At 69.5% G+C, this 55,045-nt stretch carries 57 protein-coding genes (2 of these 57 running past the window's edge); 29 read left to right on the top strand and 28 right to left on the bottom strand.

Features of this window, described 5'->3' with window-relative positions:
• Nucleotides 1–113, top strand: the 3' portion of a protein-coding gene (locus KIH31_RS04970; RefSeq protein ID WP_214425970.1) for a VOC family protein. Its footprint begins 361 nt before the window's first position; 113 of the gene's 474 nt are visible here — the last part of the coding sequence; its start codon lies off the left edge, out of view; it ends in the stop codon at nt 111–113.
• Nucleotides 114–120: 7 nt separating this feature from the next.
• Here the strand turns inward: KIH31_RS04970 and KIH31_RS04965 are convergent, their stop codons facing one another.
• Nucleotides 121–1,182, bottom strand: a complete 1,062-nt coding sequence (locus KIH31_RS04965; RefSeq protein ID WP_214425969.1) for an ATP-dependent DNA ligase — start codon at nt 1,180–1,182, stop codon at nt 121–123.
• 48 nt (nt 1,183–1,230) lie between these two features.
• Nucleotides 1,231–1,605 (bottom strand): cupredoxin domain-containing protein, encoded by a 375-nt coding sequence (locus tag KIH31_RS04960; RefSeq protein ID WP_250545569.1) that lies wholly within the window; start codon nt 1,603–1,605, stop codon nt 1,231–1,233.
• Between the two features lie 157 nt (nt 1,606–1,762).
• Between KIH31_RS04960 and KIH31_RS04955 the strand changes: the two genes are divergently transcribed.
• From KIH31_RS04955 to KIH31_RS04935, 5 genes are all read left to right on the top strand, one after another.
• Complete coding sequence (locus KIH31_RS04955; protein ID WP_214425967.1) at nt 1,763–3,163, top strand: glutamate decarboxylase; 1,401 nt, start codon at nt 1,763–1,765, stop codon at nt 3,161–3,163.
• A 41-nt stretch (nt 3,164–3,204) separates the two neighbouring features.
• On the top strand, nt 3,205–3,624 hold the full coding sequence (locus KIH31_RS04950; RefSeq protein WP_214425966.1) for a YkvA family protein: 420 nt from the start codon (nt 3,205–3,207) through the stop codon (nt 3,622–3,624).
• Between the two features lie 93 nt (nt 3,625–3,717).
• A complete protein-coding gene (locus KIH31_RS04945) occupies nt 3,718–4,683 on the top strand; it encodes an NAD(P)-dependent oxidoreductase (RefSeq protein WP_214425965.1) in 966 nt (321 codons plus the stop codon).
• A 114-nt stretch (nt 4,684–4,797) separates the two neighbouring features.
• Nucleotides 4,798–4,953 carry a hypothetical protein gene (locus KIH31_RS04940; RefSeq protein WP_214425964.1) on the top strand — a complete coding sequence of 52 codons (156 nt, stop codon included), beginning with the start codon at nt 4,798–4,800 and terminating at the stop codon, nt 4,951–4,953.
• Nucleotides 4,954–5,142: 189 nt separating this feature from the next.
• Entirely contained in the window at nt 5,143–5,319 is a 177-nt protein-coding gene (locus tag KIH31_RS04935) for a CsbD family protein (RefSeq protein ID WP_214425963.1), read from the top strand.
• 72 nt (nt 5,320–5,391) lie between these two features.
• Here KIH31_RS04935 and KIH31_RS04930 read toward each other — a convergent pair whose 3' ends face one another.
• Nucleotides 5,392–5,640: a hypothetical protein gene (locus KIH31_RS04930; protein ID WP_214425962.1), complete on the bottom strand. Its 249-nt coding sequence runs from the start codon at nt 5,638–5,640 to the stop codon at nt 5,392–5,394.
• Nucleotides 5,641–5,740: 100 nt separating this feature from the next.
• Between KIH31_RS04930 and KIH31_RS04925 the strand changes: the two genes are divergently transcribed.
• Nucleotides 5,741–6,079, top strand: a complete 339-nt coding sequence (locus tag KIH31_RS04925; protein WP_214425961.1) for a hypothetical protein — start codon at nt 5,741–5,743, stop codon at nt 6,077–6,079.
• Nucleotides 6,080–6,112: 33 nt separating this feature from the next.
• On the opposite strand, the gene KIH31_RS04920 is transcribed toward KIH31_RS04925, so the two are convergent.
• From KIH31_RS04920 to KIH31_RS04910, 3 genes are all read right to left on the bottom strand, one after another.
• Nucleotides 6,113–6,559 carry a pyridoxamine 5'-phosphate oxidase family protein gene (locus KIH31_RS04920; protein ID WP_214425960.1) on the bottom strand — a complete coding sequence of 149 codons (447 nt, stop codon included), beginning with the start codon at nt 6,557–6,559 and terminating at the stop codon, nt 6,113–6,115.
• Nucleotides 6,560–6,577: 18 nt separating this feature from the next.
• Nucleotides 6,578–7,783, bottom strand: coding sequence for an MFS transporter (locus KIH31_RS04915; RefSeq protein WP_214425959.1), 1,206 nt, complete (start codon nt 7,781–7,783; stop codon nt 6,578–6,580).
• Between the two features lie 68 nt (nt 7,784–7,851).
• On the bottom strand, nt 7,852–8,274 hold the full coding sequence (locus KIH31_RS04910) for an SRPBCC family protein (RefSeq protein ID WP_214425958.1): 423 nt from the start codon (nt 8,272–8,274) through the stop codon (nt 7,852–7,854).
• 87 nt (nt 8,275–8,361) lie between these two features.
• Here KIH31_RS04910 and KIH31_RS04905 point away from each other — a divergent pair, with 87 nt between their 5' ends.
• The 3 genes from KIH31_RS04905 (at nt 8,362) to KIH31_RS04895 (ending at nt 11,603) form a co-directional block, all read left to right on the top strand.
• Nucleotides 8,362–9,009 (top strand): flavin reductase family protein, encoded by a 648-nt coding sequence (locus KIH31_RS04905; RefSeq protein ID WP_214425957.1) that lies wholly within the window; start codon nt 8,362–8,364, stop codon nt 9,007–9,009.
• 10 nt (nt 9,010–9,019) lie between these two features.
• A complete protein-coding gene (locus KIH31_RS04900) occupies nt 9,020–10,657 on the top strand; it encodes an ABC-F family ATP-binding cassette domain-containing protein (RefSeq protein WP_214425956.1) in 1,638 nt (545 codons plus the stop codon).
• Between the two features lie 175 nt (nt 10,658–10,832).
• Nucleotides 10,833–11,603 (top strand): response regulator transcription factor, encoded by a 771-nt coding sequence (locus tag KIH31_RS04895; protein WP_214425955.1) that lies wholly within the window; start codon nt 10,833–10,835, stop codon nt 11,601–11,603.
• 6 nt (nt 11,604–11,609) lie between these two features.
• Here KIH31_RS04895 and KIH31_RS04890 read toward each other — a convergent pair whose 3' ends face one another.
• The 8 genes from KIH31_RS04890 to KIH31_RS04855 all read right to left on the bottom strand — a co-directional run bounded on the left by KIH31_RS04890 (nt 11,610) and on the right by KIH31_RS04855 (nt 18,003).
• Nucleotides 11,610–12,014, bottom strand: a complete 405-nt coding sequence (locus KIH31_RS04890; protein ID WP_214425954.1) for an Hpt domain-containing protein — start codon at nt 12,012–12,014, stop codon at nt 11,610–11,612.
• Nucleotides 12,015–12,076: 62 nt separating this feature from the next.
• On the bottom strand, nt 12,077–13,321 hold the full coding sequence (locus KIH31_RS04885) for a glycosyl hydrolase family 8 (RefSeq protein ID WP_214425953.1): 1,245 nt from the start codon (nt 13,319–13,321) through the stop codon (nt 12,077–12,079).
• A 13-nt stretch (nt 13,322–13,334) separates the two neighbouring features.
• Nucleotides 13,335–14,096, bottom strand: a complete 762-nt coding sequence (locus KIH31_RS04880) for a hypothetical protein (protein ID WP_214425952.1) — start codon at nt 14,094–14,096, stop codon at nt 13,335–13,337.
• A 63-nt stretch (nt 14,097–14,159) separates the two neighbouring features.
• Complete coding sequence (locus tag KIH31_RS04875) at nt 14,160–15,581, bottom strand: glycosyltransferase (protein WP_214425951.1); 1,422 nt, start codon at nt 15,579–15,581, stop codon at nt 14,160–14,162.
• 229 nt (nt 15,582–15,810) lie between these two features.
• Nucleotides 15,811–15,966 carry a hypothetical protein gene (locus tag KIH31_RS04870; protein WP_214425950.1) on the bottom strand — a complete coding sequence of 52 codons (156 nt, stop codon included), beginning with the start codon at nt 15,964–15,966 and terminating at the stop codon, nt 15,811–15,813.
• A 71-nt stretch (nt 15,967–16,037) separates the two neighbouring features.
• Nucleotides 16,038–16,595: a hypothetical protein gene (locus KIH31_RS04865; RefSeq protein WP_214425949.1), complete on the bottom strand. Its 558-nt coding sequence runs from the start codon at nt 16,593–16,595 to the stop codon at nt 16,038–16,040.
• Between the two features lie 27 nt (nt 16,596–16,622).
• Entirely contained in the window at nt 16,623–17,162 is a 540-nt protein-coding gene (locus tag KIH31_RS04860) for a hypothetical protein (RefSeq protein WP_214425948.1), read from the bottom strand.
• Nucleotides 17,163–17,289: 127 nt separating this feature from the next.
• Nucleotides 17,290–18,003: a hypothetical protein gene (locus KIH31_RS04855; protein WP_214425947.1), complete on the bottom strand. Its 714-nt coding sequence runs from the start codon at nt 18,001–18,003 to the stop codon at nt 17,290–17,292.
• Between the two features lie 121 nt (nt 18,004–18,124).
• On the opposite strand from KIH31_RS04855, the gene KIH31_RS04850 reads away from it, so the two are divergent.
• The gene (locus KIH31_RS04850) at nt 18,125–18,487 is read left to right on the top strand and encodes a hypothetical protein (RefSeq protein WP_214425946.1); all 363 of its coding nucleotides are present in this window, start codon (nt 18,125–18,127) and stop codon (nt 18,485–18,487) included.
• Nucleotides 18,488–18,527: 40 nt separating this feature from the next.
• Here the strand turns inward: KIH31_RS04850 and KIH31_RS04845 are convergent, their stop codons facing one another.
• Entirely contained in the window at nt 18,528–19,400 is an 873-nt protein-coding gene (locus KIH31_RS04845; protein ID WP_214425945.1) for a class II glutamine amidotransferase, read from the bottom strand.
• Between the two features lie 80 nt (nt 19,401–19,480).
• On the opposite strand from KIH31_RS04845, the gene KIH31_RS04840 reads away from it, so the two are divergent.
• The 4 genes from KIH31_RS04840 (at nt 19,481) to KIH31_RS04825 (ending at nt 23,036) form a co-directional block, all read left to right on the top strand.
• Nucleotides 19,481–20,167: a GntR family transcriptional regulator gene (locus KIH31_RS04840; protein WP_214425944.1), complete on the top strand. Its 687-nt coding sequence runs from the start codon at nt 19,481–19,483 to the stop codon at nt 20,165–20,167.
• A 114-nt stretch (nt 20,168–20,281) separates the two neighbouring features.
• The gene (locus KIH31_RS04835; protein ID WP_214425943.1) at nt 20,282–21,001 is read left to right on the top strand and encodes a DUF969 domain-containing protein; all 720 of its coding nucleotides are present in this window, start codon (nt 20,282–20,284) and stop codon (nt 20,999–21,001) included.
• Entirely contained in the window at nt 20,998–21,966 is a 969-nt protein-coding gene (locus tag KIH31_RS04830; RefSeq protein ID WP_214425942.1) for a DUF979 domain-containing protein, read from the top strand. Before KIH31_RS04835 ends, KIH31_RS04830 begins: the two co-directional genes overlap by 4 nt.
• On the top strand, nt 21,966–23,036 hold the full coding sequence (locus tag KIH31_RS04825) for a DUF2891 family protein (protein WP_214425941.1): 1,071 nt from the start codon (nt 21,966–21,968) through the stop codon (nt 23,034–23,036). The genes KIH31_RS04830 and KIH31_RS04825 overlap by 1 nt, the downstream gene beginning before the upstream one ends.
• On the opposite strand, the gene KIH31_RS04820 is transcribed toward KIH31_RS04825, so the two are convergent.
• The 4 genes from KIH31_RS04820 to KIH31_RS04805 all read right to left on the bottom strand — a co-directional run bounded on the left by KIH31_RS04820 (nt 22,991) and on the right by KIH31_RS04805 (nt 28,504).
• Nucleotides 22,991–24,700: a GMC family oxidoreductase gene (locus KIH31_RS04820; RefSeq protein WP_214425940.1), complete on the bottom strand. Its 1,710-nt coding sequence runs from the start codon at nt 24,698–24,700 to the stop codon at nt 22,991–22,993. The two genes, KIH31_RS04825 and KIH31_RS04820, sit on opposite strands and share 46 nt — an antisense overlap.
• A gap of 49 nt (nt 24,701–24,749) precedes the next feature.
• On the bottom strand, nt 24,750–26,480 hold the full coding sequence (locus tag KIH31_RS04815) for an aldehyde dehydrogenase family protein (RefSeq protein ID WP_214425939.1): 1,731 nt from the start codon (nt 26,478–26,480) through the stop codon (nt 24,750–24,752).
• A gap of 160 nt (nt 26,481–26,640) precedes the next feature.
• A complete protein-coding gene (locus tag KIH31_RS04810; protein WP_214425938.1) occupies nt 26,641–27,276 on the bottom strand; it encodes a hypothetical protein in 636 nt (211 codons plus the stop codon).
• A 94-nt stretch (nt 27,277–27,370) separates the two neighbouring features.
• Nucleotides 27,371–28,504 carry an acyltransferase gene (locus tag KIH31_RS04805; protein WP_214425937.1) on the bottom strand — a complete coding sequence of 378 codons (1,134 nt, stop codon included), beginning with the start codon at nt 28,502–28,504 and terminating at the stop codon, nt 27,371–27,373.
• 196 nt (nt 28,505–28,700) lie between these two features.
• Here KIH31_RS04805 and KIH31_RS04800 point away from each other — a divergent pair, with 196 nt between their 5' ends.
• The 3 genes from KIH31_RS04800 (at nt 28,701) to KIH31_RS04790 (ending at nt 30,753) form a co-directional block, all read left to right on the top strand.
• Nucleotides 28,701–29,894, top strand: coding sequence for an anion permease (locus KIH31_RS04800; protein ID WP_307857546.1), 1,194 nt, complete (start codon nt 28,701–28,703; stop codon nt 29,892–29,894).
• Between the two features lie 4 nt (nt 29,895–29,898).
• Nucleotides 29,899–30,123, top strand: a complete 225-nt coding sequence (locus tag KIH31_RS04795; RefSeq protein WP_307857545.1) for a hypothetical protein — start codon at nt 29,899–29,901, stop codon at nt 30,121–30,123.
• 84 nt (nt 30,124–30,207) lie between these two features.
• On the top strand, nt 30,208–30,753 hold the full coding sequence (locus tag KIH31_RS04790; protein WP_214425936.1) for a dihydrofolate reductase family protein: 546 nt from the start codon (nt 30,208–30,210) through the stop codon (nt 30,751–30,753).
• A gap of 53 nt (nt 30,754–30,806) precedes the next feature.
• Here the strand turns inward: KIH31_RS04790 and KIH31_RS04785 are convergent, their stop codons facing one another.
• Entirely contained in the window at nt 30,807–31,304 is a 498-nt protein-coding gene (locus tag KIH31_RS04785) for a hotdog fold thioesterase (protein ID WP_214425935.1), read from the bottom strand.
• A 19-nt stretch (nt 31,305–31,323) separates the two neighbouring features.
• Between KIH31_RS04785 and polA the strand changes: the two genes are divergently transcribed.
• Nucleotides 31,324–34,155, top strand: a complete 2,832-nt coding sequence (gene polA / locus KIH31_RS04780; protein ID WP_374224846.1) for a DNA polymerase I — start codon at nt 31,324–31,326, stop codon at nt 34,153–34,155.
• Between the two features lie 37 nt (nt 34,156–34,192).
• On the opposite strand, the gene KIH31_RS04775 is transcribed toward polA, so the two are convergent.
• Nucleotides 34,193–34,936, bottom strand: a complete 744-nt coding sequence (locus tag KIH31_RS04775) for an ABC transporter permease (RefSeq protein ID WP_214425933.1) — start codon at nt 34,934–34,936, stop codon at nt 34,193–34,195.
• Between the two features lie 67 nt (nt 34,937–35,003).
• Between KIH31_RS04775 and KIH31_RS04770 the strand changes: the two genes are divergently transcribed.
• The 3 genes from KIH31_RS04770 to KIH31_RS04760 all read left to right on the top strand — a co-directional run bounded on the left by KIH31_RS04770 (nt 35,004) and on the right by KIH31_RS04760 (nt 38,398).
• The gene (locus KIH31_RS04770) at nt 35,004–36,329 is read left to right on the top strand and encodes a GNAT family N-acetyltransferase (protein WP_214425932.1); all 1,326 of its coding nucleotides are present in this window, start codon (nt 35,004–35,006) and stop codon (nt 36,327–36,329) included.
• Between the two features lie 218 nt (nt 36,330–36,547).
• Nucleotides 36,548–38,017 carry a 30S ribosomal protein S1 gene (gene rpsA / locus KIH31_RS04765; RefSeq protein WP_214425931.1) on the top strand — a complete coding sequence of 490 codons (1,470 nt, stop codon included), beginning with the start codon at nt 36,548–36,550 and terminating at the stop codon, nt 38,015–38,017.
• A 192-nt stretch (nt 38,018–38,209) separates the two neighbouring features.
• The gene (locus KIH31_RS04760; RefSeq protein WP_214425930.1) at nt 38,210–38,398 is read left to right on the top strand and encodes a hypothetical protein; all 189 of its coding nucleotides are present in this window, start codon (nt 38,210–38,212) and stop codon (nt 38,396–38,398) included.
• Nucleotides 38,399–38,427: 29 nt separating this feature from the next.
• Here the strand turns inward: KIH31_RS04760 and KIH31_RS04755 are convergent, their stop codons facing one another.
• The gene (locus KIH31_RS04755) at nt 38,428–39,114 is read right to left on the bottom strand and encodes a YigZ family protein (RefSeq protein WP_374224845.1); all 687 of its coding nucleotides are present in this window, start codon (nt 39,112–39,114) and stop codon (nt 38,428–38,430) included.
• Between the two features lie 39 nt (nt 39,115–39,153).
• On the opposite strand from KIH31_RS04755, the gene coaE reads away from it, so the two are divergent.
• From coaE to KIH31_RS04725, 6 genes are all read left to right on the top strand, one after another.
• The gene (gene coaE / locus KIH31_RS04750; protein ID WP_214425929.1) at nt 39,154–40,371 is read left to right on the top strand and encodes a dephospho-CoA kinase; all 1,218 of its coding nucleotides are present in this window, start codon (nt 39,154–39,156) and stop codon (nt 40,369–40,371) included.
• 114 nt (nt 40,372–40,485) lie between these two features.
• Nucleotides 40,486–42,561, top strand: a complete 2,076-nt coding sequence (gene uvrB, locus KIH31_RS04745; protein WP_214425928.1) for an excinuclease ABC subunit UvrB — start codon at nt 40,486–40,488, stop codon at nt 42,559–42,561.
• Nucleotides 42,562–42,589: 28 nt separating this feature from the next.
• Nucleotides 42,590–43,147 (top strand): hypothetical protein, encoded by a 558-nt coding sequence (locus KIH31_RS04740; RefSeq protein ID WP_214425927.1) that lies wholly within the window; start codon nt 42,590–42,592, stop codon nt 43,145–43,147.
• 97 nt (nt 43,148–43,244) lie between these two features.
• On the top strand, nt 43,245–45,101 hold the full coding sequence (locus tag KIH31_RS04735; protein WP_214425926.1) for a hypothetical protein: 1,857 nt from the start codon (nt 43,245–43,247) through the stop codon (nt 45,099–45,101).
• A gap of 118 nt (nt 45,102–45,219) precedes the next feature.
• Nucleotides 45,220–46,269, top strand: a complete 1,050-nt coding sequence (locus tag KIH31_RS04730; RefSeq protein ID WP_214425925.1) for a TerC family protein — start codon at nt 45,220–45,222, stop codon at nt 46,267–46,269.
• A 125-nt stretch (nt 46,270–46,394) separates the two neighbouring features.
• Entirely contained in the window at nt 46,395–47,012 is a 618-nt protein-coding gene (locus KIH31_RS04725; protein ID WP_214425924.1) for a hypothetical protein, read from the top strand.
• A gap of 49 nt (nt 47,013–47,061) precedes the next feature.
• Here KIH31_RS04725 and KIH31_RS04720 read toward each other — a convergent pair whose 3' ends face one another.
• The 4 genes from KIH31_RS04720 to KIH31_RS04705 all read right to left on the bottom strand — a co-directional run bounded on the left by KIH31_RS04720 (nt 47,062) and on the right by KIH31_RS04705 (nt 52,809).
• Nucleotides 47,062–48,333, bottom strand: coding sequence for an alpha/beta fold hydrolase (locus tag KIH31_RS04720; protein WP_214426243.1), 1,272 nt, complete (start codon nt 48,331–48,333; stop codon nt 47,062–47,064).
• 38 nt (nt 48,334–48,371) lie between these two features.
• The gene (locus tag KIH31_RS04715; RefSeq protein WP_214425923.1) at nt 48,372–48,860 is read right to left on the bottom strand and encodes a GNAT family N-acetyltransferase; all 489 of its coding nucleotides are present in this window, start codon (nt 48,858–48,860) and stop codon (nt 48,372–48,374) included.
• A 78-nt stretch (nt 48,861–48,938) separates the two neighbouring features.
• Nucleotides 48,939–51,467: an RNA helicase gene (locus tag KIH31_RS04710; RefSeq protein WP_214425922.1), complete on the bottom strand. Its 2,529-nt coding sequence runs from the start codon at nt 51,465–51,467 to the stop codon at nt 48,939–48,941.
• Between the two features lie 55 nt (nt 51,468–51,522).
• Entirely contained in the window at nt 51,523–52,809 is a 1,287-nt protein-coding gene (locus KIH31_RS04705) for an ATP-binding protein (protein ID WP_214425921.1), read from the bottom strand.
• Nucleotides 52,810–52,918: 109 nt separating this feature from the next.
• On the opposite strand from KIH31_RS04705, the gene KIH31_RS04700 reads away from it, so the two are divergent.
• Nucleotides 52,919–53,695, top strand: coding sequence for a trans-aconitate 2-methyltransferase (locus tag KIH31_RS04700; RefSeq protein ID WP_214426242.1), 777 nt, complete (start codon nt 52,919–52,921; stop codon nt 53,693–53,695).
• 22 nt (nt 53,696–53,717) lie between these two features.
• Here the strand turns inward: KIH31_RS04700 and KIH31_RS04695 are convergent, their stop codons facing one another.
• Entirely contained in the window at nt 53,718–54,362 is a 645-nt protein-coding gene (locus KIH31_RS04695) for an MBL fold metallo-hydrolase (RefSeq protein ID WP_214425920.1), read from the bottom strand.
• A gap of 9 nt (nt 54,363–54,371) precedes the next feature.
• Nucleotides 54,372–55,045 carry the 3' portion of a DMT family transporter gene (locus tag KIH31_RS04690; RefSeq protein ID WP_214425919.1) on the bottom strand. The gene runs 238 nt beyond the window's last position, so 674 of the gene's 912 nt are visible here — the last part of the coding sequence; its start codon lies beyond the right edge, outside the window; the stop codon is at nt 54,372–54,374.

Genomic DNA, 55,045 nt, shown 5'->3' with positions numbered 1-55,045 from the left:
CCGAGATGCTCGCCGACCGGGATGCGGCGAAATCTGAGCGCGTGATGGCAACCATGCTGACGATGGGCAAGCTCGACATCGCCGCCCTCACGGCGGCCTACCGCGGGGAGTAGCTGCCCGTCAGAGGACGCTGGCCAGGTCGAACCTGACCGGCTCCTCCAGCTGGTCGTACGTGCAGCTGCGCGGGTCCCGGTCCGGGCGCCAGCGCACGAACTGGGTGGTGTGACGGAACCGCGCTCCCTCCATGTGGTCATAGCGCACCTCCAGCACCCGTTCCGGCCGCAGCGGGACGAAGGACAGATCCTTCCCGGCGCTCCAGCGGCTGCCTTCGGAGTTGCGCGGCGTGCGGTTGCCTTCCTCCTGCTTGGCCCAGGCCCACGGGTGCTCGTCGAAGGTCGTCACCAGCGGTTGCAGCTCCTGGAACAGCTCCTCCCGCCGCTTCATCGGGAACGCGCCGACGACGCCGACGCTGGCCAGGACGCCGTCGGCGTCGTAGATGCCCAGCAGCAGCGAGCCGATGCGGTCGGCGCCGCTCTTGTGCACGCGGTAGCCGGCGAGGACGCAGTCCGCCGTGCGCTCATGCTTGATCTTGAACATGGTCCGCCTGTCCGGCTGGTAGGTGCCGTCCTGGGGTTTGGCAATGATCCCGTCCAGCCCGGCCCCTTCGAACTGGTGGAACCACTGCTCGGCGACAGCTTTGTCCACGGTGCGCCGGGTGAGGTGGATCGGCGGCTGCGCGGGGGCCAGGGCCTTCTCCAGCGCGGCGCGCCGCTCGGCGAAGGGCCGGCCGGTGTAGTCAGTGTCGTCGAGAGCGAGCAGGTCGAAGGCGACGAACAGGGCGGGAGTCTGCGTGGAGAGCAGCTTGACGCGGCTCGCGGCGGGGTGGATCCGCTGCTGCAGGGCCTCGAAGTCCAGCCGGTCGCCCTGGGGGGAGACGACGACGATCTCGCCGTCGACGACGCACCGCGGCGGCAGGAAGCTCTTGGCGGCCTCGACCAGTTCCGGGAAGTACCTCGTCATCGGGCGCTCGTTCCGGCTGCCGATCTCGACCTCCTCGCCGTCGCGGAAGATGATCGAACGGAAGCCGTCCCACTTCGGCTCGAAGCTCATATCCCCGTCCGGGATGGAGGCGACAGGCTTGGCGAGCATCGGGGAGACAGGAGGCAGGAGCGGCAGATGCATGAGGCCCATTCTTGCCGCGGCCCGGGCATCTGTCACCCGGGAGCACCGCTACTTGACGACAAGTACCCCGTGCATGTCCGGGTGGAAGGTGCAGTGGTACGGGTAGGAACCCGGCTTGCTGGGCGCCGTGAAGGTTCCGGTTCCGCCGCCGGCGCCTGCCTGCGCGTCGAAGGACTTGCCGTCGTCGGCGGTGACAGTGTGCGCGGCGCTGTCCAGGTTCTTGACGGTGACCTGGCTCCCGGGCGCCACCGACGCCGGAGCCTGGAAGGCGAATCCTTTGATGGTGATGGTATTGGCCGCGGCGGCGGACTGGCTCGCCCCGCCGTCGGCCGTCTGGCCGGCACACCCGGCCAGGCCGGTGCCCAGTCCGGTCAGGGAGGCCGCGAGCAGCAGCACGGTTCCGATTCTTGGCAGCGCTTTCATTTCACTCACCCGATTCCACGGCGGACCGCGGCGATCCGCTGCGCACCATGATGGCACCGCCCCGCCCGCAGGGACAGGGCTTGGGGGGCCAAGCGGAGCGGGTTACCGTGGAGGCGACCCGGCAGCCAGTGTGGCCACCGCCAGCGAAGGGAACGATATGAGAGCAGGACGGAAGTCGGCAGCCACCGAGTCGGGCAAGGCTGTCGGAGTGAACCCGCTCTTCACGCGGCCGGGGGAGGCGAGCACCTTTCCCCGGTTCACTCTGCCCGCCGAGGAGTCCCTGCCCGAGACGGCCTACCAGGTGGTGCACGACGAGGCGATGCTGGACGGCAATGCCCGCCTGAACCTGGCCACCTTTGTCGGGACCTGGATGGAGCCTGAGGCCGCGAAGCTCTACGCCGAGGCCGTGGACAAAAACATGATCGACAAGGACGAGTACCCGCAGACGGCAGCGATCGAGACGCGGTGCTGGCGGATGCTCGCCGACTTGTGGAACGCGCCTGACCCGTCGTCGGCGGTCGGCACCTCCACCATCGGTTCCTCCGAAGCCTGCATGCTCGCCGGGCTTGCCCTCAAGCGCCGGTGGCAGCATGCCCGCCGGGCCGCGGGGAAACCGGCCGACAAGCCCAACCTGGTGATGAGCTCCGCGGTGCAGGTCTGCTGGGAGAAGTTCTGCAACTACTGGGACGTCGAAGCCCGCTACGTGCCGATCTCGCTGGACCACAAGGTGCTCGACGGCGACGGTCTCGAACGGTACGTCGACGAGAACACCATCGGGGTCGTGGCGATCATGGGGGTGACCTACACCGGCATGTACGAGCCGGTGGAGGCCATCTCGGCGGCACTGGACGGGATCCATGCCCGGCACGGGCTGGATGTGCCGATCCACGTCGACGGCGCCTCCGGCGCGATGGTGGCACCTTTCCTGCAGCCGGAGACCGTGTGGGACTTCCGCCTGCCGCGGGTGGCGTCCATCAACACTTCGGGGCACAAGTACGGGCTCGTGTACCCGGGCCTCGGCTGGGTCGTGTGGCGCGACAGCCAGGCGCTGCCGGAGGACCTGATCTTCCACGTGAGCTACCTCGGCGGGGACATGCCGACCTTCGCGCTGAACTTCTCGCGCCCGGGCGCACAGGTGCTGCTGCAGTATTACCTGTTCCTCAGGCTCGGCTTCGAAGGCTACGCCGCGGTGCAGGGCGCAGCCCGTGACGTCGCGCTGTACCTATCGGGTGAAATCGGCAAAATGGAGGCCTTCACCCTGTGGAATGACGGCTCGGACATCCCTGTCTTCGCCTGGCAGCTCCGGGAGGGTTACACCCGGAACTGGAACCTGCACCACCTCTCGGAGCGCCTGCGGATGAACGGGTGGCTGGTTCCCGCCTACCCGATGCCGGATTCCCTGGCCGACTTGACCGTCCAGCGGGTGGTGGTGCGCAACGGATTCACCCGCGACCTGGCCGGCAGTTTCCTTGCGGACCTGAAGAAGGAAGTAGCCTATCTGGACGGGCTCGAATCGCCGATGCCGTCCCAACGGCAGACGCCTGCCTTCCACCACTGACCTCAGCGAGAGTGCCGCCCCGTGACCATAGCCGGAACCGAATGAACCTCTGGGACGTGCTGATCGCCGTCGTCGGCGGTGTCGCATTGCTCTATGCCGTGATGCTGGTGCTGCTGGCCCTGTACGCCCGCCGGCACCCGGACACCGTGAACCTCAAGGATGCGCTGCGGCTGCTTCCGGACCTGCTCGTGCTGCTGCGCCGGCTCGTCGCGGACCGCAGCGTGCCGCGAGGGGTGAGGGTCCGGGTGGCGCTGCTGCTGGGGTACCTGGTGATGCCGATCGACCTGGTGCCCGATTTTTTGCCCGTCATCGGCTTCGCTGACGACGTGATCATTGTCGCGCTGGTGCTGCGCTCGGTCATCCGCCGGGCCGGGGACGCCGCGCTGGAACGTCATTGGCCCGGCAGCGACGCCGGCCTCGGCCTCATCCGCCAGCTGGCCGGCCGGGGAGCCGCGGCATAGCGCCGGCGTGCGTCCGTCCTGTGGCGGCCCCTCGCCTGCGGCACGCGCGTGTGCCATGGTGATGACTCCGCATCGAGAGGAAGGACCGTGCCCATGAGAGTCGCCGTCATTGGAGCCACCGGCCACATTGGAACGTACCTGGTGCCGCGCCTGGTCCGCGCGGGGCACGAGGTCGTGGCGCTGAGCCGCGGAAACCGGGAGCCCTACCAGCCCGCCCCCGAGTGGGCCTCGGTGCAGCAGGTCGCGGTGGACCGGGAAGCGGAGGACGCGGAAGGCAGCTTCGGCAGCAGGATCGCCGCGCTCGAGGCCGACGCCGTTATTGACCTGATCTGCTTCACCGCAGGTTCAGCGCGCCAGCTCGTGGACGCACTGCGTCCCTCGCGCCCGCTGCTGCTGCACTGCGGTTCGATCTGGGTGCACGGACCGGCGCTGCGCGTGCCGGTCACCGAGGATGAACCGCGGACCCCGTTCGGCGAGTACGGAACGGGCAAGGCGGAGATTGAGGCACTGCTGCTGCGGGAGGCGCGCAGCGGCGGCGTCCCGGCGGTTGTGCTGCACCCCGGCCACATCACCGGGCCCGGGTGGCAGGTCATCAACCCGGCAGGCAACCTCGACCCGGCTGTCTGGGCCCGGCTCGCACAGTCCGAGCCGCTCGCCCTGCCGGACCAGGGCCTCGGGATCCTGCATCACGTCCACGCCGACGACGTCGCGCAGGCGTTCGAGCGGGCGCTCACCCGCCCGGCCGCCGTGGGCTCCAGTTTCCACGTGGTGTCCGCCGAAGCGATGACGCTGCGCGGGCTGGCGGCGGGCGCGGCGGCCTGGTTCGGCCGCGAACCCGTGCTCGACCTGGTGGACTGGGCGGAGTTCGAGGCGCGGGCCGGCGCGGACCACGCGATGACGACCAGGGAGCATGTCGTACGCAGCATCGCGGCGAGCATCGACCGCGCGCGGGACATCCTGGGGTACGCCCCGCGGTACAGCTCGCTGCAGGCGCTGCAGGAGGCTCTTCGGTGGCTCGCGGCGAACGGGAGGGTCGACGTCGGCGGCCAGCAGTTCTAGGGCCGGATGCCTGCGGGAACCGGCCCACCTATGGTGTCCGGGGCGCCGCGGCGATACCATGCGTCCAGCCCCTGCATCGGGGCCCCGAATAAACGAATAAGGCGGGTTGGACCAATGAACACACTGCTGTGGATCGTAGCCATTGTTGCCATCGTGTTCTTCATCATCGGCGGCACGGTCAAGGCCGTGAGCTTCCTCCTGTGGGTTGCGCCGATCCTGCTTGTGATCGCGATTGTGCTGTTTATTCTCAACCGCGGCAAGCGCGTCTGAGCAGGTGTTCCGCGCGTCCCCGGCCCAACCCGCCCCGGACGCGCGGAACGGCAGCCGCCGCAGCTGCGCAAAGCCGGTGCAGCCATGCCGGCACACGTGGTCCTTGATTGCTCAGCAAGCTTAGTTATTATGGATGTACCACCTACCGGCGACCGGCCGGCGGGTACTACAGACCATTGGAGGACCACCATGGGTTTGGGTGACAAGATCGACAACGCCGCCGAAAAGATGGGCGGCAAGGGCAAGGAAGCTGCCGGCAAGGCCACGAACGACCCGGGCCTGGAGGCCGAAGGACAGACCGACCAGGCTAAGGGTGACCTGAAGCAGGCCGGCGAGAAGGTCAAGGACGCCTTCAAGAACGACTAAGGTCCATCCGCACGAAATGGGGCGCCCCCTTGGGGGCGCCCCATTTCGCGTTCTGCGGCAGGCCGGCCGGGACTAGATCAGCCGTCCGAAGCGGACCACAGGTCCGGCCTCGGCGACGCTCCGGTAGATGGGTGGGCACCCGGGACCGGGCTGCACCTGGTCGAAGAGGCAGTCGTACAGGTGGTTCATTCTGGTAGCGGTGACCCGGAACCTGCTCCAGTGCCCCGGGACGGTGGTGGCGGCCCGGCAGGCGATGCATTCGACGAGGAAGACCGGCTCTGCGGGAGCAGCAAGGCGGGTGGCGGTGCGGGATGAACTCACTGGCCCAGTATGGCCCTTCCCACTGCGGGAAGGAAGCAGGCTGATCAGGTAGCATCATCGTGGCCCGCGCACCTGTCGGCCGCACGGAGAGGGAGGTTTTGTGGGACCCATTAAGAGTCTTTGGGCGATGGTCCAGGGTGATCCGGTGTTCATGCGCCGGGTAAACGGCTGGCTGGCCGTTTTCTGGCTGGTGATGATCCCTTTCTCGCTGGTGATGGGGTGGTTGAACTCGGTGGTGTACGTGTCCGCGCTGTCCCTGTGGGCGCTCGTCTCCGGCCACTGGTCCGCGTGGCAGGCGGCGCGGGTGGAGGTCCAGCAGCAGCAGGACGCGGAATCCCGCGAAAAGGAGGACCTGGTGTCGCAGGTCGTCGCGGAGCTGCTCGCCAAGACGACCCTGGAACGGGCCGCAGCGGAAAGCCCGGGCGGCACCCGCAGCTAGGCTTCGGCGCGCAGGAGCCGGCTCTCCGGCAGGTCAGATCTTCATGTGCACGCGCCGGCCGGTTACCGTGACGGGCCGGACGGCGATGAACGCCACGCGCAGGCCGCCGGCCCACGGCTGCTCCATCGGCAGGCGGAACAGCTCGACCAGCCGGGCCGGATCGAGGATGCGCTCGGCCCGGCCGCTCACCAGCACCGACCAGCCCGCGGCGTGGGCGGGGTCGAACGCGTCGATCTGGAAGGACGCGCTGTCCCGCGGCATCGCGCGTTCAATCGCCCCGTTCGACGCCGTCCGGAAATAGACGATGCCGTCGTCCACGACGTAGTTGACCGGAAAGACCTCGATCCGGTTTCCGCTCAGGAACGCGAACCTGCCGACGAGCTGGCCGCCCAGCAGGTCCCAGCACTCGGCTTCAGACAGCTCCTCCGCCACGTGGTGGGCCCCCGGAAGGTTCTTCATATCAACTTCTGCTGCTGTCACTGCGTCCTCCCCGAAGCGTCATCCGTCCTCTCCATTCTCCCGCGCGGTCCGTGCCGGCAACAGGCCTCCGGCGCCGCGGGGGCGGACGGCGGCGAGCAGCAGCAGGAAAGCAGCCGCCTCAATCAGGGCCACCGCCAGGGCCAGGGTGCCGGCCCGCGAGTAGAGGGCGCCGGCAAGGAAGCCGCCGGCGAGCGCGCCCGCACCCTCGAAGGCGGCCACCACGCCGTAGGCCGTGCCCCGCCGCGGGGCGGCGACAAGATCCGCGACCAGCGCCTTGAGCGTCGAGTCCTGGATGCCGGCCGCGGCGCCCCAGCTGAGAACACCAGCGAACACCAGGGGCAGCCGGTCTGCAAGAGCGAGGCCGGGCACCAGCGCGATCAGCACCGGCAGGACCAGCAGCACCCGGGGCCCCGCGCGGTCGTACAGGAAGCCGCTGGCCAACGCCGCCACGGCGGCCATTGCCATCGCTGCGGCGTAAAAAAGCGGTGCGACGGCGAGCGGAGCCAGCCGCGCATCGGTGAGGTGGAACGAGATGAGCCCGAAGGTCACCAGCCCGGCATTCGCGGCGAAAACGGCGAGGCCGGTGAAGTAGAACGAGCGCGGCAGGCGGGTCCCGGCCAGGTCCGAGCCGGCGGCCGCATTAGGACCGGCGGGAATTGCGGGGTCCGGGGCGCCGCGCCGCACGGCGAGCAGGATGGCCAGCGCGGCCAGCGCCGGCAGGGCGAGCACCGCGAAAGCGGCCCACAGCGTTCCGCTGACGGCCACCATCCCGGCGGCGAGCAGGGGGCCGAGGAACGCTCCGAACTGGTCCAGCGACTTGTGCACCGCGAACCCCCGTCCGCGCCCGACGGAGCCGGCGGCGCCGGCCAGGAGCACTGTCTTGGCCGGACTGCGCACGGCCTTGCCCGTCCGGTCCGCCAGCAGCAGCACGGAGCCCAGCAGCAGGCCCGCGGTGCCCGCGAAGGGGGCCAGGGCCAGCAGCGGAATGCTCAGTGCCGTCATGGCATAGCCGGCAATGGTGAAAGACCAGTAACCGCGGGTGCGGTCCGCCCACGGGCCGGTGAGGAGCCGGAGGCCCTGGGCGAGAGCTTCGCCGGCGCCCGTCACCAGCCCCACCGTCAGCGCGGACGCGCCGAGGGAGCCCAGCAGCGGTCCGGCGAGCGAGCGGCCGCCGTCGGAGACAAGGTCCACGGCGAGGCTGACGAGTCCGAAGCTGAAGACCACCCGCCAGGCGGACCAGCGCGGCGGCCGCGTCCGGGCGCCTGCGGCCGGGCGCGGGTGCTGGCTCCTGGTCAGCCCATTGCCTCCGCGCGTGCTTTGGCGCCGGCGGCGAACTGACGGAAGGACGGCCGCAGGTCCGGCATCCCCCTGAACATGAGGCCGGCCAGCGGGCCGAAGTACTCCTCCTTAACCTTCAGATGGGTCCCCTTCGCCCGGTCGGTGAGGGTGAAGGTGCGCACCCCGCGGAACAGGCCCAGCGGAAGGCGGGCGGTCCAGGTCATCCGGTGATGGTCCGGGTCCTGCTGGACGGAGAAGGGGAAGACCCGCCGTCCGGTGGCGTCAGCGCGGACCCGGATCCGCCCGCCGTCGCGGATGACCCCGTCCACCGCTGTGATGCCCGAATCCCAGGCAGTGAAGCCCGCGCCGTCGGTGATGATCCGCCAGACGGTCTCGGCGTCGGCAAGGATCAGCGTTTCGGCTTCGAAGTACCTCATACCCAGACGATAGCCCTGCACGCCCGCCGCGGGTAGAAGTGGCCGGCCGCACGCGGCTCCGGACCCTCCGCTCGCTAAGGTGGGCTCATGCGGACAGATTTCAGCCCCGACGAACTTGGATCCCGCGAGTTCTACCGCCTGCTCACCGCCGTCATCGTGCCCCGGCCCATCGCCTGGGTTTCGACGGTCGCGGCCGACGGCACCGACAACCTTGCCCCGCACTCCTTCTTCACCGTGGCCTCGGTGCATCCGCCGATCGTGCAGTTCACCTCGGTGGGGGAAAAGGATTCGCTGCGCAACATCCGGGCGACCGGCGAGTTCGTGGTGAACTTCGCCCCGGCGTCGTTGCTGCAGGAGGTCAATGCCACCGGGACCAACTTCCCGCCCGAGGTCAGCGAGTTCGACGCCGCCGGCCTGGCCCGGGAGCGGAGCACGACGGTGCGGCCGCCCCGTGTCGCGGCTTCCCCAGCCGCGTTGGAATGCCGGCTGCACAGCACCCTCGAACTGGGGGACTGCACCCTCGTCTTCGGTGAGGTGCGCCATGCAGTGGTCTCCTCCGACGTGCTCGAGGGCAGCCACCCCCGGTTCGGCGACCTCGACCCGCTGTCCAGGCTCGGGCTGGATGAATGGGGCAGCGCCGGCGAGGTCCGGGAGCTCAAACGCATCCGCACCGCCGACTTCCCCCGGGGGTTCACGCCGTCGGCGCAGGCGGGGGAGGGCCCGAACGCTCCTTAGGATGGGAGCTATGACAGCAACCCTCGTGGCCAAAGGCCTTTCGGGCGGCCACGCCCACCGCACCCTCTTCTCCGGCCTCGACCTCACGGTCGCGCCGGGCGATGTGATCGGCGTGGTGGGCGCCAACGGCGCCGGCAAGTCGACCCTGCTGCGCCTGCTGGCGGGCGTTGACGAGCCCCTGTCCGGTACGGTGCAGGCCGCGCCCAAGGACGCGTTCGTCGGCTGGCTGCCCCAGGAGCACGAGCGCGTGCCGGGCGAGACGGTGGCCGGTTACATCGGCCGTCGCACCGGAGCGACGGCGGCCACGGCCGCCATGGAGGCCGCTGCGGAAGAACTTGGGGCCGGCGCCCCGGGCGCGGACGACCGGTTCGCGGCTGCCATGGAGCACTGGATGGCGTCCGGCGCGGCGGATCTGGAGGACCGGATGGGCCCCGTGCTGGTGGACGTGGCGGCCGGGATCGGGGCCGATGCCCCCGTAGCAGGCCTGTCCGGCGGCCAGCTGGCCCGCGTGGCGCTGGCCGCGCTGCTGCTGAGCCGGTTCGACATCGTTCTGCTCGACGAGCCGACCAACGACCTTGACCTGGACGGACTGGCCCGCCTGGAGAGCTTCATGCGCAGCCTGCGCGGCGGAGCCGTGCTTGTCTCGCACGACAGGGAGTTCCTGGCCCGCTGCGTGAGCACCGTCGTCGAACTGGACCTGGCGCAGAACAAGGTCGCGGTGTACGAGGGCGGCTATGACGCCTTCCTCGAAGAACGCTCAGTGGCCCGCCGGCACGCGCGCGAAGCGTACGACGAGTTCGCGTCCCGGAAGGCCGATCTGGTGGCCCGGGCCCGCACCCAGCGTGAGTGGAGCTCCCAGGGGGTGCGCAACGCGATGAAGAAGAGCCCGGACAACGACAAGATCCGGCGCAAGGCGAGCATGGAATCGTCGGAAAAACAGGCGCAGAAGGTCCGGCAGATGGAGTCGAGGATAGCCCGGCTGGAGGAGGTGGAGGAGCCGCGCAAGGAATGGCAGCTGCAGTTCACTATCGGCGCCGCCCCGCGGTCCAGTTCCGTGGTTGCGACCCTCAACGCCGCCGTCGCCCGGCAGGGCCACTTCACCCTGGGCCCGGTGTCGCTGCAGGTCAACGCGGGGGAGAGGATCGGCATCACGGGGCCCAACGGCGCGGGCAAGTCCACCCTGCTACGGCTGCTGCTGGGCCACCAGGCGCCCGACGACGGCGCTGCGTCCCTGGGAGCCAACGTCGCCGTCGGCGAGATCGACCAGGCCCGGAACCAGCTCCCCGACCACCAGGCGCTGGCCGGAGCTTTCGAGGCGGCGGTGCCGGAGTACAGCCAGGCGGAAGTCCGCACCCTGCTGGCGAAGTTCGGACTCAAAGCCGATCAGGCCCGCGCCGCAGTGGGGAGCCTCTCGCCGGGCGAACGCACCCGGGCCGGGCTGGCGCTGCTGCAGGCCCGCGGCGTGAATCTGCTGGTCCTGGACGAGCCCACCAACCACCTCGACCTGCCCGCGATCGAGCAGCTGGAAGAGGCGCTGGAGCACTATGCCGGAGCGCTGCTCCTGGTCACGCACGACCGGCGGCTCCTTGAGAACGTGCGGCTGGATGCGCGCTGGCTGGTCGACGGCGGCCAGGTCACGGTCCGCTGATCCGCCCGCCGATTCGCCCGCTGCTCCGCCCGCCGGCGAAGCGGGGCCGCCCGGACTACTTGTTCTGTTTCCGTTGACGAGGGTTATCTTTCGGGAACCAAAGTAATCAAGGGGGGAGCCTGACGTTGCTGGAGCCTTTCGTCGTGTGCGGTCCCGGATCTGCAGGAGTGCTGTGATGGGACCCGAGAAGACGGCCGTCGTCATCGAGGACGACGCCGACGTCCGCGAACTTGTGATGCAGGTGCTGAGCCAGGCCGGATTCCAATGCCATGCCGCCGGCGACGGCTACGAAGGTTTGGCTGCCGTGCGTGAACGCAGCCCGCTGCTGGTCACCCTCGACGTCGGCCTCCCGGGGATCGACGGGTTCGAGGTCAGCCGACGGCTTCGTACTTTCAGCGACGCCTACGTGCTCATGCTCTCGGCGAGGACGGAAGAACCCGACGTGGTGCTGGGCTTCGCCACCGGCGCTGACGGCTACCTGACCAAGCCTTTCCGCCCGCGCGAGCTGCGGCTTCGGGTGGATTCACTGCAGCGGCGCCCCCGCACCGGGGCACGGCTCAGCGCCGCGCCTGGAGCCGGACCGTCGCTCGCAGGCCCGGCCGGCGCGGGCAAGGCGATCTCGCACAACGGACTCGAACTTCATCCGGGCACCCGGAGTGTGACGGTCCGGGAGAGGGCTGTCGAGCTCAGCCGGAGCGAATTCGACCTGCTCCACGCCGTCCTGCAGGGCGGCAGGCGGGTGCAGTCACGGGCTGCCCTGCTGCGCGCGCTGCCAGGGGCCAGACCCGGCCGTTCGGCTGCCGGGACCGGGGATGAACGGCTGGTGGAAACGCACATCGGAAATCTCCGCCGCAAGCTCGGTGACGAGCCAAGGTGCCCGCAGTGGATCGAGACTGTGCGCGGCATCGGATACCGCCTGGCCCCGGAGCAGAGCCTCAACCCCTGAGCTCTGTCATTCCGCGCGCCCGGCCAGATAGCTGCTCGTCAGCGCGGACATCGTGAGTGCCCCGCATGCTCCCAGCTCTTCCAGGGCGGCTTCAGCGGCCGTGAAATCGCGGCGTACAAGCTCAGCTTCCTGCCGCGCAGCGAGTTCGCAGAGCCGCGTTGCCCCCGCCATCGCGCTGGCGGCTTTCAAGCTGAGGACTGCGTCCATCGCTTGCTCGTAATCCCTGCGCCGGACGGCCCGGGACACACGAAGCAACCGCGCGTCCCACAGTTCGACGTACGCCTCGAGATACCGTCGGCCGAAGCCGTCGGCGCCCAGTTGCTCTTCCAGCGTTTCGATCGCGGCAGCGTCGATAAGCGGGATGCCTGCTGCGGTGAGCGGGCTGTCTTCGGGAGTGTTCGTGCTGGACATGGCGCCTCCGTCCGGTTCGTCATTGGGGTGTGCCCGGCAGGCGCCGGGGTAGGAGCAGCCGGTCATGGCTCCGCCAACGGAGGGCACCCGCCCAGCGCAGGGGAAGCAAGCATCAGGCGTCCAAGGGCAAGCCAGGCTGCCCCGTAGTAGGTGGGATGCGCGCTGTTCAAGGTGGCTGCCTCAGCCAGGTCCGCCCGCGCCTTCCCGGGCCTGCCGGCGGCAGCGAAGGCTGAGGCCCGGGCCACGTAGGCCACCGGGTTCCGGTCGGTCCCCAGATTGCTGCCGGACAGGGACAGTTCCGCGGCCAGCGGCGACCCCGAAGGCAGGCGCGCGGCGAGCATCCCGGAAAGGGACCGGTCCTGGCTGTTGCAGGATTCGGCGAGCCGCACCGCCACCCGGGCCGCGTCATAGCTGTAGCGCTGTAGCTTCCCGCCCTCGCTGCCGGGACCTGCTGCCGGCAGCGCGACCCCTTTCCCGTTGAGCAGCGCCCAGTCCGGTGGAAGGGGGGACTCCTGCAGCAGCTGTTGGGTGACGGAACGGGATCCGGCGTCCAGTTCGATCCAGCGCGGGTCACCGGACGCGCGGGCGAGGACGGCGAAGGCTGCCGGTGAAGCGTAGGACGGGTTGTACCAGGAGGTCTCGTCCCGCGTGGCCCACGCCCCGGGCAGCAGCACCCGGCTTCCGCCCGTCCAGCCGGTCAGCTCTCCGAGGACGGCCCTTCCGAGCATGACGCCGGACTCCGTCCAGTCCGGCCGGTTGAACACCGCGCCGGCCCTGACGAGCGCTCTTGCCGCATCCAGGTCGGCGTCGGCCGCCGGCTCCGCGTCGGCGACTTTCCCGTGGGCCCACCGCCACGCCAGGAGACCGTCCGGCCTGAGCAGGTGCGTCCGGGTCCAGCCCCAGATCGACTCGAACCGGGCCTGGTCGGCAACTCCGACCGCGATCAGCATGCCGTAGGCCTGCCCTTCGCTGACCGTGTCGTTGCCTTGGTCCCGGCGGACCACCCGGCCGTCGTCGTCCACCCAGCGGGCGAGGAAGGCGCGGGAGGCCTGGGCCGCTGCATCGAGATCGGAGCCAGCGTCCACCCGGAGCGGGAAGCCGGGCGTCACGGGCGGCGGGGGACTGTCGGCGACAGCAAGCGAGGCGGCACCCGCCAGGACGCAGCCGGCCACTCCCGCTGTCCGCCACCGGCGGTACTTCGGGCGCGGCTTCGCCGGCACCGGACCGGGAACCGGGGCAGGCGGCACCGGGTGCGCCTGCGGGGGTTCGAGGATCCGGATGTAGTGCTCAGTCTGGGGAACGTCCACCGACGGTTCCGGCTCAGTTCGGGCTCTGGGCCTGGGCGCCGCTCTTGGCGTAGCCCAGCGTGAGCGTGTCCAGAATGGTCTGCCGGGTGTACACGCCCGAGTTGGGTGCCGTCTCGGTGAGCAGGTCGAAGGTGAAGAGGATCCGGGTGCTGTGCGCCTTAGGGTTGGCGGGGACGACCACCCCGGAGGCGTAGGAGTACGGCGGCGTGAGGGCGAAGTCGCCCTGGTCGTTGGCCAGGACAACGCCGAGGCTGTCAACGCGGGCGTTGAAGCGGGTGACCTTGACCGTGTTGCCGTCGTCGGCGCCGCTGATATGCGCGTTCAGCCTGATGATGGGGGAGCTCTCCGGCGTCCAGGATCCCGGGTCGTCGGTCGTCCAGTAGTCGATCATCAGCTGGTGCGCCGCGGCGTCGAGCACATGGTGGGCCGAGCCTCGGTCCATGTCAGCGCGCTGCCGGACCCAGCTGGCGGCAGCTTTCGGGGCTGTGCCGGGTGCCGCCGTCGGCGCCGGAGCCGGACTCGACAGTGCCAACGGGGCCTGGGCCGACGGGGCCTGGGCCGGCGCGGACGCCGCTGGCGACGCCAGCGGAACCGCGTCGGCCACCCGGACAGGATCAGGAGCACCCGAGGCGCCCGGCAGGCCGGGAACCGGGGGCACCGAGCAGCCGGTGGCAGCCGTCGTGAAGGCGAGGATGAGGGCTGGTGCGGACGCCCTGCGGATCCGGCGGCTGACAGGGATTTGGATGTTCTTGCGGTGGCGGGGATGGGGGGACATGAGGTTCTCCTGGATCGGCATGGAAGAGGGTGCAGGGGCGGACGTGTCTGCAGCGGAGGTCGATCAGACCCGGTAGCCGCGGTGGCTGCGCAGGGCTTTGCGCAGCATGAAGGCGGTCTGCACCATGGTCGTGATGTACAGGACGGGCCAGCCGACGGAGAGGATGGCGGACTGGATGGTCACCGGTTGCTGGAGCCAGGCGAGGGTAAGGCCGACGCCGATGACCAGGAGGACGATGGCCGGCATCAGGTAGGCGCTCCCTGAGCCGCGCTCAGCCCTTGCCTGCGCGGCCCAGTTGTCCGTCTGGTTCCGGGAGAAGAACTTGCCCCAGGCACGGACGAAGTGCCCCATGCGGATCCACAGGTAGAGCTCGGCGGGGAAGGCAAGGAGGGCGAAGGCAATGTCCCTGCCGGATTTTCCGTCGATGGAGGTGGCGATTCTCAGGTTCAGGATCACCGCCACCAGCGGCGGGACGAGCCACACGGGGTAGAACACGTAGGCGTGGATGCTCAGGGCGGCGGTCAGCAGGAGGATGAACGTGACGCGCGTGAGGATGTTGAAGACCATGGAAATGTTCTCCGCCCAGCGCAGCCGCAGGTTGGGGTGGAACGGCTGTCCCGGCGTGTTGCTGCGCTGGCCCGGCCACATCAGGTCGATGGCACCGTAGTTCCACTTGACTTGCTGGCCGTCCAAGGCGCGCAGATTGTCCATCCCGCCGACGTTCGCGCGCGCCCGGGCGGAAATCTTGGTGGCGTACCCAAGGTTCTTGATCTGGAGCGAGAGGAGCGAATCCTCGACCTCCGAGTCCTTGACCCAGGGGCTGGCCTGGCGGTTGTCCACCATGACGTTCTTGAGGGCCTCGACCGAAAGGATCGAGCACTGGCCGCCGAGTACGGCCATGTTCCGACCGCGCAGCAGATTGTCCATGTTGAACGCGGCAAACTGTGCGCGCTGGCCGCTGGTAAGGAATTTTGCGGTCAGTCCCTCCTTCGAGCTTTCGGCCACGGTGTAGATGGCCGAGATGCCGCCGACCCGCGGGTCGCTGAGGATTTCTTCCTCCAGGTATTCAACGGCGTGGCGGTCCACCACCGTGTCCCCGTCGACCCCCAGGAAGTAGTCGTACTTGTCGCAGATCTGGGCAAAGCCGTAGTTGAGGGCGCCGACCTTCTTGTCCTTGTTGACGCCGATGTCGTGCACGTACACCTCGGTGCGGTAGGTGACGTCCTGGTAGGTGTGCTCATGGGGCCCGGCGAACTCGCGCGCCACATAGAAGGTGTCGTCGTCGGAGTTGTTGATCACCACATGGATCACGTCCGGCAACCGGGTCTGTTTCAGCAAAGCCTGCAGCACTTCGGCAATGGTCTCTTCCTCGTTGTAGGCGGGAATGACGCACGCGATGCTTGCGCGGTGGCTCTCGGGCCGGGCCTGCGGCGGGGCGAAGGAGAGGTACTCGTTCTCGATGTGGTCTGGGATCAGGACGGTCATGGCTGGTCTCCGTTGTGGCCTGGATGGAGGGGACACAACGCATGTTCGTGAACCAGCCTTCAGGCCTGCTCAGAGCAGACGCACGATGGGGCCTAAGCTTTGCCCCCGTCCTGCAGGCGCCTCAATTTCGTCCGGATTGCAGGCGAAAGAGCGGGGAAAACCAGCGGAAACCCCGGGGTTGGAGGCTGCGCGGGCCCTCGCGCTGGTCCCTCGGCTGGTTCCTGGCCGGTCACAGTGCCGCGGAGGTGATCCGGACGGCCGCCACAGCGCCGGCGAAGGCAAGGGAGCGGCTGTACGAGCGCATCATGGCAACCGTGAGCGGACCCGCTTGGAGCTGCAGGGTCCGTTCCGCGACACCGGCACCGCATCGAAGGAGATGTTCCACGTGTTCCCCGCAGCGCGGACGGTGTCCTGCCGGACGACGGGATTCGGGCCGGGTCGTGCGGCACCGCCGCGCTATTGCGGCTGGGTTGCCTGGTCCCAGGCGTCCAGGGCGTCGACCAGGCCGGTTGCTGCCTGGTCGACGGTGTCCACGGCGTTCAGGCAGGTCTCGCTGGTGACATCACTGCAGGCGGCCGTGGCCTTGGAGTCCTTGATGGGCGCGAGCGCAGCCAGCACGCGGGTGATGAGCGGCTCAATCTCCTGCGGCGGCGTGGACAAAGCGAGCAGGGAAGCGGTCGCGGCCTTCGCGCTGGCTTCCATGGCTTCGGTACCCCTGACGCAGGCGACGGACTTGGTGTAGTCATCCGGGGACGTACCCGCGGCGGCCGCCGTGCAGGCGTCGATGTTTGCTTCGTAGCTGCGCCACTTCGCCTCGTTGGCGTTGACCACGGCTGCGAACCGCGCGGCGGAGGCCGTGGGTGTCGGCCTGGGGGTGCTCGGCGGGTGCGGGGTGGGCCGGACCGGTGTTGCGTGCACGGCCTGGTGGCCGCCGCTGATGGTGGCGGCGGGGGAGGTCGAGCAGCCTGCCAGGACGGATGCAGCGAGGACGGCCAGGGGAAGGAAAGGCTTCATGGATGCTCCAGACGGACTCGGGCAGGGTCACTGGGGACGGGCACTGGCGTCCCAGTCGTCGAGGACGTCCACCAAGGAGGAAATCGCGTCGCTGACTTGCTGCACCGACGCGTCGCAGGCGTCACTGGTGGCGTCCCGGCAGTTGGTCCGGGCGTTCGAGTTCTTCAGCGGGGCCAGGGCCTTGAGGGTGCGGGCCACCAAGCTTCGCAGTTCCGGCGGCGGCGGGGACAGCGCGGTCAGCTCGTTCGTGGCATCCTGGGCGCTGGCGGCGACAGCCTGGGCGCTCTTGATGCACGCCATGGAAGCGGCGAAGTCGTCCGGGCCGGTGCCTTGGGCTGCCTTGTCGCACTTCGCGGTCCCGGCGTCGTAGTCCCGCCACGCCTTCTCACGCGCGGTGATGACTGCCGCAAACCGGGAGGCGGAGCCGCTCGGCGATCCAGCGGGCGCAGCAGTAGTGCTCGCCACGCTTCTGGCAGGGGACGGCGCGGACGACACCTGGGCAGAGGCCGTGGAGCACCCGGCCAGCAGCAGTGCTGCGGCCGCAGAACAGGCCAGCGGGTATTTCATGGGCCCCCTTGGCGGAAAGGCCTGCCCTGCACGGCAGGCGACGCGCCTATCCTGACAGCCATCCTGCCGGACCGAAAGAGTGTAGCCCGCAGGTAGGACAGGTAATGGCACCGGGGGCCTTCGCGAATCAGCCGGTCGTTGCCAGGTAGACCGTCTCCCCGTAGCCGGCGTCGCATGTCCCGTCGTGGAAGACCGCGGAGCCCGGGGCCACAACGTACCCGGGTACTGGCCGCACGATGACGGTGTGCACGGCGCCCCTGCCGGTGGTCACCTGGCTCGCGCAGTCGCGAACGCTGGCCGGTGTCCCTCCCTGGCCCCCGATCCAGAGGTCCACCCAGACGGTCGATCCGGATCCGTCCGCATTGGTTCCCTTGTGGCACGGCTCGTCCTGCGGCCGGGGGCCGTCGCCGCAGGTGTCCTCGACGATGAAATAGCGCCGGACGTCGGGAACGTAGAAGCGGGTACCGGCGGGGAAATCCAGCACGTCCTTCCCGCCGGCCTTGGAATGCCCGACGGCGACCGTCACCGGATCCGCATAGGTTCCCTTGCCGCCGGCGCGGGCGTGCAGCACCGGGTTGCTGATCACGGTGGATCCGGGCGGGGTGTTGTCGAACCAACTGTAGGCAGTGGTGTAAACCGTGCGGATCACGGTTTCGGTCGGAGCGAAGCGCACCCGTTCGGGCGCCGGCGCCACCGTCGGTACGGCGGCCACGGAAGGCGCGCCCGGCGCGCCGGAACCGGCCGCGTGCGGCTGCTCACCCGCGGCGGCCGTAACGGAACAGCCGGTCAGCAGGAGCAGCAACGCCGCCGCCCCGGCGGATCTGCCAAACCCTCGTCGCATACTTCCCAAGTAAGTTCCCTCAGCCTGTGTAGAAGCTGTGAGACAGCTTTCACTTCGCCGCAGTCTACGATGGTCCGGTAGGCCGACGCCGACCTACCGGACGTCGAAGGGCGGTCACACGATGACAGCGCACCAGGACCCGCTGGAGGCTTCCCACCTGCTGCGGGACGCGGCCCGACGGCTCGCCCGGTCCAGCCGCAGCTTCGACCGGCCGGCGGACAGCCAGGACGTACTGCGGGACCTTGTGGAAACCCAGGCGTGCCTGGAGCAGACGCTGGAGCACCTCGCCGACTGGCACCGCGCCACCGACGAGGGCCAGCACTACGCGTGGACCCGTGAAGACGGCACCAAAGGTGTGGCGATGACTGTGACGGAGCTCGACTTGGCGGCGCAGCAGTGCGACGGGCTGCGCGAAACCCTCGCGCGGGCGGCCGGAAGCAACGCCGTCGTCGCCTGGTATGACGAGGTGCGGCCCGCGGACTGACGCCGGAACAATTCAGCCGGAACTAGTCAGCCGGAACAATTCAGGGACCGGGATGCTGGGAGGCAGCTGTGGCGGCATCCAGATCCTGCAGCCGCAGCAGGTGGGCCGGCCGGGGAGGGAAGGGGAAGCTCGACCGGGCCCTCAGCCCGCTGTCCACGTGGAGCAGTTCCCCGGGCCTGAGCGGTTCCCAGCCCGGTTCGCCGTCCATCGGCCGGCTCGCCAGCACCACTGACGCGGCGGAGGCGAGAGCATGGCTGTGCGCGTGGATCCGCGGGCTGTGGGCATCGAGATGTCGCTGCCGCCCGCTGCCTCCCGGCGGCCGGTGCAGGACGTACAGGCCGTGCGTTTCGGGATAGCGCAGCGCCCAAAGGTCCGTCGAAGTGGTCAGGATGAAGTTCAGGCTGTAGACGGGAAGGTTCGCGGCGAGCCAGGACACCGCGGCGGCAATACCCGCCTCCACGTCCCCTCCGCTGCGGCGGGTTTCGGCCGTGATCAGAGCGGACATGCGCTCGCTGTCGGTTTGGCCGAGCACCAGGTTTGCGGCGCCAAGCTCCGCCAGCCGCACATCCAGCAGGTCGAGCCGGTGGAAGGCTCCATTGTGCGCGAAAATACGGCCGTCCTGCTCAAAGGGGTGGGTGTTTTGCGGCGTGTGCGCCCCGACACTCGCGTAGCGCACGTGGGCAAGGAAAGTGGTGCTCTCGACGTCGCGTGCCGCCTCCGCGAACTGTCTGTCGCGCCAGGCGGCGATGGGCTGCTTCGTCACGACCGGCGTTCCTGCCAGGTCAAAGGTCCCGATGCCCGCGCCGTCCGGCTCGAGCCGGCTTTGCCGGGACAGGCTTTCGGGCGCGCTCAAGAGCCAGAAGGTCGCACGGACAGGCGCGGTGCCCGCATGCAACCCGAAAAGACGGCACATCCTGCCCTCCACGTCGAACGTCTCGGTCCTCGGTCGCGGGGCAGGCGTGCTGCGGTGCGCGCCGCGGTTATCGTGAGTCTATGACTTTCGAGGATGTGCTCCGCGGTCTCACAGCCGTGGCGAAGACAGCGCCGCATGCGCAGACCGGGCTGTGGGTGGCAGGGATGCTGCGCGACCGTATCGCCGCTGGACAACTCTCCCCGGGGACAAAGCTGTCCGAGGAGGCGCTCGGCCGGGCGCTGGGCGTTTCCCGGAACACCCTCCGCGAGGCCTTCACCATGCTCGGCTCGGAACACATCATCACGCGGATCCCCAACCGTGGGGTCTTCGTTGCCCGCCCGAGCGCCGAGGACATCCGGGAAATCTACCGGGTGCGCCGCTATCTCGAACCCGCAGCGCTGTCGTGGTCCGCCGCGGATGGACCGGGCAGGCTGGAGGACATTGTTGCCGCGGCCCGGGCCGCCAAGGCCGCGGGGGATATCCCGGCGATGGCGGGGGCGAACCAGGACTTCCACTCCGCCGTCGTGGCAATGACCGGCAGCGAACGCCTGAACACCCTGATGGGACAGGTGCTGGCCGAGATGCGGCTGGTGTTCCACGCGATGGCCGCGAACCCTGCCTTCCACGAGCCCTATGTCGAGGACAACGCGCACATCCTCGAATTGCTGCGCCTCGGCCGCCGCGACGAGGCGGCCCGGTTTATGACCGACTACCTGCGCCGGGCCGAGGCACAGCTGCTGGCCGCCGTCGACCGCGACGCCGCGTAGCGCGGCGACGGCAGGAGCGGCAGAAGGACCGGCCGAACGGCCGGGAGTCTTGCAGGATTGTTCAACAACCCGATATGCTCTGGATCACATCTCCCGGCCTTCGAACGGACTGTCATGCTTGTTCTCCTCGGGGTTTTGCTCGTCATCGTGGGGTTCGCGATACGACTCAACCCGCTTATCGTCGTCACCGTCTCGGGCATTGTGACCGCCTTGCTCGGCGGACTGAGCCCGGTGCAGATCCTTGATGCCTTTGGCACCGGATTTGCCAGCAGCCGGTCGGTGACGATCTTCGTTATCGTCCTGCCGGTCATCGGAATCATCGAGCGTTTCGGGCTGCAGGAGCAGGCCAAGCGCCTGATTTCGCGGCTGGCACGCCTAACGGTGGGCCGCGTCCTGGCCAGCTACCTCTTCATCCGGCAGATCACCGCGGCCGTGGGCCTGAACAGCATCGGCGGACACGCCCAGACCGTGCGGCCGCTCGTGTTCCCGATGGCCGAAGGCGCAGCGCTGCGCCGCTACGGCACAGTGCCGGACTCCATCAAGGAGAAGATCAAGGGACATTCAGCCGCCGCCGACAACGTCGGGGTGTTCTTCGGCGAGGACGTCTTCGTCGCCGTCGGCTCCATCCTGCTGATCACCACCTTCGTGGACACCACCTACCACCTCCACCTGGACCCGCTGCAGCTGGCAGTCTGGGCCATCCCCACCGCTCTCTGCGCGCTGCTGATCCACGGGTTCCGGCTGTTCCGGCTTGACCGCAAACTCGACCGTGAGATCCGCGAGCTGGAAGCCGCCGAAGGCATCAACGTCGTCACAGCAGGAGAACCGGCATGATCAAGGTTGAAGCCGTCTACTGGCTGATCGGCATTCTTTTCATCGCGTGGGCCTTCCTGATCGCACGCGACCCGAGCCACCCGAAGCGGTGGGGCAGTTCCGCCTTCTGGGGCCTGCTCGGCCTCTGCTTCTTCTTTGGCACCTGGGTCCAGGCGGGCCAGGCACCCGGATGGGTCCTGGGCATTGCCGTCCTGGTCCTTGTGGTCCTGGCCAGCACCGGGTTGCTCGGTGACGGAAAGGCGCGCACAACCACCGGGCCGGAGCGGGAGAAATTTGCGGAATGCTTCGGCAACAAGCTCTTCATCCCGGCCCTGACGCTCCCGGTGGTGACGGTCATCCTGGTACTGCTGGCTCCCGTGCTGAAAATCGGCGGGGCGCCGCTGATCGATCCCGCGAACGTCACGCTCGTGGCGCTGGGCATCGCCGCCATCGTTGCCGCCGTCGTCGCGCTCCTGATCCTGCGCCCGAAGAACCCGCTGACACCGGTGTTCGAGGGCCGGCGCATCCTCGAATCGATCGGCTGGGCCGCCCTGCTGCCGCAGATGCTCTCCACGCTCGGCATCCTCTTCACCAAAGCGGGAGTCGGCACAGCCGTGGGCACCCTCGCGAAATCGGTCCTTCCGGACGGATCGTTGATCGCCGCGGTGCTGGTGTACTGCGTCGGGATGTTCATCTTCACCGCGCTGATGGGCAACGCCTTCGCGGCGTTCCCGATCATGACGGCCGCGGTCGGCTGGCCCGTGCTGGTCCAAGGGTTCCACGGTCAGCCTCCCATCGTGTTCGCGATCGGAATGCTCGCCGGGTTCTGTGGCACGCTCTGCACCCCCATGGCCGCCAACTTCAACCTGGTTCCGTCGGCCCTGCTGGAAATGCGCAACAAATACGGTGTCATCAAGGCCCAGATCCCGACGGCGATCCCGCTGCTGGGTGCCAATGTCGCCCTGATGTACTTCCTGGCGTTCTGATGGGGACCACCGCAGCCCCTTTGGGGACGGCAACTCGCGCGGGCGCGGCCTCGGCTCTGGCCGCCGTCGCCGGGAGCTACGCGGACATAGTGCTCGAGAACCTTGCCACGCCCTACCCGTTCGCCGCCCAGCACGTGGCGGCCTCGGACGAGGAGCGCCGGCTGCCGCGGGAGCTCCACCCGGCCTTCCACACGTCGTTCGACTGGCATTCCTGCGTGCACATCCACGCCCTGGGCGTCATGCTCCTGCAGCACGGCGTGGAGGCGGGCCGGGACGCCAGCCTGCGGCGGGCGCTCGGCGGAAACCTGACGGCGGAAAAGCTGGCGGCCGAGGCGGAGTACCTGCAGGCTCATCCGACCTGGGAACGGCCGTACGGCTGGGCCTGGCTGGTCAGGCTCGCCGCTACCTGCTCCGCTTCCACCGACGAGGAAATCCGCGGCTGGGGCCGGGCACTGGAGCCAGCGGTCGACGTCGTCGCGGCCCTGGTCACGGAGTGGACGGCGAAAGCCGACTGGCCGGTCCGGCACGGGCTGCACACCAATTCCGCGTTCAGCCTCGGCCTGCTGCTGGACGGCTTCGAGGCGCTCGGCCGCACCGAGGCTGCCGCCGCCTGCCGGCACACGGCCCTCGCCTGGTTCGGCGAGGACACCGGCTGGCCGGGTGAGTGGGAGCTCAGCGGACAGGACTTCCTGTCCGCCGGCCTGAGCGAGGCGGACCTGATGCGCAGGCTACTGCCCCCGAAGGCCTTCGCGGGCTGGTTCGAGGCGTTCCTGCCCGGGCTGGCGGCCGGCGCGCGGCTGCTGCAGCCGCTGGGCGTCAGCGACGAGACCGACGGGTACATGGTCCACCTGCACGGGCTCAACCTCTCCCGTGCCGGAGCGCTGGGCCGCATCCTGCCCGCGCTGGAGGCCGGTGGCGCGTCCGAGGCGGCGGAGGCCCTGCGACCGGCGCTGGAGCCGCTCCTCGATGCCGGGCTTGCCGCAGTGGTCACCCGTGAATTCATGGCCTCGCACTGGCTTGCCACCTACGCCTGGGATGCGCTGCTTTCCGTGGCTGAGCCATCGCGCTGAGCGGCGTCGCGTCCGCGGCCTGTTCCGCGCGCGGCACGGACCAGGTCCGCTGCCTTCTCGCCGATCACGATGGCGGGAGCGTTCGTGTGTCCCCGGATGATGCCCGGCATCACCGACGCATCCGCCACGCGCAGGCCCTCGACGCCGCGCACACGCAGTTCGGGGTCGACGACCGACCCGGAGTCCGAACCCATGCGGGCGGTGCCGACCGGGTGGTAGAGCGTATGCGCGTACTGTTCCAGGGCCAGCGCGTCGCGTGCCGCGGGCTCCATGTTCTCCCCGCCCTCCGGGGCGATGAAACGGCCGGTGGTCCTCGCTTGCAGGGCCGGTGACTGGAGGATCTTTTCGGCGACGGCCATGCCGGCCAGGATCGTCGCGCGGTCGGCGCCGTCCGGGTCGCTGAGGTATCGCGGATCGATCAGCGGCTTCTCCATTGGATCCGCGGAGGCGAGGCAGACCACGCCGGAACTCTTCGGCTGCAGCAGGATGGTGCCGACTGTCAGGCCGTGCTCCGGCGGCGGCACGAGGCCCTGGCCGACGAAGGCTGTCGGCGCGAAGATCAGCTCGATGTCGGGCAGGGCCAGGTCCTCCCGGGTCCGCACGAAGCCGTAGGCCTCAGCCACGTTCGAGGTCAGCGGCCCGCGCCGGCGCAGCAGGTACTGGGCGAGGCGCAGCGGCCGCTCGGCGTCGAAAAGGGTGCCTCCGGCGGTGTCGACGACCAACCCGGATACCAGGTGGTCCTTCAGGTTCGCCCCGACCTCCGGGGAGTCCACGAGCACCGGCACGCCGAAGTGCCGCAGCTGCTCCGCCGGCCCGATGCCGGAGAGCATCAGCAGGTGGGGTGTGTTGACGGCGCCCCCGGCCAGGATGACCTCGGCCCGGGCCCGCGCGAAGCCTGGCCCGGCGTCGGTCCGGTAGTCGACGCCGTCCGCGCGCTTTCCGTCAAAGCGGATCCGGGTCGCCTGGGTCCCGGTGCGGATGGTGAGATTGCTGCGCTGGGAGGCAGTCCGCAGGTAGGCGTCCGCCGTGCTCGCGCGCGCCCCGCGGTGCTGGCTCACCATGGTCTGGGTGAAGCCCTCGGCCCCGGCGGTGTTGGCAGCGGCGACCGGGAACCCCGCCTCCCGGGCCGCCGCAAGGAAGGCGGCGGTGTGCGGGCTAGGGCTGCGCTGGGCTTCAATACTCACCGCTCCGGCCGTGCCGTGGTCAGGGTCGGTGGAGCCGGAGACCCGTTCCACCCGCCGGAAGTACGGCAGCAGCGACTGCCACGACCAGCCGGGGCCCGAGGCATCGGCCCAGGCGTCGTAGTCGGCGGCGAAGCCCCGGATCCACATCATGGCGTTTAGCGAAGAGGACCCGCCGAGCACGCGCCCGCGCGGCCAATAGATGGGCCGGTTGCCCAGGCCCGGCTGCGGGACTGTGTCGTAATTCCAGTCGGCCGCAGAGCGGAAGAGCTTGGAGAAAGCAGCCGGGATGTGGATTTCGGGCTTCTTGTCGGGGCCGCCGGCTTCCAGCAGGAGGACCGACACAGCCGGATCCTCGCTCAGCCTGGCGGCGAGCGCGGCGCCGGCGGACCCTGCGCCCACGATCACGTAGTCGTAGGCGGAGCCGGTGTCGTAGGCGGAGCTGGCGTCGCTGCGGGCGGGGCGGTGCGGGACAGGGGTCATCGTGGCGTCCTTGGGTCGGGCGGAGGGGGTCAGCGGCCGGGGGCGGAGATCAGGCGCGGAAGGCGGCGGCGAAGATCCGGGGCATCCGCCACCATGCCGGGTGGGCGGCGAACCGGGTCATGGCCCGCCCTGCAGCGTCGGCGCTTCGCGCGGTGACGAACCAGGGCGGCTTCGGCAGCAGGGCAAATTCGCCTCCGGCCAGGGCGCGCGGAAACTCCCGGAACGGCCCGTGGGCCACTGTCTTTTCGGGCCCGTCGATCAGCCAGGCGTTGTGCACCACGCCCCGTCCGCTTTGGACGTCCTCCAAGGTGGCGCCCGGGTAGGCGCCCCACGGCGCGGCGGCGGCCAGGAAGCCGATGGCGGTCCACGAGTTCACTGCCACGGTGCCGTACCGGAGCCGGGCGACGGCGTCCTTAAAAGCGGCGCCGAGCGACTTGAGTGTCTTCGGGTCCACCAGGATGTTCGCGCCGAGGGTCCCGGCCAGGTCCGTGTTGGCCTTGTCGACTGCAGCGTTGAGGAACCCGGTGCCCTCGCCGGGGAGTTCGACCACGGCAAGCGCGGGTGCGAAGTACTCGGTCTGCAGCGCCTCAGGGTCCCCGCCGGCCTCCAGCAGGAGCCGGCCGCTGCGGAGGTGCTCCGCCCCGGGGTAGGACTTCTGCACCGACTGCAGACGGGCCACGGCACCCGGATACCACGGCTCACGTGCCGGGGCCCGGTTCAGGGCCGCGCGCAGTTCGTCCAGGAACCGGGACTTCTGGGGCCAGTCCTCGCTGACCACGACGACCTGCGAGGCAATGCAGTTGTGCCCGGCGTTGTGGAGGCGCTGGGTCGCCACATGCTCGGCCTGGAAGCGCAGGTCCCGGTCGCTCCACCTACCAGGCACGACGATCACCGGGCTGACGCCTCCGAGCTCGCTGCTGATGGGCTTGTCGAGCAGCGGGCGGCCGGTTCGGTTGCGCTCGGCCCCGTCGCTGCCGGTGCCGAACACGATCGCGTCATGGGTTGCGGCGCTGCCGGTGATGTGGATGTGTGCGACGGCCTCGTGGTGCGCGATGTAGCTGCCCGCCTTGGCGCCGCCAGTCACGATCCGGAGGACGCCGTGCTCGATCAGCGGGCGCAGTGCCCTCCGGAAGACCGGCAGGAGGGCGTCCATCACGGGGTTGAGCTTGAGTAGCACCACCCGGTTGTGGGCGATGAGCTCATAAAGCGCGTCCAGTGGTGCGATCGAGGTGATGTTGCCTGCCCCCAGCACCAAGCCGATACCGCCGGTGCGGTCCGGGTGGTGCTCCGCCAGTCCTGCCGTGCGGCGGACAGTGGCCGCGTCGACCCCCGGCGGCATCCAGGTCTCCACCCGGATGCCGTTCAGCAGAATGCGCTCCCATGGCTCGCCCGGCAGCACCTGGACAGTCACCCGGCCGCCCGGGGCCCTGCCGAACCGGCGTTTGTCGAGCGGGCCGGCGCCGGTGGCGAGGGCTTCGAGGCTGCTTTTGAGCTGCGCGAGGCCGGTCAGCACCGCATACGGACCGGAAAGCCACTCCTCCCCGCGATACGCGGATCCCGGAGCGATGTTCTTTATGGTGGCCGCCGTGTCGACCCAGTCCTCGGCTTCTTCGCCCACGCAACGGTGGACGGCGGCGAGCAGGGCTGCGCGTTCGCGCAATCCGGTGGCTGCCCAGCGGCTTTCGCCGGCGGCCAGCTCGGTGAGGGCCGCATCAAGCTGTTCCCTCTCTGGCCCGGCGGGCAGGGTCGGACCCTCGGCGGCGGGGTGCACAGTGCTCATCAATCTCCCTTGATTGCAGCTCCGGAACAGCCTCCGTTCCGGACCCGTTCCCTGTTCACGCTCATGCTATTGCACCCCATTGTGCACCCGGAGTCTCCGCGCGCGCGTCACGTCGCCCTTGGCGGGGGCCTGCCGGCGGTCGTCCTCCCGGGAAGCATCCCTATCCGGCGGGCAGCCACTGCACCCCGCCGGGCAGGTCGTGCACCCGGCACGTCCGCCGAGTCGTCGCGGGGGAGCCGTCGGCGAGGGTCGTACCGACGGTCACCACGGTGTCGTACGCGGCTGCGCCGGAGGCACGGGTCACCCGCCCCTCGAACTCGACCGAGTCGACCGTGTACTTCCCGGCCGCGGAGTTGCCGGACGCAGCCTCGTCCTGCTGGAGCCGGCGGACGCACGATGCCCGGACCCGGCTGACGGTGGCCGTGTCCGGGGCGGGACCGGCCGGGGCCGCCGGCGGCGCCGGCGGCGCCGGGGAGCCTCCGGGGGCTCCGGACGGGGGAGCGGCAGGCGCCGGCCCTGACGGCTGCGCCCGCGCAGCCGGAGCAGGGCTTAGCGACGCGATGCTTGGAGACGGGAGGCTTGTCGACGGGGTGGGACCGCCGCTGAACTCCGGCGTGGCTGCGGCCTCAGCAGCGGGGGCAGCGGAGGCGGATGCCCACGCGCTTGGGCCTGCTGCCGTGCGCGGCGGCTGGCCCTGCGACGTGAGGGAGGCGAAAAACGCGCCGGCCGTTACGGCTCCGGCGGCTGCCGCCAGACCCACCGCTCCCACGGCGATGCGCCCCACCGACTGCCCCACTGAGCTCCTCCCGCCGCCCGCCCGTTGCTACCCGCAGTCTACGAAAGCAACGGCGTCGCCCGGCGCCGGGACACCCCGCGAGAGCCATGGCTAATCAGGCAGGCTCGAGGACCCGCGCCGCTGGGGCCGGCTGGCGGTGGTGCTGCTGCGCGGGGGAGAGCCGGCGGCGCAACGGGGTTTCCACGAACCGCCAGGACAGGTAGCAGACCGTGAGCAGCGCGGCCAGCCACAGCAGGCCGAGCCAACTGCTGAACGGGTGGACGCCGCTGACACTTTCGAACACCACCACGCTGAGGATGTTCCAGAGGTACAGGCCGTAGGAAAGCTTGCCGAGGAAGACCAGTGGTTTGAGCGAGAGCACCCGCGGGAACATTCCGTGCGGCCGGGCCGCCACCCAGAGCACAACGGCCGCGGCACAAAGCGCCGACTGGCCGAACCCGTCGCCGTCCGCCGCCGCAAGCGCCGGCAGGCCGGCAGGCACGATCAGCAGCAGCACCAGGCCGACGCCGCCCACCGGCCCGGCCCAGCGCGCCGTCGCGGCCAGCGCGCGGCTGTGCGGGAACCGGAAGAGCACCATTGCGAGCAGCGTGCCAAGCAGCAGGGCGTCGGCATGGGAATCGGGGGCATAGAACATGCGCTCGTGCGTGGCGCCGCCAAGGTGCTGCAGCAGCCGGGAGGCCCACGCACCGGCGATGCCCAGGCCCAGAAGCGCCGCCGCCACCCGGAACCTCTTCAGCCGCACGAGCAGCAGCAGGGCCAGCGGCCAGACCAGGTAGAACTGTTCCTCGATGGACAGGGACCAGGACCAGGAGAAGTTGGTGCTGACCGCCGAGTTGCCGAAAATCGCTTCGATCAGGTCCGTTGTGTAGGTGAGGCTGCCCACGGCGCCGGCCCAGTAGGCGGCAAACTGGCCGCCGGTGGCGAGCAGCCACGCCACGCTCGCGGCCACAGCGAGGATGAGGGCAGGGCCGAGCCGGGCGAAGCGGCGGAGGTAGAAATGCCGGAGGTTGATGGAGCCGTCACGGGCGATCTCGCGCAGCAGCAGGCTGGTGATGAGGTAGCCGCTGATCACGAAGAAGACGGTGACGCCGTGGTGGCCGCCGAGGTCGGCAAGTCCGGCGTGGGTGACGACCACGCCTCCCACTGCCAAGGCCCTGAGCCCGTCCAGCGCCGGGTTGTACCCGAACGCGGAGGTCCGGCTGCTCTCGGTTCCGAAAAGTCGCGGCATCCGGCCCAGTTTACCAAGACCGCCGCGGCCGTTCCCCGGACCGGCCCCGCCGCCCGGGCGCCGGGGGCATGATCCGGGGCTTTGGAACGGGTCCGCGGCACCGCGTAGTATCGTCACTGGTTTGCTCCGCGTGTATCCGGGAAGGGCGGAGCCGTCTAGCGATTTCTGCTCCATTTTCCGTCAGATTGGGTCACAGGTGGATCTCACCTTCATGGTTGTGCTGGTCATTGCGCTGGCATTCTTTTTCGACTTCACGAACGGCTTCCACGACACCGCCAACGCGATGGCGACGCCGATCGCGACGGGCGCCATCAAGCCCAAGCCCGCCGTCGCCCTTGCCGCCGTGCTCAACCTGGTCGGTGCCTTCCTTTCCACCGAGGTGGCCAAGACCATCTCCGGAGGCCTGATCCACGAGGGGTCCGGCGGCGTGCAGATCACCCCGGCGATGATCTTCGCCGGCCTGCTCGGTGCCGTGCTGTGGAACATGCTCACCTGGCTGCTGGGGCTTCCTTCCAGCTCATCCCATGCGTTGTTCGGCGGCCTGATCGGCGCTGCCATCGTTGGCGCTGGCTTCGGCTCGGTCGACTACTCCGTGCTGATGTCGAAGGTGATCATGCCTGCCGTGCTGGCTCCGCTGATCGCCGGGGTCGTTGCCCTGCTGGCCACCCGTTTGGCCTACGCCCTGACCCGCCGGCACGATCCGGAGTCCGGCGGGAAGCTGCGTCAGTGGCGCGGCGGCTTCCGGTACGGCCAGATCTTCTCCTCCTCCCTCGTTGCCCTCGCCCACGGCACCAATGACGCACAGAAGACGATGGGCGTGATCACGCTGGTGCTGATTTCCGGAAACTTCCAGCACGCCGGCACCGGCCCTGAACTGTGGGTCATCGTGGCCTGCGCGCTGGCCATCGCCCTTGGCACCTATGCCGGCGGCTGGCGCATCATCCGGACCATGGGCAGCGGGCTGACGGACGTGAAGCCGGCGCAGGGTTTCTCCGCCGAAACCAGCACCGCGGCGGCCATCCTTGCCTCGTCCAACCTGGGCTTCGCGCTGTCCACCACCCAGGTGGCCTCCGGCTCCGTCATCGGGTCCGGCCTGGGCCGGCGCGGTGCGGTGGTGCGCTGGCGCACCGCGGGCCGGGTGGCGCTGGGGTGGCTCCTTACCCTGCCCGCCGCCGCCGTCGTCGGCGCCGTGGCCGCCTGGGCCGCTCACCTGGGGACCATCGGAGTGATCCTCGACGCGGTCGCGGGGGCCGTGCTGGTGGCCGCCATGTTCATGTGGTCCCGCCGCAGCCACGTTGACCACCAGAACGCTGTCAGCGAGGTCGACGCCGCCGGCGAAGTGGTGCTGATCAAGCGTAAGAAGAAGCTCGCCGCGGCGAAGGGAAAGTAGACCCGTGAACATCAACTGGATCTCGTTCCTCATCGTGGCCGGTGCCACGCTGTTCTCGACGGCCGTCGTCGTCGGCCTGTACGCCCTGGGCGTCCGGCTGTACGCCATCAGCGCGGAGCGTCCCGCCGAGCGGCGCCTGCACCGGCTGGCCGGCTACGGCTGTTTCGCGGCCTGCGCCCTCGCGGTGCTCTACGGCGTCTACCTGATCATCCCGTCCTTCCACAAATAAGGGTCACATCACAGCAGCCGGAGCTTGGCCGCCGGCTCCCGGACGACGGCGGGACTGTCGGAGGCCCGGTCTAGCATGGGCCGCATGAGCCGCTTCCAGTATTTCGTTGCCAGTTCGCTCGACGGTTTCATTGCCACCGAGGATGAGGGGCTGGACTGGCTGCTGCAGTTCGAGGGGTTCGAGGGCCAGGAGGAGACGTTCAGCAGGTTCCTTTCCGGGGTGGGCTGCATCCTCATGGGCGGGGACACCTACCGGTGGATGCTCCGGCACGACGCCGGCCCGTCACCCTTCGCCGGCATCCCGACCTTTGTTTTCAGCCATCTGGGCACCGGGCCCGCGGAGCCGGGGGACGCCACTATCCTCAGCGGGGACGTGGGCGCGTTCCGGCCGAGGTTCCTCGAGGCGGCGGGCGGTAAGCACGTCTGGGTGGTGGGCGGCGGCAATCTCGCGGCCCAGTGCGCCGCCGCGGGCATGCTCGATGACCTGATCCTCACCGTGGTGCCGGTGGTGCTCGGCTCCGGGCGACGGCTGCTGCCCCTGCCGGAACCCACCGAACCGCTTGAGCTGGCCGGCACCCGGCTGTTGGACCGCGGACTGGTGGAACTGACCTACCGGTTCACACCGGACTAGTTTCGCTGCCGAACGGGAGGCCGGGAGCCGGGAGCTGCCGGGACGGCCGGATGCTACTTGTTGTCGCGGATGAGGTTGGTGATGCGCGCGCTGGAGAGCCGCCGGCCCTGCTCGTCCGTCATGACGATCTCGTGAGTGGTGAGCGTGCGGCCGAGGTGGATGGCCGTGCACGTGCCCGTGACGGTCCCGCTGGCGATGCCCCGGTGGTGCGTCGCGCTCACGTCCACGCCGACGGCGTGCCGTCCCGGACCTGCGTGCACCCCGGCGGCGAAGGACCCCAGCGTCTCGGCGAGCACCACGTGCGCGCCGCCGTGCAGAATTCCGGCCACCTGGGTGTTGCCTTCGACGGGCATGGTGGCGACGACCCGCTCGGCGCTCATCTCCTGGAACGTGATGCCCAGCTTGACCACCAGGGCGCCGACGCCGTGGCCCCTGAGCCAGTCGTGCATGCTGGCCGGGATGCCGGCGTCGATCAGTTCCTGCAGGTAGGGGTTGCCGGCGTCGGTGCCGCGCTCTGCCGCGGCGTCGGCCCGCGTGAAAATGTCACTCATGCCAACTAGGCTGGCACCTGTGAGTGAAACTACCAAACTGGCCGAATCCACCCCTGCGCCCGCGCCCGAAACAACCCCTGAGGCGAACCTGGCCGCTGACGTGGCGGGCGGTCCGGAGCCGGTCCCCGGGGCAGACTCCGCCGCAGAAGCGGAAGCCGCCGTCGAGGGTCCCCGGCCTCGGCTGCTGGTGCTGGACGGCCACTCAATGGCGTACCGTGCCTTTTACGCGCTGCCGGTCGAAAACTTCTCGACCGACTCCGGGCAGCACACCAACGCCGTTTACGGTTTCACCTCCATGCTGATCAACCTGCTCCGGGACGAGCAGCCCACCCACGTGGCCGTTGCGTTCGACCTTGACACCCCGACGCTGCGCTCGGAGTCGTATTCGGAATACAAGGCCGGCCGCGCCAAGACGCCGTCCGAGTTCGCCGGCCAGGTGGACCTGATCATCAAGGTGATGGCGGCCATGAACATCCCGACCATCACCGTCGAAGGGCACGAGGCCGACGACATCCTCGCAACGCTGGCGACCCGCGGGGACGAGGCCGGCTACGAGGTGCTCGTTGTCTCCGGGGACCGGGATTCGTTCCAGCTGATCAACGACAATGTCACCGTGCTCTACCCGCGCAAGGGCGTCACGGACCTTCCGCGGCTCGACGCCGCCGCGATCGAAGAGAAGTACTTCGTCACTCCGGACCGCTACTCCGACCTCGCCGCCCTGGTGGGGGAGTCGGCTGACAATCTTCCGGGCGTTCCCGGCGTCGGGCCCAAAACCGCCGCGAAATGGATCAACAAGTACGGCGGCCTCGAAGGCGTCCTGGAACACCTGCAGGACATCGGAGGAAAGGTAGGGGACGCGCTGCGGGAGCATGTCGACTCCGTCAAGCGCAACCGCCAGCTGAACCGGTTGGAGCGGGACCTGCCGCTGCCCTACGCCCTCAATGACCTGGCCGCTACCCGCCCGGACCGGGATGCCGTTGAGGAACTGTTCGATTCGCTGCAGTTCAAGACCCTGCGCGCCCGGCTGATCACCCTCTTCGGCGACGAGGACCAGGCTGCCGGGGACGAGGAGCTGGAAGTCGGCGAGCACGCCGCGCTCGGGACAGCGGCCGAGCTGAAGGCCTTCTTCGAGGCTGCCGCCGGAGCCCGCACCGCCCTGGCCCTGCTCACCGACCCGGGCACTGTCTGGGAGGATGCCACCGGCATCGCCCTCGTGCACGGCCACACGGCGGGATTCGTGGAGCTCGGTTCCCTGGACGCCGACGCCGATGCCGTGCTCGCTGCCTGGCTGGGGGACCAGGAGAGCCCGAAGGTGATCCACGAGTTCAAGCGGGCGCTCAAGGCGCTGCATGGCCGGGGCCTGCCGCTGGCCGGCGTCGTCGATGACACGTCCCTGTCGGCGTACCTGATCCAGCCGGACCGGCGCAGCTACGACCTGCCGGACCTTGCCCAGTACCACCTGCGCCTCACCGTCAAGGCGGCCCCGGCGGCGGCCGGCCAGCTTGAGCTGGCGCTGGAAGGGGAGGGTCAGCGGGTCCGCGACGCGGTGCACGAGGCCGCGGTGGTGCTCCGGCTGAGCGACTACTTCGCCGGGCAGCTGGAGGAACGCAACGCCGCATCGCTGCTGACCTCCCTGGAACTGCCTCTCTCGGAGGTTCTTGCCCGGATGGAGCTGGCCGGGATCGCCGTGTCGGCGGAGAAACTGGACCGGCTGCTGGCGGACTTCACCGCCACCATCGACGCCGCCCAGGCTGAAGCGTTCGGTCTGATCGGGCACGAGCTGAACCTTGGCTCACCCAAGCAGCTGCAAACGGTGCTGTTCGACGAACTCGGCATGCCGAAGACCAAGAAAATCAAGACCGGCTACTCCACGGACTCCGACGCGCTGGCGGACCTGCTGCAAAAGACGGGACACCCGTTCCTGGTGCAGCTGCAGACCTACCGGGACGCCACCAAACTGCGGCAGACCGTCGAAGGGCTGCAGAAGTCCATCGCCGACGACGGCAGAATCCACACCACCTACGTGCAGAACGTCGCGGCGACGGGACGTCTTTCCTCCACGAACCCGAACCTGCAGAACATCCCTATCCGCAGCGAGGAAGGCCGGCGCATCCGCGAGGTGTTCGTGGTGGGCAAGGACAGCGACCGCAGCTACGACACGCTCCTGACGGCGGACTACTCGCAGATCGAAATGCGGATCATGGCCCACCTTTCCGGGGACGAGGCGCTGATCCAGGCCTTCCGCGACGGGGAGGACCTGCACCGGTTCGTCGGCGCGCACATCTTCAACGTGGCGCCCGAAGACGTGACCAGCGCCATGCGGTCCAAGGTCAAGGCGATGTCCTACGGCCTCGTGTACGGGCTGAGCTCGTTCGGTCTTTCCAAGCAGCTCAACATCCCGGTGGACGAGGCCCGCACCCTGATGCGTGACTACTTCGAGCGGTTCGGCGCGGTCCGTGACTACCTGCGCTCCGTCGTCGAGCAGGCACGCATTGACGGCTACACCTCGACCATCGAGGGCCGGCGCCGGTACCTGCCGGACCTGTCGAGCGACAACCGGCAGCTGCGGGAAATGGCCGAGCGGATGGCCCTGAACGCCCCGATCCAGGGCTCGGCCGCGGACATCATCAAGCGCGCGATGCTGGGCGTGGATGCCGCACTGCGGGGCGAGGGGCTCGCCTCACGGATGCTGCTGCAGGTCCATGACGAACTCGTCCTTGAGGTGGCCGACGGCGAACGCGCCGCCGTCGAGGCCCTCGTGCGGGAGCAGATGGCCGGGGCCGCTGACCTGTCGGTCCCGCTGGACGTGTCGGTCGGCATCGGCTCCAGCTGGCACGAGGCGGGGCACTAGCCTCCGGGCCGCTGCCGGGCGCGTGTGGGCGGCAGCGCTAGCGGCTGCGCCAGGCGCCGGCGGTGCACAGCCGCTGGGCGACAGCTGCGGCGATGGCGTAGACGGCGAGCAGCGAAATGAGCACCAGCAGCTGGATGAGCCCGGCGTCCAGCGGGCTGGCGCCGCCGAGAATCAACCCCACGAAGGCGCCGGGGAGCGTGACAGTGCCGACGGTGCGCGTCTGGTCCAGGAGCGGGACCAGCGACTCGCCTGCGACATCCCTGGCGACCAGGGTCCGCGCCTCCCGCCATTGGAACCCGAGGGCGACGGCGGCTTCAACCTCGCCGCGGCGCACCGCGAGTTCGGCGAGGGTCCGCCGGCCCGAAAGCGTGGTCGCCGTCATCGCCCCGCCAATCTGCTGGCCCAGCACTGCGATGAGCGCCAAGGCGTTCCACGGGAGCACCCCGGTGGCGAACATCGCCAGCCCCACAGGCAGGGCGCCCGCCGCGACCGGCAGGCCCGCGAGCCACCAGCGTGCTGCATCCACACGGCGTCCGGAGGTGTAGGAGGCCACGAGGAACATCAACGCCACGAACAGCAGCCCGACTCCAGGGTGCCCGGTCAGCTGCGCGATTACGAGGGCGACGACTCCGAGCTGCACCAACGCCCGCACACCGGCGAGCAGCACATCCCGGACGCGGCCGTTGAGGGCAACGCGGCTGACGGCTGCCGCCACGGCGAGCAGGGCCGCCAGCAGCAGCCAGCTGACCGGACCGGTGTTCAGCAGTGTCGAGTTTCCCACCGGGCCATCCTCGCACCATCAAGCAGGGGGTGCGGTCCTGCCGCGGGCATGGCTATGCTCGGTCCTTGTGACCGAAACCGTGATTGAAACCATCGTGCCGCCGTCAGACGCTTTCCCCTACGAGATCCGCTCCTTCCCTGTCCATGTGGAGGGCGGAGCGGTGCCGGCGGAGGTCGCCGACTGGGTGCAGGCGGCAGCGTTCGGCTTCCACGACGGGGTGCTCGATGACGAGGCCCTGCTCAAGATGGCGGCCTCCGAGCAGGAGGACGGCCGGATGCTGTGGGGGACCTACGCGGAGTCCGCTCCCGCCGGCTCCTGGCACCCGGGCCGCCCGGTCGCCACCTACGGCAGCCACCGCAGCACCATCAACACCGGGGCGGGCCGTCTGCTGGACGCGCACCTGATCACGGCTGTGACGGTCCGCGCGACGCACCGCCGGCGCGGGCTGCTTCGGCGCATGATCACCGAGGACCTGGTCCGCGCCCGCCGCAGCGGCCGTCCGATGGCGGCCCTGACGGCGTCCGAGGCGACGATCTACGGCCGGTTCGGATTCGGGGCCGCCACGTTCACCCGCCGGATCGAGGTGGACACAAGCCCGAAGTTCGCGCTGCACGCGGCGCCCGCCGGGACCGTCGAAGTCGCCGAGGCCGGCGTGCTCCTCGACCTCGCCCCGCAGGTCTTCGAAGCCTTCCACTCCCGCACCCTCGGTTCCGTGGGCCGGCAGGACGCCTACCGGCACAGGGTCTCCGGGTCGTGGAGCTACGAGAAGCCCGAAGGCGACAAGGCCGTCCGGGCGGCGCTGCACTACGACGCCGACGGCACGGTGGACGGGTATGTCTCCTACAAGTTCGCCGGCTGGGAGCGGTCGCCGCAGACGCTGAAGGTCATCGACCTGATCGCCGCCAGCGACGACGGCTATCTCGGTCTGTGGCAGTACCTGGCCAGCGTGGACCTGGTGGACCGGGTGACCTACGACGTCGCTCCCGAGCAGGACCCGCTGCCCTGGGCGATGCGGGATGCGCGCGGCTACAAGGTGACCGGGCGGGACGATGTCCTGTGGCTGCGGGTGCTCGACCCGGTCACCGCCCTGGAGGGCCGGCACTATGAAGGCGACGGCACGCTGGCGATCTCGGTGCGGGACCAGCTCGGCATCGCCGACGGCACCTACCGGATCGAGGCGGCCGGCGGCAAAGCGCAGGTCGAGCGGCTCGCGGGAGGCTCGGCGGCCGACGTCGACCTGGACGTTTCAGCGCTCGGCTCGCTCTACCTCGGGTCGGCCCGGGCGTCCGACCTGGCCGCCGCCGGGCGCATCCGGGGCACGCGGGACAGCGTCGAGGCCCTGGACCGGCTGTTCAGCACCTCGCGCCAGCCGTTCTGCAGCACCCACTTCTGAGACCGGTGTTCCGACGCCGGCGGAACGGGCCCGTTCCGGCCGCCGGCACGGACGCGCCCGGTTTTGACCCCGCTTGGGCTCCGGCACTAGACTAAACGGGCGCGCATTGCGTGCAGGCAAGAACAAATCCACTAATTCAGGATGCCTTGGATTGTTCGCGGGCCAGCCCGCGAGAGGCTGCCTGACCGACATACTATCCACATCGGAGCCCCTACTACATGACCATCACCACCACCGAGAAGCCCGGTACCCCGCAGGTCGCGATCAACGACATTGGTACCGCCGAGGACTTCCTCGCCGCCATCGACGCCACCATCAAGTACTTCAATGACGGTGACCTGGTCGAAGGCACCGTCGTCAAGGTTGACCGCGACGAAGTTCTGCTCGACATCGGTTACAAGACCGAAGGTGTCATCCCCTCCCGTGAGCTGTCCATCAAGCACGACGTGGACCCCGGGGACGTTGTCTCCGTCGGCGACCAGGTCGAAGCCCTGGTGCTCACCAAGGAAGACAAAGAAGGCCGTCTGATCCTCTCCAAGAAGCGCGCTCAGTACGAGCGGGCCTGGGGCGACATCGAGAAGGTCAAGGAAGAAGACGGCGTCGTCACCGGTACCGTCATCGAGGTTGTCAAGGGTGGTCTTATCCTGGACATCGGCCTGCGCGGCTTCCTGCCCGCCTCCCTGGTGGAGATGCGCCGTGTCCGCGACCTGGCTCCGTACATCGGTCAGCAGATCGAAGCCAAGATCATCGAGCTGGACAAGAACCGCAACAACGTGGTCCTGTCCCGCCGTGCCTGGCTCGAGCAGACCCAGTCCGAGGTGCGCTCGACGTTCCTCAACAAGCTGGAAAAGGGCCAGGTCCGTCCCGGCGTCGTGTCCTCCATCGTCAACTTCGGTGCCTTCGTGGACCTGGGTGGCGTCGACGGTCTGGTGCACGTCTCCGAGCTGTCCTGGAAGCACATCGACCACCCGTCCGAGGTTGTCGAGGTCGGCCAGGAAGTCACCGTCGAGGTTCTCGAGGTGGACCTGGACCGGGAGCGTGTCTCCCTGTCGCTGAAGGCTACGCAGGAAGATCCGTGGCAGACCTTCGCCCGCACCCACGCCCTTGGGCAGGTTGTTCCGGGTAAGGTCACCAAGCTCGTTCCGTTCGGTGCGTTCGTTCGCGTCGAAGACGGCATCGAGGGCCTCGTGCACATCTCCGAGCTGGCCCAGCGCCACGTCGAATTGGCCGAGCAGGTCGTTTCGGTGGGCGACGAGCTGTTCGTCAAGGTCATCGACATCGACCTCGAGCGCCGGCGCATCTCCCTGTCGCTGAAGCAGGCGAACGAGGGCGTGGACGCCGACAGCACCGAGTTCGACCCGGCTCTGTACGGCATGGCTGCCGAGTACGACGAAGAGGGCAACTACAAGTACCCCGAAGGCTTCGACCCCGAGTCGAACGAATGGCTCGAGGGCTACGAGGCGCAGCGCGCCGCGTGGGAAGCTCAGTACGCCGACGCCCAGGCCCGTTGGGAAGCCCACAAGAAGCAGGTTGCCCAGCACGCCGAGGAAGACGCCGCTGCTGCCGGCGGCGGAGCCGGCGAGTCGGCTGCGACCAGCTACTCCTCCGAGGCTCCGGCTGCCGAGGCCGGCACCCTGGCGTCCGACGAGGCCCTCGCCGCTCTGCGCGAGAAGCTGACCGGCAACTAATTCTGTCCCGGCGTCCCCGGACGCCTGACAGGACCTTTGCACCGAAGGGCCCCCACTGTACGGCGGGGGCCCTTCGGCGTTCCCGCGACGAAACATCCGCCGATAATAAGCTCCCTTATGACCTTCCGTGCGTCGCCGTTCTGAACTAGGTTCGACAGGACGGGGAAACACCCCGCGCGAGAGGAGACCGGCATGAGCGAAGATATCGGCGAGGGCGGCTACGGCAGCCCCGAGCCGTCCGATGAGATCCCCACGCCGCGGGGCGGCGAGGGCGACAAGGACGCGCTGCCCCCTGCAACCGGCGACGACGGCCGGCCCGAAGGTGCGAACGACGGACCGCGGGCTCCGGAACGCGAACGTCCGGAGGACGACTACCGCTAGCACCGCGCCTTCAGCCTGGCTGCGGCGGCTCAGCCGGGCAGGTCGACCCAGTCCTGCCCGGCCGGGTCCGCGCTGAACCTGCCGGCGCCGAGCGCAGCGAGGCGCTCCTCGAATTCCCGCCAGGCCGCCTCGGTGTCCGCAACCGCGACCGTGAGCGTGGTCGCGGAAGGACCGTAATCCGCCTCCGTTACGGCCACGCCCCAGGAGCGGAGCTCGTTGTCGAGCTTGCCCGCCTCCGCGGGAGGAACCGCCACGCGGGCCAGCTTCAGGCGCCGGCGCGTCAACAGCGGCGCGGCGTCCAGGGCGGATGACACCGCCTCCGAATACGCGCGGACCAGGCCGCCTGCGCCCAGCAGTACACCGCCGAAGTAACGCACCACGACCGCCGTGACATCGCTGAGGTCCGCGTTTCCGGACGGCGTCCGGCGGCGGAGCAGCGCGTCCAACATCGGCTGACCTGCCGTGCCGGACGGCTCGCCGTCGTCGCTGGCCCGCTGCACTGCGCGGTCCGGACCGAGCACGAACGCGGAGCAGTGGTGCCGTGCGTCGTGAAACTCCTTGCGCAACTCCGCGACGAGCGCCCGTGCGCCGTCCTCCGACTGCGTGCGGCGCAGCACGGTGATGAAGCGGGAACGCTTCACCTCCAGCTCGCTCCGGACGTCCGGTCCCGGGCGCAACACCGTGTAGCTGCTTGGCGCGGACCCGGAAATTGTCACCGCCACAGGATACGCGGAGCGGGCCTCTAGACTGGCACCGTGCTGAAGATAGGACTCACCGGCGGGATCGCTTCGGGCAAGTCGGCGGTGGCGTCCCGCTTCAAGGAACTCGGTGCCGTGCTCATCGACGCGGACGTGATTGCGCGCGAAGTCGTCGAACCCGGAACCCGCGGCCTGGCTGCCGTGGTCGCTGAGTTCGGCCCGCAGGTGCTCCGCCCCGACGGCTCGCTCGACCGGGCGGTGCTGGGCGGCCTCGTTTTCGGCGACGACGCCAGGCGCGAGGCACTGAACGCCATTGTGCATCCCCTGGTGCGGACGGAGGCAGCGCGGCGTCTGGCCGCAGCTCCCCGCGGCTCCGTCGTCGTGCAGGACATTCCGCTGCTGGTCGAGACCGGCCAGGGGGCGCAGTTCCACCTCGTGGTGGTCGTGGACGCACCCGTCGAGGAACGGGTGCGGCGCATGCGCACAGCGCGGGGGATGACCGAGGCCGATGCAGTGGCGAGGATCCGGGCGCAGGCCACGGATGAGCAACGCCGCGCCGCGGCCGACGTCATGATCCGCAACGACGGGCCGCTGGAGGCGGCGCTGGAGCAGGTCGACCGGCTCTGGGCCTCCCGGCTCGTGCCGTTCGCACGTAACCTGGAACACTCGGTGGCCGCCGCGCGGCCCGGCCCCGCCGTCCTGGTGCAGCACAACCGGCAGTGGGAGGGGCAGGCAGCGCGGCTCGCCGCACGGCTCAGGGCTGCGGCGCCGGACACCGTGCTGCGCGTGGACCACGTGGGCTCGACGGCGGTGCCGGGCCTGGCCGCCCGGGACGTGATCGACCTGCAGGTCGCGGTGGCCTCCCTCGAGGCGGCCGACGCTGCCGCTGCGGATTTCGCCCGGGCCGGCTTCCCGCGCCGGCCCGGAGCAGGAGGGGAGCGGCAGCACGGGGGAGCTGACCCGGGCCGGGCGGTCAACGCGCTCGTGCGGGTGCAGGACTCCCCGGGCTGGCTCAGCGCCCTCTCGTTCCGCGACTGGCTCCGGTCCGAATCCGCCGCCCTGCGGGACTACCAGGAGCTGAAGCAGCGCCTCGCAGCGGCACATGCGGGGGATCCGGACGTGTCCGGTTATGCGGCGGAGAAGGACCGCTGGTTCTCTGACGTTGCGGCCCCGGCCCTGCAGCAGTGGGTCGCCGCGGCCGGCTGGGAGCCCCCGGAACTTCCGGAGCCCCAGGAACCCCCGTCGCCCCCGGAACCCCGGTCGAACGGCCGCTAACGGCGGCCTGTCGCCGCGGCAGGCCGCCGTTAGCGGCCGTTCGCCGATTGCGCCCACGGCGGACCGGGCCCCTCCCGGACACCCCCTGTCGGGGGCGAGGACTAATCTTGATGTATGAGTCTTGCGCAGCAGATCCACCGTGTGGTCGCGCCGTTCGAAGTGGTCAGCGACTACAAGCCGGCGGGGGACCAGCCCGCCGCGATCGCTGAGCTCACCGAGCGGATCAACAACGGTGAAAAGGATGTGGTGCTCCTCGGTGCCACCGGTACCGGCAAGTCCGCCACCACCGCATGGCTGATTGAACAGGTCCAGCGCCCCACCCTGGTGATGGTCCAGAACAAGACCCTGGCCGCCCAGCTGGCCAATGAGTTCCGCGAGCTGCTGCCGAACAATGCCGTCGAGTACTTCGTCTCCTATTACGACTACTACCAGCCGGAAGCCTACGTCCCGCAGACGGACACCTTCATCGAGAAGGACTCCTCCGTCAATGAGGAAGTGGAACGGCTGCGGCACTCCGCCACGAATGCGCTGCTGACCCGGCGCGACGTCGTCGTCGTCGCCACCGTCTCCTGCATCTACGGCCTGGGCACCCCGGAGGAGTACATCGCGGGGATGGTCACGCTCCGCCAGGGCGCGGAGATGAACCGGGACGACCTGCTGCGCAAGTTCGTCTCCATGCAGTACGCCCGCAACGACATGGACTTCCACCGCGGCACGTTCCGGGTGCGCGGGGACACTGTCGAGATCATTCCGATGTACGAGGAACTCGCCATCAGGATCGAGTTCTTCGGCGACGAGATCGAGAACATCTACACCCTGCACCCCGTCACCGGGGAAGTGCTCCGCGAGGAAACCGAGATGTACGTCTTCCCCGCCTCGCACTACGTCGCGGGACCGGAACGCATGGCCCGCGCCGTGAAGAACATCGAGGATGAGCTGGCTGCCCGGCTGAAGGAACTCGAGGGCCAGAACAAGCTGGTCGAGGCGCAGCGGCTGCGCATGCGCACCACCTACGACCTGGAAATGATGCAGCAGATGGGCTTCTGCAACGGCATCGAAAACTACTCGCGGCACATCGACGGGCGCGGCCCCGGCACCGCCCCGCACTGCCTGCTGGACTACTTCCCGGACGACTTCCTCCTCGTCATCGACGAATCCCACGTGACGGTCCCGCAGATCGGCGCCATGTACGAAGGCGACATGTCGCGCAAGCGCACCCTGGTGGACCACGGCTTCCGGCTGCCCTCCGCAATGGACAACCGGCCGCTGAAATGGGACGAGTTCCTGGACCGGATCGGCCAGACGGTGTACCTGTCCGCCACGCCCGGCAAGTACGAACTGAGCAAGGCGGACGGTTACGTCCAGCAGATCATCCGTCCCACCGGCCTGGTGGACCCGGAAGTCATCGTCAAGCCCACCAAGGGCCAGATCGACGACCTCCTCGGCGAGATCCACACCCGGGTTGAGCGGGACGAGCGCGTGCTCGTGACCACGCTGACCAAGCGGATGGCCGAGGACCTGACGGACTACCTGCTGGGCCACGGGGTGAAGGTGCAGTACCTGCATTCCGACGTCGACACGCTCCGCCGCGTGGAGCTCCTGCGCGAGCTGCGGCTGGGTAGCTTCGACGTGCTCGTCGGCATCAACCTGCTCCGCGAGGGCCTGGACCTTCCGGAAGTGTCGCTCGTGAGCATCCTCGACGCCGACAAGGAAGGTTTCCTGCGCTCCTCGACATCGCTGATCCAGACGATCGGCCGCGCGGCGCGCAACGTGTCCGGCCAGGTGCACATGTACGCGGACAAAATCACCGATTCGATGGCGCAGGCGATCGATGAGACGAACCGGCGCCGCGCCATCCAGCAGGCCTACAACGAAAAGCACGGCGTGGACCCCCAGCCTCTGCGCAAGCGCATCGCGGACATCACCGACTCGCTGGCCCGCGAGGACGCCGACACCCAGGCCTTGCTGGACGCGTCCAAGCGGCGCAAGGGCAAGGCGCCGACCCCGGTCCGCAAGGACGGTCTGGCCGCGGCGCCGGCCGAAGACCTGGTGGACCTGATCGCCCAGATGACGGACCAGATGCACGCGGCCGCCGCCGAGCTCCAGTTCGAGCTCGCTGCCCGGCTGCGCGACGAGGTGGCGGACCTGAAGAAGGAACTGCGCCAGATGCAGACCGCCGGGCACGCCTGACGCGGCCCGCGCACGGGTGGGGTAGTCGGTGGGCGCGGTGAGGACGGCGGCCTTGGTGCTTGCGCTGGCGGTGGTCCTGCCGGGCGCCGGCTGCAGCTATGCCGAGCCGGCGCCGCAAAGCCCCTCCGCTTCCGGGCCGGGAGCTGCCGACGCCGGGCCCCGCCCGCGGCCGACGCCGGACAGCGAGCCGCTGCCTTCGCCGCTTCCGACCGCGGCGGCCACCTGGGACGCCGCGCGCTATCCGGCGGCCCGCTATCCGGGGAGGGTGCCGCGCCACCCCTATGCGTCGTTCATTGCCGGTGAGTACTCGGAATGGGCTGCGGGCAAGGCCTGGAAGGTGACGGGCGGAGGCTTCAACCCCGGCGCGAAGCTGCAGTTGTACTTCGGCCCCGAGCCGGGACTGCCCGACGCCGTGCCGTTCCCGCCCCCGGTTGCCGGCAGGGCGGTCACGGCTGACAACCGGGGGCGCTACGCTGTCACCTTTTTTGTTCCGGCGGACGCTGCCCCCGGCGGCTACACGCTTTCGGTGCAGGACCTGACCTCCGGGGAGCTGAGCCGCGGGCGCATCCGCGTGGTGGCGCGCTAGCGGCCGGGGGAACGCGTGCCGCACTGTCTGCCGGGGGAACGCGTGCCGCACTGGCCGCCTTCGCGGGACGGTCGGACCGGCGGGATATGTTGAGAGCATGGCCCAACCTGAAAAAGTGGAGATCCCTGAAAAAGTGGAGATCAGAGTCCATGGCATCGGGGATTACGGGTTCTTTCATGCGCTGGGGGACCCGGTGGTCGGGCCGCCCTATCCCGGCACCCCGACGCCGGCGGGCGACAACGCTCTCGTCGCCGTCGCCAACGCGCCCTACCTTCCGCGCCACCGCGTCCGGCTGGTCAATTGGTCCCGCGCCAACCGCCGCAACACCCGCCGGCTGGCCTGGTACCTGGCCTTCTCCTTCACGCTGCTGAACATGGCCGGCGCCATGGCGCCGGAGCCGGGCCGGCGCACCCGCTGGCTCTCGGTGCCGCTGCACATCACGGCGGTGCTGCTGACGGTCGGGGCGACCGCCTGGGGGGCCGTGATGCTGGAGACGGTCGTCTCTTTCTTCCCGCAGAGCGCGCTGCCCGGGGACTGGGGTGCCGTCTCAATCGGACTCTCCGCCGCGGTGCTCGCCGGCATCGCCATCGTTCGGCGCATCCGCGCCTCGCTCCGCCCGGGCGGGGAAGCGCCGCCGTGGGCCGTGGCGGTGCTGCATGCGGCAGCCGCAGCCGCTGCTGCCATCGCCCTGGCTCTCACTCGGCCAGGCTCCCTGCAGTACGCGGCGTGGCCGAGCTACTCGTCCGAGCCTGCCGCCGACCGCCGGTTCGACGCGATGCCGGCGCTGGTCGTGGCAACGGTGCTCGTGGTGCTCATCCTCTCGGCGGTGCTCGTCGTCGCGGGCTTCGCGGCGGGGCGGCGCGATCCAGCCGCCCGCACCCCGCTGGCGGCTGCGGGGGCCGTCATGGTGGCGGCCGTCGTCGTGCAGCATGCGGTGCTGGGCCTGATCCGCGCAGCCCTGGAGATCGCGGCCTCCTTCACCGCAGCGCTGTTTTCCATGAACAGCTTCCGCAGGCCGCACCGGACGGACCTGCTGCTGGTGATCTATGACGATCCGACCACCCTGACCGATAACCGGCTGGACTTCCTGCCGCTGCACGGCATGCTGTTCCTGCTCGTGCTGCTGGCGGTGCTCCTGCTCTCCGCCCGTCGCCGCTTCGGCCCGGGTCTGCTCGGGCTGCTGCACGGCACCCGCGCCGGCAAGGTGTGGCTGCACCGGACGATCGAAGGCCTCCCTCTGCTCCTGCCGGCGGCGCTGCCGGTGGCCGGCACGGTGTCCCTGCTCATCGCGGGCGGCGCCATCTACGGCCTGGAAACCACCCGCAGCGAGCTCCTGCTCGCGGTGCTGATGCTCGTGGTGACGGTTCTGGCGTCCGTGGCCGTCCTGACCTTCATTGCCAAGCAGCTTCAGCCGCTGCGGGAACTCGTGGGTAGGATCGGCGATATCGCAGGCTTCTGGCCCGTGCGGGACCACCCCCTCGCCGGGTCCTCCTACCGCCGGCCGGTGATCGACGGGATCCAGGAGGAGATCAGTGTCCATGACGGACGCCAAGTGGTGCTGGTGGGGCACAGCCAAGGCTCAGTGATCTGTGCCTGGCTGCTAGCCCGGCAGCCCGACCCGCGGCTCGACCTCGTCACCTGCGGGTCGCCGCTGGCCTCGCTCTACCGCACGTTCTTCCGCGGCCGGTTCGACGATGCGTTCTTCGACGCCGTCCGCGCCGGCAGCCGGACCTGGCGCAACGACTGGCGGCCCACTGACCCCGTCGGCACCGCCGTGCCCGCCGCCGTCAACGAGGAGCTGCCGGACCCGGAGAACGGCGGCCCCGTGCAGGGGCATGGCAACTACTGGATCGACCCCGTGCAGCTCGACTACATCGCCCGGCTCCCGCCGGAGGACCCGGAAGGACACGGTCCCCAGGACACACCCGGCTTTGCTAGAATGGACGCCAAGTAGGGGAGTATCCCGCGCGCTGCGGACGTCAACACGTGAGGCACAGGTGCCTCGCCGGACGCAGCGGCCGGTCCAGCCGGCGGAGAGACTTACGTCCATCGACGTACCCCGAAAGGTTCCCATGCCTGACCTTCCCCTTTGGTTCGAAATCGGCACCTACGCCATCCTCGGCACGGTCCTGCTGTTCGATCTGCTCCTGGTGCTCAAGCGCCCGCACGAGCCTTCCATGAAGGAAGCGGGCCTCTGGGTCGGCTTCTATGTGAGCCTGGCCCTCCTGTTCGGCGCCCTGATGTACTGGCTCGCCGACGCCGAGCACGCCGGACAGTTCATCGCCGGCTGGGTGACCGAGTACAGCCTGAGCATCGACAACCTGTTCGTCTTCATCATCATCATGGCCAGGTTCGCCGTGCCCCGGAAATACCAGCAGGAAGTGCTGATGGTGGGCATCATCATTGCCCTGGTGCTGCGCGGCATCTTCATCCTGGTGGGCGCTGCGGTGATCGAAAACTTCAGCTGGGTGTTCTACCTCTTCGGCGCGTTCCTGCTCTGGACCGCCTACAAGCAGGCCACGGACGACGACGATGAGTCCGAGGACAGCAGCGAGAACCGGCTGGTGGCCCGGCTGCGCCGGATCCTTCCGATGTCGGACCGCTACGACGGCGGCAAGCTCCGGACCACGGTGGAAGGCCGCAAAGTGTTCACGCCGATGCTGGTCGTCTTCCTCACGATCGGCATGACCGACCTGCTGTTCGCCGTGGACTCCATTCCGGCGATCTTCGGGCTCACGCAGAGCGCGTTCATCGTCTTCACGGCGAACATCTTTGCTCTGATGGGACTGCGGCAGCTGTACTTCCTGCTGGGCGGACTGATGACCCGGCTCATCTACCTCAAGCACGGTCTGTCGGTGATCCTCGGCTTCATCGGCGTCAAGCTCATCTTCCACGCCATGCACGTGAACGAACTGCCCTTCATCAACGGCGGCCGTCCCATCGAATGGGCCCCGGAGATCCCCACCTTCGTTTCCCTCGCCGTGATTCTCGGCACCATCATCGTCGCCACGGTCGCCAGCCTGCTCAGCCCCGCCGGGAAGGCCGCACAGGCGGAAGCCGCCGGCGCGGAGAGCGCGGACGGGAAGCCGTCGGCGCCCGAACCGGTGCACCGGGAGCGCTGAGAGCGGCAGCCCGCCTCCGGAGCAGCCAGCGCCCCGGCCGCCGGTGCTCCGGACGCTTGCCTTCCGCCGTTTCGGGGAGCAAGCTCGGAAGACGAACTCTTGGTCCTCCGCAGGGGAGGAGCGCGATGAGGATCCAGGCTCTGCTTCGTGGGCTTCCTGGCCTTGCAGGGGCCGTGCTGATAGCCGGCGCGGCTGCCGGACCGGCGAGCGCCGGGCCCGGTCCGGTCTGCGTCGAACTGCCGTCCGGCGAGCAGTTGTGCGTCAGGACGCCGGGTCCTGGCTCCGTCCGCCAGCAGCCTGGCCCCGTGTACACGCCGCCCGCCGCGCCTGTCACCGTCCCCGCACCGACGCTCCCCGCACCGGTGGCGCAGCCTCCGGCCAGAGTCCCCGTTCCGCCGGTGGCAGGGCCGGTGCCGGCACCACCGGCCGTCCGGGCACCGGTTTCCCCGCACCGCCCCGCCTCCCCGCAACGGCCCTCACCGCCGCACAGGACGACGCCGACGGCGGCCGCCGGTACAGCGGCGAAGCCTGCCGGCTCGGCACCGTGGACCGCCCCTGCCGGGGCCGGCCAAGCCGCCGTCGCTCCCGCGCGCATTGCCGCCGCCGGGCCGGCGGTCCGAGCGACGCAGCCGCTGGTCATGCTCTACGGCGGCATCGGCGCCCTGGCGTTGCTCACGCTGGCGGCGGCCGCAGTGACGGCTGCCGCAAGAGCGGCCGTCAAGGCGGCCCGTCCCCGGGCATGAGGTCCGGCAGGCCAGCCTGCTGGCCCGCGCGCCCAACCCCGTGGGGCGGCTACAGGCTGCCGCGGACCATTCCGAGCAGCCGGTTGAAGATGCCCCCGCCGTCGTCGGCGATGCCGTCGTGGTGGAAATCGCCGGTCTCCCAGACCCGGAGGTTGCCCACGGCGGCCGCCGTTTCCATTGACAGGCCGTGGTCCACGTAGATGTCGTCGAGGTAGACCGCCGCAGCCGCCGGGACGGCGTTGTTGGCCAGCTGTTCGGCGTCGTACAGCGCGGGCCAGTCCTCCTTGGCCGCGAGCAGATCCGCTGTCTCCCTGAGCGGGACGAGGGCAGGATCCTCCTCGAAGTACCAGGGGTAGACCATTTCGCCGGTGAACAACGGGTTCGGGGCTTCCGGACGGAAGTCCGGCCGGCTGCCCAGCACCCTTTCCGCCGCCCAGCGCGAGGCCTCGCCCTGGCAGTAGATCGACTCATGCAGCAGCGCGTAGAGCGGATTGCCTGCGCGGCTGACCTGGTCGGACACCTGGTGCAGGAAACTGTCCGAAAGCCGCGGGCCCTCGGGCGTCGCCACGAAGGCGTCTTCCAGCAGGAAATGCAGCTGGTCCACGCGTGTGTTGCCGCCGAGGAAGGAACCGAGCATCTGGAAGCGGCGGGCTGTCAGCCGCTCGCCGGTGGGAAGGTACTCGGGGACGGCGTCCACATGCCGCGCTATGGCGCTGGTCCGCCCCCGATCCTCCGGGTAGCGGGCGAAGTACTCCGCGTTGCGGGCCGCGACGCGTCCGAAGGTCGCCTCGTACACCCGGTCCGGGTGCCCCTTCAGCGGAGCGAGGCCGCCGGTGATGAGCACCTCCTTCAGGCCCTCGGGCGCAAAGGACAGATAGGTCAGCGCGCAAAAACCGCCGTAGCTCTGCCCGTAGACCGTCCACGGACCGCTGCCGAGCGCATGCCGGATCAGCTCGGCGTCGGCGACGATTGAATCGGCGCGGAAGCGGGCGAGGTAGGCGGCCTGGTCCGCGGCCGCCCCGCGCAGCGGGAGGGTACGGCGGTCCGCCGGAGCGGAGAGCCCGGTGCCCCGCTGGTCGAGCATCAGGATCCGGAAGGACGCGGAGGCGGCTTTCATCCAGCCGGACAGCGAGCCCGCGCGGACCCCGCGGCCGCCCGGGCCGCCTTGCAGGTAGAGCAGCCACGGCAGGGTCACGGTTTCCGCCTCGGGCACCGACGCCGCGACATACTCGCGGGCGAAGACCTCGATGGTTTCACCGTCAGGCTCCGCGTGGTCCAGCGGGACGGTGAAATAGTGTTCCACCGTCCGTACGTCGCGCATCGTGTGGCGGCCGGTGCTGCGGTGGCCGCAGGGGCCGCTCACTGCGCCGGCTCGAGGGCGCCGAAGCCGGCAAGCGCCTCGCCGGTGAGCCGGTAGGTGGTCCACTCGTCCTGTGGCCCGGCGCCGATGGCCCGGTAGAAGCTGATGGACGGCTCATTCCAGTTGAGCACGCTCCACTCCACCCGCGCGTAGCCGCGTTCGACCGCGGTCCGCGCGAGGGTCTGCAGCAGAGCTTTGCCGTAGCCCTTGCCCCGCGCGGACGGACGCACGTACAGGTCCTCGAGGTAGATCCCGTGCACGCCCTCCCAGGTGGAATAGTTCAGGAACCACAGGGCGAAGCCCTGGATGCCCTGGTCATCCTCGGCGACGTGCGCGTAGATGGCAGGGGACTGCCCGAACAGTGCCTCTTCCAGCTGGCCCGCGGTCGTCTTGACCGCATCCGGCTCCTTCTCGTAGATCGCGAGGTCGTGGATCAGTTCAAGGATCGTGGCTGTGTCTGCACGGACGGCGGGGCGGATAGCACTCATGGTTCGAGCATAAACGCTCATGCCCGGGGCCACGGCTCACGCCCGGCGCCACGGATCGGCCCAGGGCCTACGGGCCCCTCAGAGCCGGCCGGCGTCGACCAGCCGGACCGCGGCGGTGCCGCTGCGGTCGCTCTCGGCCAGGTCCACCTCGGCGTCGATGCGCCAGTCATGGTTGCCGGCCGGGTCGTCGAGCAGCTGGCGCACCTTCCAGGTTCCCGGTTCCTCAGTGATGATCAGCAGCGCCGGCCCCCTGGCGTCGGCACCGGTGTTGAGGAACTCGTGCTCGTCCCAGTAGTCGTCCAGCACGTCGGCCCACCGGTCCGCGTCCCAGCCGGCGTCCGCGTCCAGCGCACCGAGGCCGTCCGCGTCGTCGTCGGCGAACAACTCCACGCGGCGGAAGAGCTCATTGCGGACCATGACCCGGAAGGCGCGCACGTTCGCTGTCAGCTGCGGCGGCGTGGCGGGGAGGGAAGCGGCCGGCTCCAGCGCGCCGGCGGTCCCGGAGGTGAGCTCCTCCCATTCGTCCAGCAGGCTCGAATCGACCTGGCGCACCAGCTCGCCGAGCCATGCGATCAGGTCTTCCAGGTCCTCGCGCAGCGCATCGACCGGCACTGTCTGCCGGAGCGCCTTATAGGCGTCGGCGAGGTAGCGCAGCACGATGCCTTCGGACCGGGCGAGGGAGTAGAACTGCACAAATTCGCCGAAGTTCATGGCCCGTTCATACATGTCGCGGACCACTGACTTGGGGCTCAGCTCGAAGTCCCCAACCCACGGGGCGGCCTTGCGGTACACCTCGAAGGCCTCGTCGAGCAGCTCGGCCAGCGGCTGCGGGTAAGTGACGCTCTCCAGCGCCGCCATCCGCTGCTCGTACTCCAGCCCGTCGGCCTTCATCTCCGCCACGGCCTCGCCGCGGGCCTTCTTCTCCTGCGCATGCAGCACCTGGCGCGGTTTCTCCAGGGTTGCCTCGATGACGGAGACCACGTCGAGCGCGTAACCGGCTGACTCGGGGTCCACCAGGTCCAGCGCCGCGAGCGCAAAGGGGGAGAGCGGCTGGTTGAGTGCGAAGTTGGCCTGCAGATGGACCTTCAGCCGCAGCGAACGGCCGTCCGGTCCGCGCTCCTCCTCCGGGATGCGTTCGACGACGTCGGCGGCGAGCAGCTCGCGGTAGATTCCGAGGGCTTTTCGCATCAGGCGAAGCTGCGAGGACCGCGTCTCGTGGTTCTCGGTGAGCAGGCGGCGTGCGGCCAGGAACGGGTCGCCGGGGCGCTCGAGCAGGTTCAGCAGCATCGCGTGGGTGATCGTGAAACTGGAAGAGAGCGGCTCCGGGGAGGACTCGACGAGCCGCTGGAAGGTCGGTTCGCCCCAGGTGACGAAACCGGCCGGCGGCTTCTTCTTCACCACCTGGCGCAGCTTGCGCTGGTCATCGCCGAACTTTGCCTGCGCCTTGGCCATCGCCTTGGCGTTCTCGACCACATGTTCGGGTGCCTGCACGACGACGGTGCCGGCCGTATCGAAGCCGGCCCTGCCGGCCCGGCCCGCGATCTGGTGGAACTCCCGGGCATTGAGCAGGCGGGTCTTCTCGCCGTCGTACTTGCTCAGGGCCGTGAGCAGCACGGTGCGGATGGGTACGTTGATGCCGACGCCGAGCGTATCCGTGCCGCAGATGACCTTCAGCAGGCCTGCCTGCGCGAGCTGCTCAACGAGCCGGCGGTACTTGGGCAGCATGCCGGCGTGGTGCACCCCGATGCCGTGCCGGACAAGCCGGTTCAGGGTCTTGCCGAACCCTGCCGCGAAACGGAAGCCGCCGATGAGCTCGGCGATCCTGTCCTTTTCCTCGCGGGTGCACACGTTCATGCTCATCAGGTTCTGGGCGCGTTCAATCGCTTCGGCCTGGCTGAAGTGCACCACGTACACGGGGGACTGCTTCGTGGAGAGCAGCTCCTCGAGGGTTTCGTGGACCGGCGTCTGCACGTAGTAGTAGTGCAGCGGGATCGGCCGCTCCGCGGAGCTGACGGTGGTGCTCGCCCGGCCCGTGCGCTCGGTGAGTTCCTTCTCGAACCGGTTGACGTCGCCGAGAGTGGCGGACATCAGCAGGAACTGCGCCTGCGGCAGTTCCAGCAGCGGCACCTGCCACGCCCAGCCGCGCTGCGGGTCCGAGTAGAAGTGGAACTCGTCCATGATGATGCAGCCAAGATCCGCCGCGGCACCCTCGCGCAGCGCGATGTTGGCCAGGATCTCCGCGGTGCAGCAGATGATCGGCGCGTCCTGGTTGACCCCGGAATCGCCGGTGATCATGCCGACGTTGTGGGCGCCGAAGATCTCGCAGAGGGCGAAGAACTTTTCCGACACCAGGGCCTTGATCGGGGCGGTGTAGTAGCTGCGCCGCTTGTTGGCGAGCGCGTTGAAGTGTGCAGCGACGGCGACCATTGACTTGCCGGACCCGGTCGGGGTGGCGAGGATGACGTTGCTGTCGCTGACGAGCTCCATCACCGCCTCGTCCTGCGCCGGGTAGAGGCTGAGGCCGCGCTCTTCCACCCATTCGACGAAGGCGGCGTAGACGGCGTCGGGCTCGGCGCCGGGAGCAGGGAGGTATGGGAGAAGAGTCATCTTGCCTCAAGCCTATCGGGCGGGGACGCGGCACTGATCCCGGCACCGTCCGCGCTCAGAGGCGGGCGATCGTCTCGATATCCTCGAGGAACTCCTGGGCGACATCTGCGCCCACCGTCGTGCGCGTATCCGCCACCGCGTCGAGGTAGTCAGAGGTGGCAGGCCCTCTGGCCGTACCGCCGGGCGCCAGGTCGTAGACCGCCTTCTCCAGCGCCCGCTGGGAGGCGCTGCGGGCAGCGAACTCGATGTCCGCGGGGGAGAACCCGTCGGTGCGCTGCACAAGCTGGTCGACGTCGATCGCGTCCAGCACGGAGGCCGGGATGAAGCGCTGCCACATCGCCCGCCGCGCTTCCGCATCGGGCAGGCCAATGGGGATCACGTAGTCGAACCGGCCGTGGCGCAGGAACGCCGAATCCAGCGAGCGGATGAAGTTGGTGGCGCAGACCAGCAGGCGGCCGGGCTGTTCGCGGAACGCCGGGATGATCTTCAGCAGCTCATTGGTGACTCCCTGCAGGGGCGACGGCGGCTCACCGGAGCGCTGGGAGGCGATCTCCTCCACCTCGTCGATGAAGACGACGACGTGCTCGAGCTCGGCGATGTCGAGGAAGGTTTCGCGCAGCGCACCGGCCAGTCCCTGCGGGTCGGCGGCGAGCCGGGACGGGAAGACCTCCACGAACGGCCACTCCAGCCGGGAGGCAATCGCCTTCGCAAAGGTGGTCTTGCCCGTGCCCGGAGGCCCGAACAGGACGACGGCGCGCGGCGGCACGACGCCGAACTCGTCGGCGAGGTCGGCTTCGGCGAGCGGCAGCACCAGCCTGCGCTCGAGCAGCTGCTTCTCGCGCTGCATCCCCGCGACGTTCTCCCAGAGGTCGCGCGGCAGGATCCGTCCGCCCAGCTCGCTCAGCGGTTCCAGCTCCTGCCGCTGGACGGGGATGCGGCGCTCGAAGTAGCGCAGGTTCTTCTTCACCACGAAGCCGCGGTTCTGGAAGGCCTCGACCCGCGTTTCGCTCTCGGGCATCAGCGCGGAAAGCTTGTTCAGCCCGTGCGGCGCCATCCGGGACTCGACGGACGCCAGCAGGGAAGTCCCGATGCCGCGGCCGCGCCACGCCGGCAGTGTCGCCAGGAACACGATCCAGCCCTGGTCATGGGCGGCCCGCCCGACCGCCGCACCCACCACGTCGTCGCCGTGCACGGCCACGACCGCGTGGTCTTTCTCGCAGGAGGCCAGGACCTCGGAGAGGGCGTAGACGGGGTCGACCCCGGTTTCCTTCAGGACCTCCCACAGGTGCAGGATTCCGTCCAGATCGGACGAGTGGAAATCGCGGATCCGCCAGCCAGTCATGTGCTCCCCTTCGTTGCGGTGCTTACGGCATTGTGGCACACCGCATGGCAGCACGGCCTTGCGGGGCCGCGCCGGCGCCGTGTGGAATGGGCCCATGACGGACCGGCGCATGCAGTGGGATCCTGGCCAGTACGGCAAGTTCGGCGACCACCGTCAGCGGCCTTTCTTCGACCTGCTCGCAAGGGTCCGCGCGGACTCGCCGCGCGCCGTGGTGGACCTGGGCAGCGGGCCGGGAAATCTCACCGCCGTGCTCGCCGGCCGGTGGCCCGGGGCGCGGGTCACCGGCCTCGACTCCTCAGCGGACATGGTGCAGGCCGCAGAGGAGCACGCGGCGGGGCTGGGAAACCTCGGCTTCGAACGGGGCGACATCGCATCCTGGCACCCGGGCGCCGACACCGACGTGGTGGTCTCCAACGCGGCCCTGCAGTGGGTGCCGGGTCACCGCTCCCTGCTGGCACGGTGGGTGGACGAGCTCGCCGCCGGGGCGTGGGTCGGACTGCAGGTGCCGGGCAACTTCGCCGCGCCGTCGCACGCCCTGCTGCGCGCCGTCGCCGGGGACCGCCGCTGGAGCGCGAAGCTGCAGGGGGTGCTCAGCCACGAGGAGGTCGGGGAGCCGGAGGACTACCTGGGCATCCTGCTCGACGGCGGCTGCACTGCCGATGCGTGGGAAACGACTTACCTGCAGCTGCTGCCCGGAACCGACCCGGTGCTGGAATGGGTGCGTGGCGCGGCCCTGCGCCCGGTCTTCGAGGTGCTCGACGACGCCGAGCGCGCCGCTTTCGAGTCCGAGTACCGCGAGCGCCTGCGGGACGCGTATCCACCGTCGGCGCACGGGACCGTTTACCCGTTCCGGCGCATCTTCGCCGTCGGCCGCAGGAACGGCTGAGCCGGGGCGGTCCCGACGACGCCTACCACCCGCGTTCCTTCCATTCCGGCAGGTGCGGCCGCTCGGCGCCGAGGGTGGTTGCCCGGCCGTGGCCCGGGTGCACGACCGTGTCGTCCGGCAGCACGTTGAAGACCCGCACGACGACGTCGTTGAAAAGCGATTCGAAGCGCGCCGGGTCCTTCTGCGTGTTGCCGACGCCGCCGGGAAACAGCGAATCCCCGGTGAAAAGGTGGGCCGGGCCGCCGGCGTCCCGGAGCAGCAGGGCAACCGAACCCGGAGTGTGGCCCCGCAGCTTGATGGCCTCCAGGTCGAAGCCGTCGAAGTTCCCGACATCCCCATGGTCGAGCTTGACGTCGGTGGGCACCTCGATGTCCGCCGCGTCTTCCCGGCCGGCAGCGGTTCTGGCGCCGGTCTTGCTCACGACGTCGGCCAGCGCCCGCACATGGTCCCAGTGCGAATGTGTCGTGGCGACGAGCTGCACGGTGGCCGGTTTCCCGCCGGTCACGTCGCCGGCGCCGTCGGCAAGCAGGCCGAAGATGGCGGGGGCGTCGTCGGCGGCGTCGATCAGCACCTGGGCACCGGACTCCTTGGAGGTGATCAAGTAGACGTTGTTGTCCATGCTCCCGACGGAGATGCTTCGGATGGTGACGTGCTCAAGCTCGTGCATTGGCCCAGCCTAGCCGCCGCGCCGGTCTGCTCCTAGGCCCGCTGCCCCGGCGGCGAGAATGACCAAGGCGACGCCGATGGCTGCGAGGCCGGCCCAGCCGACGGGGGTGAACCGTTCTCCGACGACGAAGACGGCGAGAACAGCGGCGACGGCCGGTTCGGCGAGGGTCACCGTGGTGGCCGTGCTCGCGGTGATGCGGGTGAGACCGTACCCGAAAAGAAGGTAGCCGAGGAACATGGGCACCAGGGCCATGTAGACGGCGACGAGGAGGGCGTCCCGGGAGGCGACCAGCGGCGCCCCGGTAAGGAGGAGCACCGGCATCAACAGTGCCCCGCCGCCACCGAACACCGCGCCCATCGACGCAGCCCTGCTGATCCCGCGGCCCATGAGGGAGCGGGCAACCCAGGAGTAGGCGGCGTAGGTTGTTCCCGCAAGGAGGCCGAGCGCGATCCCGGCTACGAGCGGCCCGGGCAGGGCGGCCTGTTCCTGCATCCGGGACAGGCACAGCAGGATGCTGCCCGCCACTCCCAGCCCCGCAGCCAGCGACCACAGCCGGCAAAGGGGATGGCCGTCGACGAAGCGCTCCAGAACCCCCGAGGCAAGGGGCGCGGAAGCGAGCGAAACCACGGACCCGACGGCGACGCCGGCGTAGTGCATGGAGCTGTAGAACGCGAGAGGGTAAA

It is taken from the genome of Paenarthrobacter sp. DKR-5 (assembly GCF_018531425.1).
Taxonomy (GTDB): Bacteria; Actinomycetota; Actinomycetes; order Actinomycetales; family Micrococcaceae; genus DKR-5.
Note: the sequence above shows the minus strand (reverse complement) of the source record. Positions and strands in the feature narration are given on the sequence as shown.

What these genes read in the sequence shown, in the direction of transcription:
- KIH31_RS04890 (WP_214425954.1), bottom strand. Translation starts at nt 12,014, where the DNA reads ATGTCCAGCACGAACACTCCCGAAGACAGCCCGCTCACCGCAGCAGGC.
- KIH31_RS04865 (WP_214425949.1), bottom strand. Translation starts at nt 16,595, where the DNA reads ATGAAGCCTTTCCTTCCCCTGGCCGTCCTCGCTGCATCCGTCCTGGCA.
- KIH31_RS04695 (WP_214425920.1), bottom strand. Translation starts at nt 54,362, where the DNA reads ATGCACGAGCTTGAGCACGTCACCATCCGAAGCATCTCCGTCGGGAGC.
- KIH31_RS04960 (WP_250545569.1), bottom strand. Translation starts at nt 1,605, where the DNA reads ATGAAAGCGCTGCCAAGAATCGGAACCGTGCTGCTGCTCGCGGCCTCC.
- KIH31_RS04730 (WP_214425925.1), top strand. Translation starts at nt 45,220, where the DNA reads ATGCCTGACCTTCCCCTTTGGTTCGAAATCGGCACCTACGCCATCCTC.
- KIH31_RS04825 (WP_214425941.1), top strand. Translation starts at nt 21,966, where the DNA reads ATGGGGACCACCGCAGCCCCTTTGGGGACGGCAACTCGCGCGGGCGCG.
- KIH31_RS04790 (WP_214425936.1), top strand. Translation starts at nt 30,208, where the DNA reads ATGAGCCGCTTCCAGTATTTCGTTGCCAGTTCGCTCGACGGTTTCATT.
- KIH31_RS04945 (WP_214425965.1), top strand. Translation starts at nt 3,718, where the DNA reads ATGAGAGTCGCCGTCATTGGAGCCACCGGCCACATTGGAACGTACCTG.
- KIH31_RS04860 (WP_214425948.1), bottom strand. Translation starts at nt 17,162, where the DNA reads ATGAAATACCCGCTGGCCTGTTCTGCGGCCGCAGCACTGCTGCTGGCC.
- KIH31_RS04785 (WP_214425935.1), bottom strand. Translation starts at nt 31,304, where the DNA reads ATGAGTGACATTTTCACGCGGGCCGACGCCGCGGCAGAGCGCGGCACC.
- KIH31_RS04900 (WP_214425956.1), top strand. Translation starts at nt 9,020, where the DNA reads ATGACAGCAACCCTCGTGGCCAAAGGCCTTTCGGGCGGCCACGCCCAC.
- KIH31_RS04940 (WP_214425964.1), top strand. Translation starts at nt 4,798, where the DNA reads ATGAACACACTGCTGTGGATCGTAGCCATTGTTGCCATCGTGTTCTTC.
- KIH31_RS04935 (WP_214425963.1), top strand. Translation starts at nt 5,143, where the DNA reads ATGGGTTTGGGTGACAAGATCGACAACGCCGCCGAAAAGATGGGCGGC.
- KIH31_RS04830 (WP_214425942.1), top strand. Translation starts at nt 20,998, where the DNA reads ATGATCAAGGTTGAAGCCGTCTACTGGCTGATCGGCATTCTTTTCATC.
- KIH31_RS04955 (WP_214425967.1), top strand. Translation starts at nt 1,763, where the DNA reads ATGAGAGCAGGACGGAAGTCGGCAGCCACCGAGTCGGGCAAGGCTGTC.
- KIH31_RS04710 (WP_214425922.1), bottom strand. Translation starts at nt 51,467, where the DNA reads ATGACTCTTCTCCCATACCTCCCTGCTCCCGGCGCCGAGCCCGACGCC.
- uvrB (WP_214425928.1), top strand. Translation starts at nt 40,486, where the DNA reads ATGAGTCTTGCGCAGCAGATCCACCGTGTGGTCGCGCCGTTCGAAGTG.
- KIH31_RS04720 (WP_214426243.1), bottom strand. Translation starts at nt 48,333, where the DNA reads ATGCGCGACGTACGGACGGTGGAACACTATTTCACCGTCCCGCTGGAC.
- KIH31_RS04760 (WP_214425930.1), top strand. Translation starts at nt 38,210, where the DNA reads ATGAGCGAAGATATCGGCGAGGGCGGCTACGGCAGCCCCGAGCCGTCC.
- KIH31_RS04700 (WP_214426242.1), top strand. Translation starts at nt 52,919, where the DNA reads ATGCAGTGGGATCCTGGCCAGTACGGCAAGTTCGGCGACCACCGTCAG.
- KIH31_RS04905 (WP_214425957.1), top strand. Translation starts at nt 8,362, where the DNA reads ATGCGGACAGATTTCAGCCCCGACGAACTTGGATCCCGCGAGTTCTAC.
- KIH31_RS04950 (WP_214425966.1), top strand. Translation starts at nt 3,205, where the DNA reads ATGAACCTCTGGGACGTGCTGATCGCCGTCGTCGGCGGTGTCGCATTG.
- KIH31_RS04845 (WP_214425945.1), bottom strand. Translation starts at nt 19,400, where the DNA reads ATGTGCCGTCTTTTCGGGTTGCATGCGGGCACCGCGCCTGTCCGTGCG.
- KIH31_RS04820 (WP_214425940.1), bottom strand. Translation starts at nt 24,700, where the DNA reads ATGACCCCTGTCCCGCACCGCCCCGCCCGCAGCGACGCCAGCTCCGCC.
- KIH31_RS04805 (WP_214425937.1), bottom strand. Translation starts at nt 28,504, where the DNA reads ATGCCGCGACTTTTCGGAACCGAGAGCAGCCGGACCTCCGCGTTCGGG.
- KIH31_RS04910 (WP_214425958.1), bottom strand. Translation starts at nt 8,274, where the DNA reads ATGAGGTACTTCGAAGCCGAAACGCTGATCCTTGCCGACGCCGAGACC.
- KIH31_RS04815 (WP_214425939.1), bottom strand. Translation starts at nt 26,480, where the DNA reads ATGAGCACTGTGCACCCCGCCGCCGAGGGTCCGACCCTGCCCGCCGGG.
- KIH31_RS04725 (WP_214425924.1), top strand. Translation starts at nt 46,395, where the DNA reads ATGAGGATCCAGGCTCTGCTTCGTGGGCTTCCTGGCCTTGCAGGGGCC.
- KIH31_RS04835 (WP_214425943.1), top strand. Translation starts at nt 20,282, where the DNA reads ATGCTTGTTCTCCTCGGGGTTTTGCTCGTCATCGTGGGGTTCGCGATA.
- KIH31_RS04965 (WP_214425969.1), bottom strand. Translation starts at nt 1,182, where the DNA reads ATGCATCTGCCGCTCCTGCCTCCTGTCTCCCCGATGCTCGCCAAGCCT.
- KIH31_RS04705 (WP_214425921.1), bottom strand. Translation starts at nt 52,809, where the DNA reads ATGACTGGCTGGCGGATCCGCGATTTCCACTCGTCCGATCTGGACGGA.
- KIH31_RS04840 (WP_214425944.1), top strand. Translation starts at nt 19,481, where the DNA reads ATGACTTTCGAGGATGTGCTCCGCGGTCTCACAGCCGTGGCGAAGACA.
- KIH31_RS04875 (WP_214425951.1), bottom strand. Translation starts at nt 15,581, where the DNA reads ATGACCGTCCTGATCCCAGACCACATCGAGAACGAGTACCTCTCCTTC.
- KIH31_RS04850 (WP_214425946.1), top strand. Translation starts at nt 18,125, where the DNA reads ATGACAGCGCACCAGGACCCGCTGGAGGCTTCCCACCTGCTGCGGGAC.
- KIH31_RS04895 (WP_214425955.1), top strand. Translation starts at nt 10,833, where the DNA reads ATGGGACCCGAGAAGACGGCCGTCGTCATCGAGGACGACGCCGACGTC.
- rpsA (WP_214425931.1), top strand. Translation starts at nt 36,548, where the DNA reads ATGACCATCACCACCACCGAGAAGCCCGGTACCCCGCAGGTCGCGATC.
- KIH31_RS04715 (WP_214425923.1), bottom strand. Translation starts at nt 48,860, where the DNA reads ATGAGTGCTATCCGCCCCGCCGTCCGTGCAGACACAGCCACGATCCTT.
- KIH31_RS04880 (WP_214425952.1), bottom strand. Translation starts at nt 14,096, where the DNA reads ATGTCCCCCCATCCCCGCCACCGCAAGAACATCCAAATCCCTGTCAGC.
- KIH31_RS04735 (WP_214425926.1), top strand. Translation starts at nt 43,245, where the DNA reads ATGGCCCAACCTGAAAAAGTGGAGATCCCTGAAAAAGTGGAGATCAGA.
- KIH31_RS04855 (WP_214425947.1), bottom strand. Translation starts at nt 18,003, where the DNA reads ATGCGACGAGGGTTTGGCAGATCCGCCGGGGCGGCGGCGTTGCTGCTC.